Origin of the sequence: Leifsonia sp. NPDC058248, assembly GCF_042881905.1 — a bacterium.
GTDB lineage: Bacteria > Actinomycetota > Actinomycetes > Actinomycetales > Microbacteriaceae > Leifsonia.
The window spans coordinates 1-47,805 of record NZ_JBHVXB010000005.1; the positions used below are offsets into that span (position 1 = coordinate 1).

The 47,805-nt window shown below is 66.4% G+C and carries 35 protein-coding genes and 1 tRNA gene; 20 read left to right on the top strand and 16 right to left on the bottom strand.

The features are described 5' to 3' along the window. The first annotated feature begins 922 nt into the window (after positions 1 to 922). From ACFVV5_RS09345 to ACFVV5_RS09380, 8 genes are all read left to right on the top strand, one after another. Positions 923 to 3,211, top strand: coding sequence for a glycosyltransferase family 2 protein (locus tag ACFVV5_RS09345; RefSeq protein WP_387242393.1), 2,289 nt, complete (start codon positions 923 to 925; stop codon positions 3,209 to 3,211). After that, positions 3,211 to 4,836 carry a chitinase gene (locus tag ACFVV5_RS09350; protein WP_387242396.1) on the top strand — a complete coding sequence of 542 codons (1,626 nt, stop codon included), beginning with the start codon at positions 3,211 to 3,213 and terminating at the stop codon, positions 4,834 to 4,836. Before ACFVV5_RS09345 ends, ACFVV5_RS09350 begins: the two co-directional genes overlap by 1 nt. A 331-nt stretch (positions 4,837 to 5,167) precedes the next feature. Continuing rightward, positions 5,168 to 6,181 carry a LacI family DNA-binding transcriptional regulator gene (locus tag ACFVV5_RS09355; RefSeq protein WP_387242399.1) on the top strand — a complete coding sequence of 338 codons (1,014 nt, stop codon included), beginning with the start codon at positions 5,168 to 5,170 and terminating at the stop codon, positions 6,179 to 6,181. Between the two features lie 183 nt (positions 6,182 to 6,364). Beyond that, the gene (locus ACFVV5_RS09360; RefSeq protein WP_387242402.1) at positions 6,365 to 7,669 is read left to right on the top strand and encodes an ABC transporter substrate-binding protein; all 1,305 of its coding nucleotides are present in this window, start codon (positions 6,365 to 6,367) and stop codon (positions 7,667 to 7,669) included. Between the two features lie 99 nt (positions 7,670 to 7,768). After that, positions 7,769 to 8,761 (top strand): carbohydrate ABC transporter permease, encoded by a 993-nt coding sequence (locus tag ACFVV5_RS09365; protein WP_387242405.1) that lies wholly within the window; start codon positions 7,769 to 7,771, stop codon positions 8,759 to 8,761. Next, complete coding sequence (locus ACFVV5_RS09370; protein ID WP_387242407.1) at positions 8,754 to 9,593, top strand: carbohydrate ABC transporter permease; 840 nt, start codon at positions 8,754 to 8,756, stop codon at positions 9,591 to 9,593. The genes ACFVV5_RS09365 and ACFVV5_RS09370 overlap by 8 nt, the downstream gene beginning before the upstream one ends. Before the next feature lie 48 nt (positions 9,594 to 9,641). Continuing rightward, positions 9,642 to 11,570: a cellulase family glycosylhydrolase gene (locus tag ACFVV5_RS09375; protein ID WP_387242410.1), complete on the top strand. Its 1,929-nt coding sequence runs from the start codon at positions 9,642 to 9,644 to the stop codon at positions 11,568 to 11,570. Between the two features lie 98 nt (positions 11,571 to 11,668). Next, a tRNA-Pro gene (locus ACFVV5_RS09380) sits at positions 11,669 to 11,742 on the top strand. Between the two features lie 717 nt (positions 11,743 to 12,459). Here the strand turns inward: ACFVV5_RS09380 and ACFVV5_RS09385 are convergent. Further along, positions 12,460 to 13,452 (bottom strand): zinc-binding alcohol dehydrogenase family protein, encoded by a 993-nt coding sequence (locus ACFVV5_RS09385; protein ID WP_387242413.1) that lies wholly within the window; start codon positions 13,450 to 13,452, stop codon positions 12,460 to 12,462. A gap of 146 nt (positions 13,453 to 13,598) precedes the next feature. On the opposite strand from ACFVV5_RS09385, the gene ACFVV5_RS09390 reads away from it, so the two are divergent. From ACFVV5_RS09390 to ACFVV5_RS09415, 6 genes are all read left to right on the top strand, one after another. Continuing rightward, a complete protein-coding gene (locus ACFVV5_RS09390) occupies positions 13,599 to 14,081 on the top strand; it encodes a MarR family winged helix-turn-helix transcriptional regulator (protein ID WP_387242416.1) in 483 nt (160 codons plus the stop codon). A gap of 668 nt (positions 14,082 to 14,749) precedes the next feature. Further along, positions 14,750 to 17,260, top strand: a complete 2,511-nt coding sequence (locus tag ACFVV5_RS09395) for a glycoside hydrolase family 97 catalytic domain-containing protein (protein ID WP_387242419.1) — start codon at positions 14,750 to 14,752, stop codon at positions 17,258 to 17,260. Between the two features lie 25 nt (positions 17,261 to 17,285). After that, positions 17,286 to 18,554, top strand: coding sequence for an ABC transporter substrate-binding protein (locus ACFVV5_RS09400; RefSeq protein ID WP_387242422.1), 1,269 nt, complete (start codon positions 17,286 to 17,288; stop codon positions 18,552 to 18,554). Next, positions 18,554 to 19,504: a carbohydrate ABC transporter permease gene (locus ACFVV5_RS09405; RefSeq protein WP_387242425.1), complete on the top strand. Its 951-nt coding sequence runs from the start codon at positions 18,554 to 18,556 to the stop codon at positions 19,502 to 19,504. The genes ACFVV5_RS09400 and ACFVV5_RS09405 overlap by 1 nt, the downstream gene beginning before the upstream one ends. 103 nt (positions 19,505 to 19,607) lie before the next feature. Beyond that, positions 19,608 to 20,396, top strand: coding sequence for a carbohydrate ABC transporter permease (locus ACFVV5_RS09410; RefSeq protein ID WP_387242428.1), 789 nt, complete (start codon positions 19,608 to 19,610; stop codon positions 20,394 to 20,396). 56 nt (positions 20,397 to 20,452) lie between these two features. After that, positions 20,453 to 21,316, top strand: a complete 864-nt coding sequence (locus tag ACFVV5_RS09415) for a hypothetical protein (protein WP_387242431.1) — start codon at positions 20,453 to 20,455, stop codon at positions 21,314 to 21,316. A 15-nt stretch (positions 21,317 to 21,331) separates the two neighbouring features. Here ACFVV5_RS09415 and ACFVV5_RS09420 read toward each other — a convergent pair whose 3' ends face one another. Together ACFVV5_RS09420 and ACFVV5_RS09425 are read right to left on the bottom strand one after the other, a co-directional pair. Continuing rightward, a complete protein-coding gene (locus ACFVV5_RS09420) occupies positions 21,332 to 22,192 on the bottom strand; it encodes a helix-turn-helix domain-containing protein (protein ID WP_387242435.1) in 861 nt (286 codons plus the stop codon). Positions 22,193 to 22,528: 336 nt separating this feature from the next. Further along, on the bottom strand, positions 22,529 to 26,722 hold the full coding sequence (locus ACFVV5_RS09425; RefSeq protein ID WP_387242438.1) for a BTAD domain-containing putative transcriptional regulator: 4,194 nt from the start codon (positions 26,720 to 26,722) through the stop codon (positions 22,529 to 22,531). A gap of 299 nt (positions 26,723 to 27,021) precedes the next feature. On the opposite strand from ACFVV5_RS09425, the gene ACFVV5_RS09430 reads away from it, so the two are divergent. Continuing rightward, on the top strand, positions 27,022 to 27,234 hold the full coding sequence (locus ACFVV5_RS09430; RefSeq protein WP_387242441.1) for a hypothetical protein: 213 nt from the start codon (positions 27,022 to 27,024) through the stop codon (positions 27,232 to 27,234). Between the two features lie 259 nt (positions 27,235 to 27,493). Here ACFVV5_RS09430 and ACFVV5_RS09435 read toward each other — a convergent pair whose 3' ends face one another. The 3 genes from ACFVV5_RS09435 to ACFVV5_RS09445 form a co-directional block, all read right to left on the bottom strand. Further along, the gene (locus ACFVV5_RS09435) at positions 27,494 to 27,934 is read right to left on the bottom strand and encodes a hypothetical protein (protein WP_387242444.1); all 441 of its coding nucleotides are present in this window, start codon (positions 27,932 to 27,934) and stop codon (positions 27,494 to 27,496) included. A 204-nt stretch (positions 27,935 to 28,138) separates the two neighbouring features. Further along, positions 28,139 to 28,642, bottom strand: a complete 504-nt coding sequence (locus ACFVV5_RS09440) for a flavodoxin family protein (protein ID WP_387242447.1) — start codon at positions 28,640 to 28,642, stop codon at positions 28,139 to 28,141. 126 nt (positions 28,643 to 28,768) lie between these two features. Further along, entirely contained in the window at positions 28,769 to 30,502 is a 1,734-nt protein-coding gene (locus tag ACFVV5_RS09445; protein ID WP_387242449.1) for a SulP family inorganic anion transporter, read from the bottom strand. A 267-nt stretch (positions 30,503 to 30,769) separates the two neighbouring features. On the opposite strand from ACFVV5_RS09445, the gene ACFVV5_RS09450 reads away from it, so the two are divergent. Further along, positions 30,770 to 31,150, top strand: coding sequence for a hypothetical protein (locus ACFVV5_RS09450; RefSeq protein WP_387242452.1), 381 nt, complete (start codon positions 30,770 to 30,772; stop codon positions 31,148 to 31,150). A gap of 109 nt (positions 31,151 to 31,259) precedes the next feature. Further along, on the top strand, positions 31,260 to 32,174 hold the full coding sequence (locus tag ACFVV5_RS09455; protein ID WP_387242455.1) for an aldo/keto reductase: 915 nt from the start codon (positions 31,260 to 31,262) through the stop codon (positions 32,172 to 32,174). A 254-nt stretch (positions 32,175 to 32,428) separates the two neighbouring features. Here ACFVV5_RS09455 and ACFVV5_RS09460 read toward each other — a convergent pair whose 3' ends face one another. From ACFVV5_RS09460 to ACFVV5_RS09500, 9 genes are read right to left on the bottom strand one after another with little or no spacing between them, the layout of a single operon-like run. Then, positions 32,429 to 34,135, bottom strand: a complete 1,707-nt coding sequence (locus ACFVV5_RS09460; protein ID WP_387242458.1) for an FAD-dependent oxidoreductase — start codon at positions 34,133 to 34,135, stop codon at positions 32,429 to 32,431. Then, positions 34,135 to 34,398, bottom strand: a complete 264-nt coding sequence (locus ACFVV5_RS09465; RefSeq protein ID WP_387242461.1) for a UBP-type zinc finger domain-containing protein — start codon at positions 34,396 to 34,398, stop codon at positions 34,135 to 34,137. Before ACFVV5_RS09465 ends, ACFVV5_RS09460 begins: the two co-directional genes overlap by 1 nt. Beyond that, on the bottom strand, positions 34,395 to 34,889 hold the full coding sequence (gene trxA, locus ACFVV5_RS09470) for a thioredoxin (protein WP_387242463.1): 495 nt from the start codon (positions 34,887 to 34,889) through the stop codon (positions 34,395 to 34,397). Before trxA ends, ACFVV5_RS09465 begins: the two co-directional genes overlap by 4 nt. Then, positions 34,886 to 37,537, bottom strand: coding sequence for an ATP-dependent chaperone ClpB (gene clpB / locus ACFVV5_RS09475; RefSeq protein ID WP_387242466.1), 2,652 nt, complete (start codon positions 37,535 to 37,537; stop codon positions 34,886 to 34,888). The genes trxA and clpB overlap by 4 nt, the downstream gene beginning before the upstream one ends. Further along, complete coding sequence (locus ACFVV5_RS09480) at positions 37,528 to 37,845, bottom strand: chaperone modulator CbpM (protein WP_387242469.1); 318 nt, start codon at positions 37,843 to 37,845, stop codon at positions 37,528 to 37,530. Before ACFVV5_RS09480 ends, clpB begins: the two co-directional genes overlap by 10 nt. Further along, positions 37,842 to 38,774: a DnaJ C-terminal domain-containing protein gene (locus tag ACFVV5_RS09485; protein ID WP_387242472.1), complete on the bottom strand. Its 933-nt coding sequence runs from the start codon at positions 38,772 to 38,774 to the stop codon at positions 37,842 to 37,844. The genes ACFVV5_RS09480 and ACFVV5_RS09485 overlap by 4 nt, the downstream gene beginning before the upstream one ends. A 4-nt stretch (positions 38,775 to 38,778) precedes the next feature. After that, on the bottom strand, positions 38,779 to 39,315 hold the full coding sequence (locus tag ACFVV5_RS09490) for a nucleotide exchange factor GrpE (protein ID WP_387242475.1): 537 nt from the start codon (positions 39,313 to 39,315) through the stop codon (positions 38,779 to 38,781). Between the two features lie 11 nt (positions 39,316 to 39,326). Next, complete coding sequence (gene dnaK, locus ACFVV5_RS09495) at positions 39,327 to 41,201, bottom strand: molecular chaperone DnaK (protein ID WP_387242478.1); 1,875 nt, start codon at positions 41,199 to 41,201, stop codon at positions 39,327 to 39,329. Positions 41,202 to 41,256: 55 nt separating this feature from the next. Then, positions 41,257 to 41,742, bottom strand: coding sequence for an Hsp20/alpha crystallin family protein (locus ACFVV5_RS09500; protein WP_387242481.1), 486 nt, complete (start codon positions 41,740 to 41,742; stop codon positions 41,257 to 41,259). A 257-nt stretch (positions 41,743 to 41,999) separates the two neighbouring features. On the opposite strand from ACFVV5_RS09500, the gene ACFVV5_RS09505 reads away from it, so the two are divergent. Further along, complete coding sequence (locus tag ACFVV5_RS09505; protein ID WP_387242484.1) at positions 42,000 to 43,577, top strand: PucR family transcriptional regulator; 1,578 nt, start codon at positions 42,000 to 42,002, stop codon at positions 43,575 to 43,577. Between the two features lie 610 nt (positions 43,578 to 44,187). On the opposite strand, the gene ACFVV5_RS09510 is transcribed toward ACFVV5_RS09505, so the two are convergent. Further along, positions 44,188 to 45,198: a helix-turn-helix domain-containing protein gene (locus ACFVV5_RS09510; RefSeq protein ID WP_387242486.1), complete on the bottom strand. Its 1,011-nt coding sequence runs from the start codon at positions 45,196 to 45,198 to the stop codon at positions 44,188 to 44,190. A gap of 172 nt (positions 45,199 to 45,370) precedes the next feature. Here ACFVV5_RS09510 and ACFVV5_RS09515 point away from each other — a divergent pair, with 172 nt between their 5' ends. Next, on the top strand, positions 45,371 to 46,456 hold the full coding sequence (locus ACFVV5_RS09515) for a nitrilase-related carbon-nitrogen hydrolase (protein ID WP_387242488.1): 1,086 nt from the start codon (positions 45,371 to 45,373) through the stop codon (positions 46,454 to 46,456). A gap of 158 nt (positions 46,457 to 46,614) precedes the next feature. After that, positions 46,615 to 47,685, top strand: coding sequence for a sugar ABC transporter substrate-binding protein (locus ACFVV5_RS09520; protein ID WP_387242491.1), 1,071 nt, complete (start codon positions 46,615 to 46,617; stop codon positions 47,683 to 47,685). The last annotated feature ends 120 nt before the right edge of the window (positions 47,686 to 47,805 follow it).

Sequence of the window (47,805 nt, forward strand, 5' to 3'; positions counted from 1 at the left end):
CGGGCGCGCCGCCGCTACCCGCCCCACAACTTTACTCGCACAATGTGCTTAAACCCCCCGTTTCACCCCCACATTTCGCACGAATGGCGCCCCGCGCGGCCGGATGCTGGCCGCGTGCGCCGGATGCAGGCTGCGTGCGCGGTCGCGACGCGGCCAGCCTCCTGAATTCAGGAGTCTTCGAGCTCGGATGGCCGTGGGCGCCTGAATTCAGGAGCCGGCGGTCGCGTGCGGCCGGAGACTCCTGAATTCAGGAGTGGCCTCGCCGGTGGGGAGTGGGCTGCGGCCGGTGGGGAGGGGGCTTTGGCCGGTGGGGAGGGGGCTTTGGCCGGTGGGGAGTGACCCGCTGGCAACTCCGGAGCTTCCGAGGCCGCGCCGCGCTTTTCCCCGGAGTTACGGTGATTCGCGCGGAGTGTCGGGGGGATTCTCCGGAGTAGCCGATCGTCCGCGCAGCGGTTGCGCGCTGCCGGCCGGGTTCCGGATGCCCGGACGGGAGGTGCGCGTTACTCCGGAGGAGACAGGTGCGGGCCGCCGAAACGCGAGCAACTCCGGAGGACGCGAGCCGTACGGCGCGACATCTCCGGAGGAGCGAACATGCGTGCGGGCATCCGGGACGTGCATCCGGAAATGGGCGCGGGCATCCGGGCGGGGCATCCGGGACGTGCATCCGGGGCGGGCGCCTGCGGAGCCGCGGAATCCGAAGCGGAGTCGGGCGGAAAGTGCTGCTCAGGCTCGGTTTCGCGGCGATTTTCGCAGCGACAGGCCGGATGCATAGCGCAAAACGGCGTCGGAGCCGGCGCGACACGATCGCCCAGAAAGGGGGGTTTGTACCCCGGTCTGTCCTCACTATTGTGGACATAGAGAGAGCTACCCGACCGCGCGACCCGAAAGCGCGGGCTCTTCAAACGAGGACACATACCCGATCATGAGTTCTACAAGTTCATACACCCCTGCCCGAAAACGACAGCTCGGCGCCGAAAAGCGCACCGAACCGCTGCCCACCGTTCATCCGAAACCCTCCGATCGCAAGATCACGTTCAGCCGTGTCGCCATCGTGCTCACCGTGCTGTTCTGGGTGATCTACCTCGTGACGACGATCATCCGTCAGTTCCTCGACAGCGGAACCCAGAACTTCCGCTTCACGATGGAAGCCGTCGGCTACCTCGTGGTGGTCACGTTCCTGACGTTCTCCGCGCTGATGTACCTCGTCGCCCGCCAGGGGGCGCTGCAGCGGTTCAAGAAGCACGTGCGCGTTCCCCGCGCCGAGCTCGACCGCCACTTCGCCTCCAACCAGCCGTCGATCACCGTGCTCGTTCCCTCCTACGCGGAGGAGCCCGACGTGGTCCGGATGACCCTCCTCTCCGCCGCCCTGCAGGAGTACCCGTCCATGCGGGTCGTGCTGCTGCTCGACGACAACCCCGACCCGACCGACCCCGCCGTCGCCGAGCGGCTGAACGCCACCCGCGCGCTGGCGGACGACATCACCGCGCTGCTCGCCGAGCCGCGCACTCGGTTCACCGACGATCTGCTGCGCTACGAGCTGACCAGTGACGAGACCTTCGTCGCCCCGCACACCGCGCTCGAGCTCGCCTCGGAATACTCCTGGGCCGCCGCATGGCTGCACGGACAGGCCGACGCGCACAGCGTCGGCGACCACGTCGACCTGTTCTTCGCCGACCAGGTGCTGCGCGCGCTGGCCGACGAGCTCGCCCTCATCGGCGAAGCGGTCGAGGCCGCCGTCGCCGACGGGGCATCCCTGTCGTCCGAGCGGGTCGCACAGCTCTACCGCCGGCTGGCCTGGACGTTCGACGCCGACCTCGCTGTGTTCGAACGCAAGCAGTGGGCATCCCTCTCGCACGAATCGAACAAGGCGATGAACCTGAACGCCTACATCGGCCTGATGGGCGGCGAATACCGCGTCGAGGAGACGCCGGACGGCCCGATCCTCACCCCGGTCAGCTCGCGCCGCCCCGGCGACATCGTGATCCCCGACAGCGACTTCCTGCTGACGCTCGACGCCGACTCGATCCTGCTCCGCGAGTACTGCCTGCGCCTGACCTACTTCCTGCAGCAGCCCGACAACGCCCGCGTCGCCGTGACGCAAACGCCGTACTCGTCGTTCCGCGGCGCCGGCACCCGCATCGAGCGCCTCGCCGGAGCGACCACCGACATCCAGCACATCCTGCACCAGGGGATGAGCTACTACGGCGCCACCTTCTGGGTGGGTGCGAACGCGGTGATCCGCAAGCGCGCGCTCGAAGACATCGTCGAGACCGAGTTCGTCGGCGGCTTCGAGGTGCGCCGGTACATCCAGGACCGCACCGTCATCGAGGACACCGAGTCGAGCGTCGACCTCGGCACCCACGGCTGGACCCTCGTGAACTACCCGGAGCGTCTCAGCTACTCGGCCACCCCGCCCGACTTCGGCTCGCTGATCGTTCAGCGCCGCCGCTGGGCCAACGGCGGGCTGCTCATCCTGCCGAAGCTCTGGCGCCAGGTCCGTGAGCGCAAGCGCCGCGGCGAGCTGGTCTCGCGCACCGAGCTGCTGCTCCGCGTCAACTACATGGCGTCGATCGCGTGGGCGAGCTTCGGCCTGATCTTCCTGCTGGCGTACCCGTACGACGGCCGCCTGCTCAGCCCGGTCGTGCTGCTCGCCGCCCTCCCGTACTTCATCGCGATGGCCAGCGACCTGCGCCACGCCGGCTACAAGGCGAGCGACGTGTTCCGGATCTACGGCTTCAACCTGATCCTGCTCCCGGTGAACCTGGCGGGTGTCCTCAAGTCGATCCAGCAGTCGCTGACCGGCAAGAAGATCCCGTTCGTGCGCACCCCGAAGGTCAAGAACCGCACCGCCTCGCCGCTGCTCTACGTGGTCACGCCGTTCCTGATCGTCGCGTTCTCGGTGTTCACGCTGTGGCGCGACATCAACGCTCAGAACTGGGGCAACGCCGCGTTCGCCGCCTTCAACGCGAGCCTCGCCGTCTGGGCGATCGTCTCGTACATCGGTGTCGGCAACGCGATCGTCGACGTATGGCTCGGCCTGACCCGGCCGCTCTACGTGGAGAAGACCCGCAAGCGCGCCGCCGAAGCCCCGCAGCCCGCCGCCGACACGATCGACTGGCGTTCGGTGCTGTACCACGGCCACGCGGGCGGCGACCTGCCGCACGCCGACGCCGTCCACCGTTCCGCGTTCGCCGAGAAGCAGGCCGCCTGATGTCGCGCCGCAAGCGGGAGTCCTCGGCTCCCCAGACTCGTGACGCCCAGGCGCCGTCCGGCGGCAACGGGGAAGGCGGCCGTCGCCTCTCTCCGCTGCGCGTGATCAGCGCCTTCCTGGTGGCTGTGGTCGTGATCGGCGGTGGCGTGGTCGGCTTCCAGTGGTGGAGCGCGAAAGCCTCCGTCGACGTGAAGCCGTGGTTCGCCTCCTACGTCGACGTCACCGCCACCCCGCGGTTCGCCTTCGAGAATCTCGGCGCCACCAAGACCCAGGATGCCGTGCTGTCGTTCGTCGTCTCGTCGACGTCGAACCCCTGCACGCCCACCTGGGGCACCGCGTACACGCTCGACGAGGCCCGCGGCTCGCTCGACCTCGACCGGCGCATCGCGCGGTTGCAGCAGCAGGGCGGCACCGTCGCGGTGTCGTTCGGCGGCCAGCGCAACGACGAACTGGCGGTCGGATGCACGGACGAGTCGTCTCTCAAGGCGGCATACGCGTCCGTGGTCGACCGCTACGACGTGGGAACCATCGACCTCGACCTCGAGGGCAGCGGACTCTCCGACCCTGCTGCGAACACCCGCCGGGCATCCGCCATCGCCGCTTTGCAGCACGAACGCCGCGACGCAGGCAAGGGCCTGGCCGTCTGGCTCACCCTGCCGGTCGCCCCGAGCGGCCTGATCTCCGACGCGACCGATGCGATCGACGCCATGCTCAAAGCCAAGGTCGACATCGCCGGCGTCAACGTGATGACGATGGACTTCGGCGCCACGAAGGACGCCAAGAAGTCGATGGCGGTCACCGCGGAACAGGCCGTGTCCGCTGCTCAGCACCAGCTGGGCGTGCTCTACCAGCTGAACAAGACCCACCTGAGCGATCCGAGCCTGTGGGCCAAGATCGGCGCCACCCCGATGATCGGTCAGAACGACGAAGAGGCCGAGGTGTTCTCGCTCGCCGACGCCAAGGCCTTCAACGCCTGGGCCACGTCCAAAGGTGTCGGCCGCATGTCCATGTGGTCGGCGAACCGGGACAAGACCTGCGGGTCGAACTACGTGGACACCTCGGTCGTCTCCGACTCCTGCAGCGGTGTGAGCCAGGGCAAGACCACCTTCGCTTCGGTGCTGGCCAAGGGCTTCGACGGGCACATCTCGCTCGGCGAGTCGGCCGTGACCACGGCCGAGCCCGCCTCCACGGACAGCGTGAAAGACGATCCCGCCCACTCGCCGTACGCGGTCTGGGATGCGGCGAACTCGTACCTCAAAGGCACGAAGGTCGTCTGGCACCACAACGTGTACGTGGCGAAATGGTGGACCAAGAGCGATGTCCCGGACAACCCGGTGCTGAACGCGTGGGAGACCCCGTGGCAGCTCGTCGGCCCCGTGCTGCCGGGCGAGACGCCCATCCCGCAGCCGACCGTGCCGGCCGGGACCTACCCGGCATGGAACGGAACGGCGCCGTACGAGAAGGGCACCCGCGTGCTCTTCGACGGCGTGCCGTTCGAAGCCAAATGGTGGACGCAGGGCGACAGCCCCGAGGCCGCCTCCGCCAACCCGGACTCGTCGCCGTGGAACCCGCTGACCCAGGACGAGATCGACAAGCTGCTGGGTGGTGCCCCCACCACCCAGTGAGAGACCCGGCGGCGGGATGCCGCAGCGTGCGCCCCCCGGTGCGCCGCGCATCCCGTCGCCGTTCCACCCGGACTCCGCTGCGGGGTGGAGTTCAGGGCGTCGCGCCCCGCGATCGACGGCTGCATTGTGCGCCGGCGGTACACGGGCGCACGCCGTGTCGGCGGGGCGATGTGCGCGTTCGGGTAGTGCACACGGAGCCCCGCCGGCACGCTTGGCGCAGTGCGCGCCGACCCGCGGCCGATACGCGGTGCGGCACGCGCCGTATGCGTGGTTGATACGCGGCGCGGCGCGCTGTGGATACTGTTAGAAAGCGGGAAGGAGTGCGCCAGACGTGAACCGCGTGACCATCGCCGGGCTGGCCGCCCAGCTGCAGCTGTCGAAAGCCTCGGTCTCGTACGCCCTCAACGGTCAGCCGGGAGTGAGCGACGAGACCCGCCGACGCGTGCTCGAACTCGCCGACGAGCTCGGCTGGCATCCCAGTTCGAGCGCTCGCGCGCTGTCGCGGTCGCGGACGGATGCGATCGGCATCGTCCTCCGCCGCGACCCGAGCCTGCTGGGCACCGAGCCCTTCTACATGAGCCTGCTCGCCGGCGTCGAGAGCGCGCTTGCTGAGACCGACCAGGCCCTGCTGCTGCGGATGGTCGGCACGAAACCCGGGCAGGACCTCGACACCTACCGCCGCTGGAGCGCGGAAGGACGGGTGGATGGCGTGCTGCTGTTCGACATCGCCCTCGACGATCCGCGGCCGGCGCTGCTCGACAAGCTCGGGCTCGCGTTCGTGCTGCACGGCGCCCGGCCGCAGATCGCTCCGGGGCGAGTGCTCGTCTACAACGTGCGGGGTGACGCCACCCTGCTCGTCGAGCATCTGGCCTCGCTCGGCCACCGCGACCTGCTGCACGTGACCGGCCCGCTCGACTTCGAGCACGAGCACGACCGCCGGGCCTCGATCGAGGCGTGCGCGCTGACACACGGCATGCGGCCGATGTTCGTCGAATCCGATTACAGCTCGGAGGCGGGGGAGCGGATCGTCTCCGCGCAGCTGCGCGAGCATCCGGAGCTCACCGCGGTGATCACGTCGAACGACCTGCTCGCCTTGGGCGCCTCGACGGCGCTCGACCGGCTCGGGCGCGACGACGTCGCCCTCGCCAGCTGGGACGACTCGCTGCTCTGCCGGCTCGGCGCCCGGCCGATCACGGCGCTGGCGCGGTTTCCGGAGGAGCAGGGCCGGCGTAGCACCCAGCTGCTGCTCGACAACCTGCGGGGGCTGCCGCCGGAGCACACGCGTGCGCGTGCGAGCGAACTGGTCGTGCGCAGCACGAGCATCCCGGTCCCGGTGCGCCGCTAGCCGCCTGGCCGAGGCCCGCCCGGCGAAAATGCCGGAGGAGGGGCGGCTGACCCCCATGCGGACCTAGACCGAATAGTTATCGTCTCGATATCGTTGTAGGAAATCACCTTGACAACTGAACCGGTTCAGTTAGCATCGACGCGTGGTGTTCTGCGCCACCGACCAAGAGACAAGGGAGTCACTATGAGAAAACGCGCCATTCTCGCGGGTGCCATCGCCGCCGCGATCGGCCTCGTCGCAGCAGGGTGCAGCGGTTCCGGAGGATCCACCGGGAACGCCAGCGGATCGACGATCACCTACTGGGCCAGCAACCAGGGGACCAGCCTCGACAACGACAAGCAGGTCCTCACCCCGGTGCTCGACGACTTCACCAAGCAGACCGGCATCAAGGTCAAGCTCGAGGTGATCGGGTGGAACGACCTCCAGACGCGCATCCAGACCGCCGTCACCAGCGGGCAGGGTCCGGACGTCCTCAACATCGGAAACACCTGGGCCGCATCGCTGCAGGCGACCGGCGCGTTCCTGCCGTTCGACGACGCGAACATGAAGGCCATCGGAGGCGCGGACAAGTTCGTCAAGACGGCTCTCGACACGGGTGGCGCGCCCGGCAAGACCAAGACGAGCGTTCCGCTCTACGGTCTGGCTTACGGCCTCTACTACAACAAGGCGATGTTCACCGCAGCAGGAGTCCAGCCGCCCACGACCTGGGAAGAGCTCGTCACCGTCGCCAAGAAGCTCACGACCGGCGGCAAGTTCGCCTTCGCTCTGGCGGCCGGCAGCTACACCGAGAACGCGCACTTCGCGTTCATCAACGCCGCACAGAACAACGCAGAGCTCTTCGACTCGAAGGGCAACCCGACGTTCACGTCCGACGGCGTCGTGTCCGGCATCAAGCGCTACCTCGACCTGATGCAGGCCGACAAGGTCGTCAGCACAGGCAACGCGCAGTACGACAACGGCGTGCAGGCGGTCAACGACTTCGCCAAGGGCAAGGTCGCGATGATCCTCAACCAGAACAACGCCGACTCGTCGATCGCCGCCAACGGCATGAAGTCCGACGCCTACGGTGTGGTTCCGTTCCCGTCTCCCGAGGGAGGCGCGGCTGTCGCCAGCCACGTCGCCGGCATCAACCTGTCGATCATGAAGAACACCAAGAACAAGGATGCGGCGCTGCAGTTCGTCAAGTACATGACCAGCGAGTCCACCCAGACCACGCTGGGCAAGCCGTACGCCTCCCTTCCGGTGCTCAACGGGGCGAAGGCCAACTTCACCGACAACGCTGAAGAGGCTGCGACCTTCCAGAAGATCTACAACACCATGTCCAAGCCGCTTCCGCTGGTTCCGGCCGAAGACCAGTTCGAGAACACCGTCGGCAAGGCGATGAACGACATGTTCGCCAAGATCGCCACGGGAGGGACGGTCAGCGACAGCGACATCAAGGCCGCGCTGCAGACGGCGCAAGACCAGGTGAAGCAGTCGATCGGATAGCGTAGCCAGCGCATCCGCCGGTCGGAGCGGCTCACGACGCGACACCCGCCCGCGAGCCGCTCCGGCACCACCAGACAATCCCCGAGGTTTAGGATCCACATGTCGACGACGACATCTGCCGGAGGCTCCCTCAGCGCCCCGGCCGCCACCGAACTCGCGGTGACAACCACCCCTCCCCAGAAGCGCAAGCGCAAGAAGGGGTGGTGGATTCCGCTGGTGCTGCTGGCCCCGGCGATCATCTTCGAGATCTTCATCCACGTCATCCCGATGCTCACCGGCATCTGGATCAGCTTTCTCCAGCTGACGAAGTTCTACATCGCCAACTGGAGCGAGGCCCCCTTCGTCGGTTTCAAGAACTACGCTGTCGCCCTCGACTTCAACAGCTCCATCGGCGCCGGACTCCTGCAGTCGTTCACGGTGACCGTCGGCTTCACGATCCTCGTGGTCGGCATCTCCTGGGGGATCGGGATGTCCGCGGGCGTCGCGCTGCAACGCAAGTTCGCCGGCCGCGGCTTCTTCCGCACCCTGTTCCTCGTGCCGTACGCGCTGCCGATGTACGCGGGCATCATCGCGTGGAAGTTCATGCTGCAGAAGGACACGGGAGCGGTCAACCACTTCCTCTACGACAACCTGGGGCTGCCCGGCGACAAGCCGTTCTGGCTGATCGGCGGCAACGCCTTCTGGTCGATCGTCATCGTCGCGATCTGGCGTCTCTGGCCGTTCGCCTTCCTCATGCTGATGGCCGGACTCCAGAGCATCCCCGAGGAGGTCTATGAGGCCTCGGCGGTCGACGGAGCCAAGCCGTTCCGCACCTGGCATGCGATTACGCTGCCGATGCTGCGCCCGGTCAATACGGTGCTGCTGCTGGTGATGTTCTTATGGACGTTCAACGACTTCAACACACCGTTCGTGCTGTTCGGCAACGCCCAGCCCGCGGCCGGCGACCTCATCTCGTTCCACATCTACAACGCCTCCTTCCTCACCTGGAACTTCGGCTCCGGCGCCGCGATGAGCGTGCTGCTGCTGATCTTCCTGCTCATCGTCACCGGCATCTACCTGCTGGTCATCAACCGGAGGTCGCGTCGTGCGTGAAACTGCCTCGTCCAAGACGTTCCGCTGGGTCGTTCTGTTCATCCTGACGATCTTCACCGCCGTGCCGGTCTACGTGATGATCACGTCGTCGGTGAAGTCGCTTCCGGATGTTCAGGGAGCCTTCACCTGGTGGCCCGAGCACATCACCTTCCAGCCGTACATCGACATGTGGTCGACCGTGCCGCTCGCGTCGTACTTCGTCAACTCGCTGATCGTCGCCGGCTCCGCCACCATCGTCTCGCTGATCATCGCGGTCTTCGCCGCGTACGCCATCTCGCGCTACCGGTTCCGCGGCCGCACGGTGTTCAGCACGACGGTCCTGTCGACCCAGATGTTCCCGGGCGTGCTGTTCCTGCTGCCGCTGTTCCTGATCTTCGTGAACATCAACCAGGCGGTGGGCATCCAGCTGGTCGGCACGCGGTTCGGCCTGGTCATCACCTACCTGACCTTCGCCCTGCCGTTCTCGATCTGGATGCTCGCCGGGTACTTCGACGGCATCCCGCGCGACCTCGACGAAGCGGCGATGGTGGATGGCAGCGGCCCGATGGGCGCCCTGTGGCACGTCGTGCTGCCCGCCGCCAAGCCGGGCCTGATCGCCGTGGCCATCTACTCCTTCATGACCAGCTGGGGTGAGGTGCTGTTCGCATCCGTGATGACGACGGACGAGAACAGGACCCTCGCCGTCGGTCTGCAGCTGTATTCGACCCAGACCAATGTGTACTGGAACCAGATCATGGCGGCATCGCTCGTGGTGAGCATCCCGGTCGTCGTGGCGTTCCTGCTGCTGCAGCGGTCGTTCGTCGCCGGACTGACGGCGGGTGCCGTGAAGTAGTACGCGCTCTTCCCGTCCGACCTTCTCCCGTTCTGTTCGAAAGGCATCATGGAACGCCATTCCCCCCTGCTCGCCGTCGAGGGAGCCCCGGCCATCTGGCTGGGCGCCAACTTCTGGTCGCGAAGCGGCGGACCGCTCATGTGGACGCGCTACGACCCCACGATCGTGCGCCAGGAGCTGCAGGTCCTCGCCGACCACGGCCTGAACATGACGCGCTCGTTCTTCTACTGGCCCGACTTCCACCCCACGCCCGACACGATCGACGAGCAGTGCGTCGAGAACTTCCAGGACTTCCTGGATGCTCACAGCGAGGTCGGGATGACGACGGTGCCGACCTTCCTCGTCGGCCACATGTCGGGGGAGAACTGGGACCCGGCGTGGCGGGACGGGCGCGACCTGTACAGCGACGTCTGGTTCGTCGGGCGGCAGGCCTGGTACGTGCGGGAGCTGACGGCGCGCTTCGCGGAGCATCCGGCGGTGGCTGGCTGGCTGCTCACCAATGAGGTGCCGATCTATGGGGGAGAGGCGCCGCGACCGCTGGTGGCCGCGTGGGCTTCGCTGCTGGTGGATGCCGTTCGTGCCGGTGGCGGGACGCAGCCCGTGTCCGTCGGCGACGGCGCCTGGGGGATCGAGACCACCGGGCACGACAACGGCTTCTCGTCGGTCGACCTCGCCGCCTTCACCGACTTCGTCGGGCCGCACGTGTACCGGATGGAGAGCGACCAGATCCGGCAGCACCTGAAGGCCGCGTACGTGGCCGAGCTGTGCGGCATGGTCGGGCTACCCGTCATCATGGAGGAGTTCGGCGTGACCAGCGACTTCGTGTCGCCGTCGGGAGCCGCCTCCTACTACCGGCAGCTGCTCTACAACACGCTGCTCGCCGGCGCCACCGGGTGGATCGCCTGGAACAACACCGACTACGACGACCTCGTCGCGCAGCGGCCGTACTCGCACCATCCTTTCGAGATGCATTTCGGCATCACCGACTCGACCGGGGCGCCGAAGCCTCCGCTGCTCGAGCTGGCGCGGTTCGCCTCGGACCTCGCGGCCGTCGACGTCGCCTCCGTGACGCGGGCGCCGGTGGATGCAGCGCTCGTCGTTCCGTCGCACCTCGCCGCCGACTACCCCTTCACCCAGGAAGCAGAGCGCGCCCTGATCGTCGCGGCGGGGGAGCAGGCGTACGTCGCCGCGCACGAAGCGCACGTGCCCGTGGCCGTCGTGCGCGAGGCGGAAGACGGCGGCATCCCGGCCGGCTACGGACTGTACCTGCTGCCCTCGGTCAAGCAGCTGTGCGGGCCGACCTGGTTGCAGCTGCGCTCGCTCGCCTCATCCGGCGCCACCGTCTACGCCTCCTACTGCGTCGGCGACGTCGGCGTGCAGCGCGGTCCGTGGTGGTCGTACACCGAGGAACTCTTCGGCGTGCAGCGCGAGTCCGCCTACGGCCTCGTCTCGCCGGTGCTCGACGACGAGGTCGTCGTGCGGTTCGTCGAGCCGTTCGGTTCGCTCGATGTCGGCGCCGAGCTGCGGTTCACCGTCGCCGGGAACGAGCATTCGCGCTCGTACATGCCCGTGACCGTCACCACCGGCACCGTCATCGCCGTCGACGCCCACGACCGCCCCGTCCTCGTCTCGCAGCAGCACGGCTCCGGCCGCGCCGTGCTCTCCACCTACCCGTTCGAGTACTTCGCCTCCGCCCTGCCGCGCGTCAACCCCGAGGAGACCTGGCGCCTCTACGACGCCCTCGCCGTCGTCGCCGACGTCGAGCGCGACGTCGTCCTCGACGACCCCCTCGTCTTCACCGACACCCTCGTGCACGTCGACGGCCGCCGCTTCGTCTTCTTCGTCTCGCAGCATCCGGAGCCCGCGACCGTCACGCCGGTGGTCGCCGGATCGTTGCGGACGCTGGGCGGGGACGCCGCGTCGTCCGTCTCGCTCGACGCCTACGGCGTCGAAGTGCGCGAGCTCGTCTACGAGTAGGGCGGGCGGGCTGGTGGTGCGCCGGCTGTGGCGCGAGCTCTCGCCCGGACACGCTAGTATGGTCAAGTTGCTTTCGGACTCCACTCTGGAAGCAACTTCGGGCTGTGGCGCAGCTTGGTAGCGCACTTGACTGGGGGTCAAGGGGTCGCAGGTTCAAATCCTGTCAGCCCGACGTAACGCAAAAATGATGAGGGAGAAGCCCCGCGAAGCGGCTTCTCCCTCATCATTTTTGCGTTACTCGCTGCTGACTATTGGGGTCCCCGCCGCGAGGGGCCCCGGGCGTCGATGAACGCGAAGCGTGAGGCGGCGTTCGGGGGAGCGTGTGGGGCGCAGCCCGACGTAGAACAGCGCGCCTGGAACCGTTGTTTTCCTACTGTGGGGTGTCCGTCTCTGAGCGGACGAGTGCCGCCCATTCGTCTTCCCACCGGGTGATTACCTTTGCGGTACGTACCGCGTATACCCCGGTTTTGCCGATGTATTCGTTGGCGACTTTCTTTGCGGCCTTCTTTTCTCTGGCCTGATCCGCCACGGAGTAACGGCATCGTGCATCTCGTCAAGCGAGGTCAAGCGATTGCGTGTGGTGGCGGTTCCGGGCACCCGTTCGAGCAAATCGCGCGTCAGCTTGTGGATCGTTCGCGTGAGCTCCGTGTTCTCTTCGAGCAGTTTCTCCTGCGCGATGAAGTCGTGGTCTGCCTTCGCCTGCTGGAATGAGGCCTGGCGGGGACTGGCCGATCATGACGAACGCTCGAGAGGTAGATCGCTTCGAGCGATGCGATGAGCGTGTGGGTCGGCCACGGACTCTTCTCGAGTGAAGCCCGAGCACCCTCACCGCGCCCGACGTTTGAATGCGGTTCCCGTCCCGACGACTGCCGAGACGGGAACCCGTGGTCTAGGGCTGAAGCACAAGTTTTCCGGTGGTCCGGCCAGACTCGAGAAGGCGGTGCGCACGAGCAGCCTCCGAGAGGGGAAGCACCTGTACGCTCGGCGCGCTCACTTCACCGGAGGACACCCAACCAACAAGCCGCTGAAGAGCCGCGACTGTCTGCCCGGGGCGCTCCGCAAACCACGTACCGAGGTTGAATCCGATCAAGGACTGGCTCGGCGCGGGATCGTACAGCAACTGCTCGAGTGCCTTGGTGTCGAGGCCGTTGACTGAGCCGCTGACCGAGCCGTAGACAACAATCCGGCCGAAGGGGGCGAGGACGCTGAGTGTCTCGCCGAGCCGGATGGGCCCGCTCATTTCCAGGGCGACGTCAACGCCGCGCCCGTTGGTGATGGCTCGAACGTCGTCCATCCACGTCGCGGTGGTGTAGTCGACGACGTGATCGGCTCCGAGCTGCAGGGCGATGTCCCGCTTCTCGGAGGTGCTGGCGCCCGCGATGATGGTTCCTGCGCCGAGCTGCTTCGCGATCTGCACGGCATAGCTGCCGACGCCACCCGCGGCCGCCGGGATGAACACGGTTTCGCCTTCTCGAAGCTTGGCGAGGTCGGCAAGGATTACCGTTGCCGCCAGCCCCGAGACGATGACGCCCGATGCGGTAGCGAGGTTGAGGCCGCCGGGAACGGGAATGACGTTGTACGCGGAAGCGACCGCGAGTTCCGCATAGCCACCCGAAGTGTCGGAGCCGACAGTTCCGAAGACGTCTGTTCCCACGACCGGGCTCTCGACCCCGTCTCCGACAGCGACAACTGTTCCCGCAACCTCAGCCCCTGGTACGAAAGGCAGGGAGGTCGGTACGGGGTAGACGTCGCCGCGTCGCCGCATGACGTCGGAGAAATTGACGGCTGCTGCTTTGACTCGGATCAGCACTTCTCCCGGGCCCGGTGTCGGATCGGGCAGCTGCACCTCCTTGAGTACCTCGGGTTCGCCCTGCTCGGTCATCTGAATTGCTCGCATTGCAAAGGTGCCCTTCTTGTCATTTGCGTTGGAACATTAACTGTTCGAGACAGGTAACCTGAGATAGTTACAGCGTATTCCAGCCCCTCCGACGCTGTTCGGCGCAGGTGTTTATCTACTAGCGTTGTCTGATGGGTATCGATCAGAAGCAGTGGGAACGAGCTCGGTCGTCAACAGCGGCCGAGGGCGCGCCGATCAGTAACGCGCTCATCCAAGTCACCCGAATGCACATGATGGTCGCCCGCCAGCTGCTGAAGAGACTTGGGCTTCACCCTGGCCAGGAGCTGCTGCTGATGCACTTGTGGGACTCGGGCGCGCAGCGGCAATCTGTGTTGGCCTCCATCTTTGCTACGGACTCAGCCGCGATGACCCGGACCGTGCAGCGCCTTGAGAACGCAGGGCTCGTAGAGCGTCGCTCGGATCCGACCGATGGGCGGGCAACGCTTGTCGCAGCGACGGCGGCCAGCCAGCTCATCCGGCAGGGACTCGAGAATGTGTGGACCGAGTTGGAATCGTTGACGGTTCGGGACATGACTGAGGAGGATCAGGAGCGCCTCATGACGGGTTTGATCGCTCTCGAAAAGAACCTGTCGGCCGTCATTACTGAATCCTAAAGACGGTACGAGTCGTGCGCGGCGTCGGTATGGATCCTTACCAGGTTATGGTCAACCGTCGGCGGGCTGCGGCGAATCGTGTCCGGCATGAACCCGAGACGGCCGGGCAGCCAGTCCGCCGCCCTTGCCGTGGCTGGCGCGGTTGTCGCTACAAAGTCGTTCGAAGTCACCGTCGCGTAATTGACTCACCGGCCGCGACGTCGACGCGGTCTAAGGACCTAAAGAGAACAAAGGGTATAAACCGCCAAACAAGGCATGGTCGGATACGGGTCGCATCTGGATCTCGCCGAGACGGTGACCAGCTCAAGATCCACCGCGTCATGCGCCTCCGCCTGTGCAGGCCAAGGCTGCTGGACCCCATGTCTGACTCCTCCGGTGCGCGAACTGATCTGTGGCAGAGTCTGCCTCGCGACGATGCGTCATCGTCGACCGTCGTGCGTCGGGGCTGACGCGGCGAAAGAGTGAGAGCAGTTTCAGCAGTTCATCCAGTCTGTGGAGCGTGCCAGTTGGTGACCTGCCCTCATGTTGGGCGGCGTGGCGATCATGTCGAACGTCTCAGGACTGTCGAAACGTCCAGGGCACGACTGCGAACCGTCATAGCGGTGGCGTGTTTCCGCATCGTAGTGTCGGGCACGAAACCGACTCTATTTCCCGAAATCGGAGACACTGTGGTCACTGATACTCTGCCCATCACCCGCTTGACGACCAATGGACGCGCGGCGACGATCGAGCCGACGCCGACGGGGCTCCGGCTCGCTCTGGGCAATGTACACGGGGACGACACCGTCCGGCTCCGGCTTCGACTCGGCGTGACGGTCGGCGGGACCCCCCTCGCCCAGGACAGCGTCTTCGTGCGCTCCTCCATTCGCACGATCGTCGAAGAGCTCACACCCGTTTCGGGCAAGTCGACCATCCGGTCGCAGCGGCGCCATGAGGAACTGACCGCGACCTTCGCATCCGCCTCGGGGCTCGAGTGGCAGCTCGTCGTGCGGCTGGCCGAGGACGGGCTCGCGCTCCGCTACGTCGTGCCCGACCTGCAGGGTCTCAGCACTCGCGACGCGGAGGCGACAGCGATAGAGCTCGACGACTTCGACCGGGCGTGGATGCTCGCATACCAGACCTGGTATGAGACCCCACGGTTCGGGCAGGATGTTTCCCTCCTGTCGTCAGGGGCATACGGCTTTCCCGTGCTGCTTCGGAGCGCGGACGATGGGTACGTCCTGGTGACGGAGGCGGGCATCGACGGCCGGTTCAGCGGATCGCACGCGTCGCTCGACGCCGGCGCTGGCACGCTCACCTTTCAGGCGGCCGACTCGACAGCAGAGATCGCGCGCGGCGCCGTCACCCCGTGGCGTGTCTTCATCCTCGGGACGCTCGCCGACGTGGTCGAGAGCCGGCTGGTCGACGAGCTCGCGCCGCCGCAGCATCCGTCGGTCGGGGACCCCAGTTGGGTGCGCCCGGGCCGCGCGGCGTGGTCGTGGTGGTCCGACTTCTACTCCGGCGCGCAGTTGGAACGGCAGAAGCACTTCGTGGATGCTGCGGCCCGCCTGGGCTGGGAGCACCTGCTGATCGATTGCGGCTGGGAGGAGACCTGGGTCCCGGAAATCGTCTCGTACGCGAGCCGGTTCGGCATCCAAGTGCACCTCTGGGCGGTCTGGCACGACCTCGACGGACCGGAGAAGCTGGAGCGGCTGGCGCTCTGGCGGTCGTGGGGCGTCGCGGGGATCAAGGTCGACTTCATGGAGTCGGAGTCGAAGGATCGGTACCGCTGGTACGACAGCATCCTGCAGGAGACTGCCCGACTGGGGCTCATGGTGAACTTTCACGGTTCCGTCATCCCACGGGGCTGGGCGCGCACCTGGCCGCAGGTGATCGGGTATGAGGCAATCCGTGGGTCCGAGTACTACGTTTTCTACAACGACACCCCGCTGACCGCCGAGCACAACGTCATCCAGCCGTTCACGAGGAACATCGTCGGGGCGATGGACTATACGCCTGTGGCGTTCGGCGCGCCGGGCCGCAGCACCAGCGACGGTCATGAACTCGGGCTCAGCGTCGCGTACGAGTGCGGCATCACACACTTCGCCGACAGCGTCGACACCTACCTTGCGCGGCCACTAGCTGCCCGCTTCCTCGCCGAGCTCGCGCCAAGCTGGGACGAGACGCGCCTCCTCTCAGGAACGCCGGACACTGAAGCTGTGATCGCGCGTCGCTCGGGCGACCGTTGGTTCGTCGGCGGGATCGCGACGGGCGGCGCCCGCGCGATAAAGGTGCCGCTGGGCCGGCTAGGCGACGGGCGTTTCGACGTCTGGACGGTCACCGACGCCCCGGGCGGAGCTGGCCGCGGCCTCGTCGACTCCCGCGTCGTCGCCGAAGGCTCGCTCACAATACCCGTTGCTGAGAACGGCGGTTTCGCCGCCGTCATCGCGCGGGAAGGGACCGAGCTTTTCCGCGCAGGACCCGTCACACCAGAGGAGACACCGAACACCGACGACGCCGTCATCGAGCTCGATGCACACGGTCGTGTCGTGCTCGACGTCGAGCCGGGGGACTCTCTGCGTCTCCCGCCCCGCTGGCGTGCCGCGCAGCAAGCCGACGGACGCTGGGCGGTCCAAGCTCCCGACCGACTCACACCGGGTGAACTCGGCATCGTCGCGGTCGAGCGCACCGGTCGCCGCGGCGTCCCTCTCGTCTCCCACCTCCGCGTCATCCAACCCCTGGCTGGCACCGCGCCGCTGTCGTCGCTACCGATGCTGTCGTTCACCAACGAGAGCGGGCCCGTCGAGCGGGACCAAAGCAACGGTGGAGGCAATCCACGCGACGGGCAGCGCATGTCTATTGCCGGCGACGACCATGCCACGGGACTAGGCGTCTCCTCGCCCTCCGAGCTGAGCATTCATCTGGGCGCACGGGCCGAGCGGATGCTCGGAGTGGTGGGCATCGATGACGAGACGCCCGGCACCGCGGCCGTCGCAATCGTCGAGGTCGACGGGCACGAGCTCGCTCGCTTCAACTTGGTCTCCGGGCAGCCCGCCACTCCGTTCGACCTCGACCTGAGTGGCGGAAGCAAGCTCGTCCTCCGCACCGAACCACGCTCCGACGACACAGCACACGTCGACTGGGCCTCCACCGTCCTCACCTCGCACCACCCGACGCAATCACACAACGCCGATCACTGACGATCGGGCTCAGAAAGGAAAACCCATGCACAAGAAATGGCTCGTCGCACCCGCGATCGTCGCCGTCGCCGCTCTGCTGTCCGCCTGTTCAGGCGGCACGCCGAACAGCGCGGACTCCAACGAGAAGGTCACGATCACCTACGGCGTCTGGGCAGGAACCCAGACGCCGGCGATGAAGGAGATCGCCGCCGCGTTCACCAAAGAGAACCCGAACATCACCGTCAGGGTGGAGGAGCGCCCCTGGCCCGAGTACTGGTCGACCCTGCAGACCGGAGCGGCAGGCGGCACAGCGCCGGATGCGTTCTGGATGCTCGCGCAGAACATCCGTCCGTACGCGTCCGGCGGCCAGCTCCTCGACATCTCCGGCGAGATCAAGGCGGAGAAAGTCGACCTGAATAAGTACCCGAAGGCCGTCCTCGACCTCTACGATCAGGGCGATGGCAAGGTCTACGGGCTTCCGAAAGACGTTGACACGAACGCTGTCTGGTTCAACAGGGCGATCTTCGACAAAGCGGGCGTCGCTTATCCGAAATCCGACTGGACGTGGGACGACTTCCGTGAGACCGCCAAGAAGCTGACCGACCCCGCCGCGGGAGTGTGGGGCGTCGCCGCGCCGATCGACTACCAGGGCGGTTACTACAACACGATTCTCCAGGCAGGCGGCCAGGTGATCTCCAAGGACGGCAAGAACGCCGAGATCGACTCCCCAGAGGCGCAGGCCGGTATCAAGTTCTGGACCGACCTGCAGGCGGACAAGTCATCGCCGACGTTGAAGCAGTTGTCTGACACGGAGGCCGAGACGCTGTTCGAGCAGGGCAAGATCGGAATGTACATGTCCGGCGCCTACTGGGCTCTTCAGCTGTACAACAACAAGGACATCGCACCGAACGTCGACATCGCGCCGATGCCGACCGGAGTGACGCAAGCGACCGTGACCAGCGGCATCGAGAACGTCGGCTACGCCAACACCAAGCACCCGGACGCGGTGAAGAAGTTCCTGCTCTTCGCCAGCGGCAAGGAGGCGGCCGACATCCAGGCCAAAACCGGTGCTGTTCTCCCCGCCTACGAAGGCGGAGAGAAGAAGTGGATGGCCGCGATGCCCGACTTCAAGAACTTGCAGATCTTCATCGATGCGAAGAAGTACTCGGTGCCGCTGCCCGTTCAAGGCAACGCTGCTGAGTGGCAGGGCGACCAGACCAAGTACCTCACGGGCGCCTGGGACGGCACCACCAGTGTCGCCGACGCGACCAAGCAGTACGCGGACGCGATCGACAAGGTGTTGGCCGAGAAGTAATGACCACCACCCTCACCCGGCCGGGGCGGCAGGACAGTCGCCCCGGCCCCACCCCGCCCTCATCGCGCCGGCATCGCAGAAATCGAATCGACTGGTGGGCGATCGCGATGATCGCCCCCGCCCTGATCGGCCTGGCTGCGCTGTATCTGTGGCCCTTCCTCTCCACCTTGGTGAAGAGCTTCATGAACGTGCCCGTGTTCGGCGCCGGCACGTTCACCGGCATCGACAACTACACCAAACTGCTGAGCGACGAGGACTTTTGGCGCGCACTCGGCAACTCCGCGCTGTACACGGTGCTCGTCCTGATCGGCGTGCCTATCGCCATAGTGCTTGCCGCCCTCATCGAGCAAGCAGCCAAGGGACGCACGCTCTACCGCGTGCTGTTCTTCCTCCCGGTTGTGACGCTGCCGGTGGCGGTCGGGATGGTGTGGCGGTTCATCCTGAACGGCGACTTCGGGATCCTCAACTACCTGCTCTCTCTTGTCGGCATTCCCGGCGAGTACTGGGTGGCGGATGCGCGGTTCACCATATATGCGTTCGCCGTCGTAGGCATCTGGATGGGCCTCGGCATCAATCTGATCATTCTCGGGGCCGGGCTGCAGAGCATCCCGCCCGACCTTTACGAGGCGTCGGCGCTCGACGGGGCCGGCCGCATCCGACAGTTCTTCTCGATCACGCTGCCGCTGCTCAGCCCAAGCGTGTTTTTCGTGACCGTCCTGACCACAATCTCGGCGCTGCAGATGTTCGACCTCGTCTTCGTGATGCTCGGCGGCGTGAACAACACGGCAATCGATGGTTCGAAGACCATCGTCTACCTGTTCTATGAGGCAGCGTTTGTGCAGTTCAAGCAGGGCTACGGCGCCGCGATCGCGATCGTTCTGCTGATCATCATCATGATCGCAACCGTCGTTCAATTCCGGCTGCAGAAGAGGTGGGTGACCTATGACTGAGGCGACGGAAACAGGCACGCTGGGGCGCCGAGCGCTCACGCGGGTCACGTCAGGTAGGCCACGCGGTCGGTCGGCGGCTAGCAGAGGCCAGTGGCGTATCCACGTGGTCCTCATCGTCGCCGCCGTGTTGATGATCGTGCCGTTCGTCTGGCAGATCCTCACGGCGTTCAAAACGTCGAACGAGGTTTCTTCGCTGCCGCCGACACTCTTCCCTGCCGCGCCGACCCTGGCCGGGTTCGAGACGTTCTTCGCCTCCGTCCCCTTCTGGGTGCAGTTCGGCGTCTCGGCCGTCTCCCTCATCCTGCGTGTGGCAGGCCAGGTGCTGGTCGCGGCGCTCGCGGGCTACGCGTTCGCCCGCCTTCGCTTCCCCGGCCGTAACGTCCTCTTTGCACTGTTCCTCCTGATGCTCATGGTTCCAAGCCAGCTATTCCTTCTCGGCCAGTTCGACATCATGAAGAATCTCGGGTTGCTGAACACAGTGCCGGCGCTCGCTATCCCCGGCATCTTCAGCGCGTTCGGGACGTTCCTGATGCGGCAGGCGTTCGTGACCATGCCGAAGGACTACGAAGAGGCCGCACGGCTCGACGGTGCTGGCACGCTGCGAGTGTTCTGGAGCGTGATGCTTCCAATGGCGCGTCCCATGCTCGCGGCGCTCGCCGTGCTGACCTCGCTGTACTCCTGGAACGACCTGCTCTGGCCGCTTATCGTCACTCCGGCCGGCGACAACCGGCCGCTGCCCGTCGGCCTTGCGAGCATGCAGGGACAGTTCGGCACGAACTACCCGGCTCTGATGGCCGGAGCGCTCGTCTGCACGCTTCCGCTCGTTATCGTCTTCATCGTGCTGCAACGGCAGTTCTTCGCCGGGATCGCCAGCAGCGGCCTGAAAGGATGAGCTCCGGCGCACTGGAAGCGGCGCCGCTGGTCCGAATCGCGGACAGGACAAGGCGGGTGGAGGCTGTCATCTCGCCTCTCGCGGCGTCGCTGCGGAGGCTCACTGTCGGGGGGAGGGATCTCGTCGAACCCACCGACTTGGCGCCGGGGCTTCCCGGGATGTCCGGGGCGATGCTCGCGCCGTGGCCAAATCGGGTCGACGGGGCCGTCTGGTGGCAAGGCGAGCACCGGCACGAGCTCGAGGTGAGTGAGCCGGAGCTCGGCAACGCCAACCACGGGCTGCTCGCGGGCAGCCGGTTCGACGTGCGGCATAGCCGGGCGGATGCGGTAGAGCTCACCGCCGCGATCCGCCGCCCGGCCGGGTATCCGTTCGACCTCGACGTGGGAGTGACCTACCGGCTGCACGACGCCGGGATCAACGTGACGACGGCGGTTACCAATGTCGGGCCAGCGCCGGCGCCGGTGGCGCTGGGCGCGCATCCATACCTGCGGGTGGGGGACGCGCCCACCGAGGTGCTGACGCTAACCCTGGATGCGTCGCACGCATACCGGCTGGATGCCAGGCACATCCCGCGCGAACGCTTCGACGTCACCGGAACGGAGTGGGACCTGCGCGGCCCAACCCCGGTGACGTCGGTGCCCGCGCACGCGACCTTCGAGCGCGAGGCGGCGACCGGTCGTGTCGTGCACACGCTCAGCGCCCCCGGCGGGGAGCGCGTCGAGTTGAGCGCGGATCCGGACTATCGCTGGACGCAGCTCTACCTGGCACCGGACTTCCCGTCGGCAGAGGGTCATCGGCTCGCTGTCGCCGTCGAGCCGATGACGGCGCCGCCAAACGCCTTGCGCACGGGGGAGGGCATCCACTGGTTGCAGCCGGACGAGACCTGGCGGGTGGCCTGGGGGCTGCGGTTTGTTGAGTGAGTAGCGACCCGCCCTTCAGGCGTCGCGATTGCGGAAGCTGGACGGGCTCATTCCGTGATATCGGCGGAAGTGCCGGGAGAAGTAGAACGGATCGTCGTAGCCGATCTCCTGCGCGACCTCCGAAATGGTGGCGTCGGTGGTGTCGAGCAGTTGTCGGGCGCGCGCCATGCGGAGCGACGTGTGGTGTGCGAGCACGCCGCCTCCGGTCGCGCGCCGGAATAGCGCCGTTAGGTGGGTCGGCGAGATGCCGACCAGGCGCGCGAGTTCCGGCACCCTGATCGAGCCGTCGAGGCGTTCGCTCAGGTAAGTCATCGCCCGCTGTAGCGGGTCCTCCGGCCCGGGAAGCAGTCGGTCGACGGCGAGCTGGGTCAGTAGTTTCCAGGCCGAGCCGGACGCTGCCATCATCCGCGGAGGCGTCTGGTCGCGTTCCAGGTTCGACACGATCTCGTCGAGCAGCGCGACCGCGCGCTCGATCGAGCGGATTGGCAGCGTCGGTCTGCCGACAGAGACTTCCATCCCCTCGACCAGGTCGGAGACATCAGTCCCGGTGACATGCGCCCACCAGATCGTCCAGGGATGCGCTGCATCAGCACCGTAGGAGTGCGATGTCCCGCGCGGGATCACGAGAGCCTGCTGCGCCCCGATGCGATGCATGTCTTCGCCGATCCTCGCCCACCCCGTGCCTGACGCGCAGATCATGACGATCGTCTCGTCCGTGCCGCGCGGTCGGTTCATCTGGTGGTCGCGCGCTTCGGGATAGTACCCGACGTCGGTGACGAGAAGGCGTCGCGTCACCGGCCGCCGTAGGGCCTCCGCCACGGCGGGACGCGGCACGACGACCAGGCGCTGGTCGCGGAATCCCTCTTGGATCGGCATGGCGACCATTCTGGGGGCGTGATCGTCGTAATGTCCAGGGGCTCTACGAGCTCCGCGGCGCTGAACTCGAAGCGAGTCGGAACGTCCAGCCGTCGCTACGAAAGCAGCATTCCCACCGGATGCCGCCGTTCGTACGCTCAGGAGCACTTCGGAACCTTCGAAAGTTCGAAGACACGAGTTCCACATCGAACAAGGGGAAACATGCGAACTCTTCTAGGACGACGACGTCCTGCAGTTCTGGCTTTGTAGCCCACTGTCCTCGCCGCGGCTTCGCGTCGGCGGGAGGTGTTACGCCTGAGGGATAGGTGTTGGTGTACGGGTTGTGCCATTTTCAGGTCAGGACGTGAGCGCGGCGCACGTGTCTATGCGCTTCTCGCCGGGGAAGTATGTCGACCACTCCTCCTCCGTCAGTTCGCGCCCCGCCAGCGCGCACGCCTGTGACGCCTGCTCAGCCAGGCGCAGGTCCCAGACACGGATACCGTCGGGGAGCGCCTCGAGCAGGGTCTTGCCGTCGGCAGTGAGGTATCCACCTCGCAGGCGCACCGCCGGGGCATCGCTGTCGAGTGGAGTGGCTAGCGCAATGTCTGCTGTCAGGTCGTACAGCGTGAGTGCGTTGTTGAAGCCGACGTTGAGGAGGGTGCGGCCATCGCTGCTGACTGACATGGCCTGACCACCGCCGATCGCTCGGGCGAGGGCCGAGATCGGCTTGAGCGTGTGGATGTCATAGCGGCGCGCATAGTCCGGCGCGACACCGATCAACTGATCGCCGTCGAGCGCCTGGCTTGAATCGAGGTCATAGAGGCCGCGCACGAGGAGCTTTCCGGTCGAGATATCGAAGACACCGGTCTCTGAGTGAGGCGGGTCGGCCGACCACGTGACCACGGCGAGTGCCGAGTCGGGTGTCTCGCTCGCCGAGAGGACACTGAACCGAACGTCCGGCACCGTCATGACGGGCCCCAGAGGCTTGCCCGTGGAGGGGTCGAAGGCGACGATGCCGTCCGGCCACCAGGCGAAGGCGGGAGGATCCCATCCGCCGGGCAGGACGTTGAAGGATTTCGGCAACCCGGGGATACGAAGCGAAATCTTTTCGCCCGTCGATTGGCGCTCCAGCCGCGGCTCGCCCGACTGATTCTCCGAGTCATAGTGGGCGTACTTCGCCACGACACCGGAGCCGAGCGGAACGATCAGATCCTCCTCCTCGCCGACCGGGGCGTCGCGCTCCAGGTCCCACAGTTGCATGCGCCCGCCACCGCCGACGGGCTGGGTGACGACGAGCGATCCTCCCTTTTCCGGGCCGTCCACGAGTTCGCGCCCCTTCGCGACGATGTCCGAACCGGTGCCACCGCCGTCGATCCGCCAGCGCATCCAGGTCGGAGGTTCGCTCACGGCCACGAGAAGGGATCCGTCATCGATCGTTTCAAACGTCGGAAATTCATTCAGCTGAAGTGCGGCCTGTGCACTCCTCGTTTCGCCTGTCGCAAGATCGACGAGTGCAACTCCTTCGTATGACCCGCACGCCACGCTCGTGTCCGTTGCGAGGTGCAGGGAGTAGCAATTTCGCGTCGGATCCGGAAACCGTCGCCAGAGGGTTTCGCCCGTGGCGAGGAGGACGCGCACTGTGCCGTCCCATCCCGTCGACACGATGCCTCCCTGGCCGTCGGCGATGACATCCATACTCGATAGGTCGCCCTCGAGCGGGATGGTTCGGTTCGGCTCGAGCGTCGCACGATCGAACAGGCGGAGATGGTCGCCCGCACCGACGGCGACAAGGCGGTCGTCAAGGAGCGCCACACCGTAGAAGTTTTCGACCCCTTTCGGATGGTCGCCGAAGATCGCAGCGCTCGAGCGCACCTCGCCCGTTGTCGTGTCGACCGCGATGATGTCTGCGGTGACCGGTTGCGCGACGTACAGAGTCCGCCCTGCTGTGTCGAAGGTCATGGTCGGCGACATCGGCGAGCGAACGAGCCCCGTGCTGGGCAGCGGCTCACCGGTCGTGAGATCCAAGAACGTGAGGTGGGTCCAGCAGCACTCATCGGTGTTCGAGGGATCCGGGTAGACGGGCGATTGGATCGCCGCGACGGATCCGTCAGCACTCACCTCGACGGCGCGGACCCAGCCCGGCGGTGTATCAGGGAGACCGAGATCGAAAGTTCGGAGGACGTCGCCCGTGGCGACATCGACGACGTCGACGGCGGGCTGATCCGTGCGGTCCTGGCCGGACGAGACGTGCAGCGCCGTGCCCGTGCCTGGGAGCATGTCCATCGAGGGGAAGAGTGCACCCTCGTCATGGTGCGTGTCGACGAGGCCGACCGTGCTCGTCATGACCCCCCAGAGCGCGGAGCGCACCCGCGCATCGTCGGGCCAGCGCCGGTACGTCTCCGCCGCGAGCAAAGCTGCCGTCTCCCGGTCGTTGTCAATCAGTGAGAGGGACGTCGCCACGAGCGCCTCGATGCGAGCGTCCTCTGCAGCACGCTCCGCCTCTCCGCCTCGCACCCCGGCAAGTCCGGCGCCGAATATCGCTGCCACCAGCAGAACGCCCACGCCGGCCATCGCCCAACGCAGCCGGCGGTTGTTGCGCTTGTCGCGAGCAGCGCGCCCCGCAAGTTCGCGAGTCTCGTCTCGCTCGCGTTCAGCGGACGCCTCGAGGAACTCCCGTTCCACCGTGGTGAGATCCGGCTCGGACCCGTCTCGCCAGTCCAGCGCTGCCTGCAGCCTGGCACCGCGCAAGAGGTCATCGTCCCGCCGACCCGAACCGTTCCACAGTTCGGCCGCGGTGGCGACCGTCGCCACGAGACGAGCGCCCTCGGCATCCTCTTCCAGCCATTGGTCCAGGCGCGGCCACGCCGTCGCGAGCGCCTCGTGAGCGACCGTGACCTCGTCGCCGTCGGTCGTGAGCAGGCGGGCGGCCACGAGGCGGTTGAGAACCCCACGCCACGCCGGGTCGGCGACGAGGGGCGCGAGCAAGGCGGTGCGTCGCACGGACGCGCCATCGGCTCCGCGGTGCACGAGGCGAAGCATGAGCGAGCGGCACGCGCTGGCGTTGCGGGCGTCGAGGGAGCGGTACAGCGTCTCGGCCGACTGGGCGATGGCGCCCGTGATGCCACCGGATGCCTCGTACCCGGCCACCGTGAGGGTCGCTCCTTCACGCCGGACCCAGGTCTCCTCCAAGGCGTGTGAGACGTGGGGGAGGGTGGTGCGCCGATCAGCGGCATCCCGCACGATCAACTCAACCAGCCCCGGCTCGAGCCGCAGGCCGGCGCGGGCGGCCGGGCGCTCGATCGCCTCACGCAGACCGTCGGCATCGAGCGGTCCGATGGCATACACGCCACGGCCGATCAGAGCGCCTATGTGCGGGAGACCCGTTGCGCGGTCGAGGAAGTCGCTGCGCAGCGTCATGAGCACGGTCGACCCGCCGGCGAGCACCTCTGCGACGATCCTGCACAGTTCATCGCGTTCGCGCTCGGGTAGCTGGAGCATCGCTTCGGCTTGATCGATGACCACGATATCGGCGGGTCCGCCCAGGTCGATCAGAGCGCGCAGATCGATCGCGGCATCCCGACCCACCCTGATCACCGCGATGCGTCGTCCGTCGGCGATGCGCGGCAGCACCCCGGCCAGCACGAGCGAGGACTTGCCCGATCCGGAGGCGCCTACGACGACGGTGAGCGATCCCTCGCGCACGCGTTCGCGCATGGCATCGATGTCGGCATCTCGTCCGAAGAAGTCCTCCGTGTCGGCTGGCGAGAAGGGCTGGAGGCCGCGGTAGGGGCAGGTGTCGCTCACGCGATGCAGCAGCTTGGTCGGCGCCAGCGCCGGATCATGCTGCAGCATCGACGATTCGAGCGCGCGCAGTTGATCACCGATGTCGATGCCGAGGTCGTCCGCGAGTCGCGCCCGCGCAGTCCGGATGCTCGAGAGCGCCTCGGCTTGCCGGCCGGCGCGGTAGTTGGCGATCGCGAGGATCGCCCAGCGGTTCTCGCGCAGCGGTGACTCGCGCACCAGCCGCTCCGCGTCGGCGACGACGGCGCTGTGCTCGCCCTCCGCGAGCCTGGACTCGAGCAGCTCCTCCTCGATACTGCGGCGGATCTCGACCAGCCTCTCGGCCTCGACGGCAGCCGGTTCCCAGTCGGCCAGCTCGGGGTACGGTGCGCCGCGCCACATCGCGAGCGCCCGCCGGTACGCGGCCACCGCCCTGTCGTTCTCGTTGTGCATCGCGTGCTTGCGGGCGCCGGAGACCAGGCGTTCGAATTCGAACGCGTCGATCGTCGCAGCGTCGAGGCCGAGGGTGTATTCCGAGCCTCGGGTGATTACCGCGCCGTGTCCGAGGTCGGCACGGATTCGTGCAACCGATGTCTTGACTTGCTGCGTCCACGTGCGCGGGAGGTCCGCCCCCCAGTACGCCTCGGCTAGCTCGCCGGTGGCGACGGTGCGACCCGCCAGCACGATCAGTGCGGAGAGCACGACGCGCTCTCGTGGGCTCAGGGCGTGCTCGGTCCCGGTATCCAATGGACCGAGTACCTTCACGGTCATGAGGACAGTGTGGGCGCGATCCGGAAGGCCGTCAAGGCTCGTCGCTGTCGGCGAGTATCGGACGAGTACCGGCCGAGGAGGGATCGAGTACCGCGCCACGGGATGGTGGACGCATGCACACCTCACAGTCACATCGCCGACCGCACAGGTCGCCCGCATCTCCGACCTGGCGGTCCCGCGCGCACGACCTGTGCCCTGAGCGCCTCGTCACCGAGGGGGTCGCAAGCCTCGAGTTCCCCCGTGGGTACTGCGCGGGCGAGTCCGTGACCCTGCCGTTCTGCTTGTAGAAAGGAACGATCATGAACTACGACACTTTCGTCGCCTTCCGAATTGACTCCCGCCGCGCGGCGACCCTGGCGCGCGAGAACGAACTGCGTCGCTCGCAGGCCGACCGGGGCGCGACCGTATCGTCCCGTCGACCGGTCGTCGACGCACGGCGCAAGCTGAGCGTCGCGTGGTGGGCGGTTTTCGGCCGAACCAACCACGGCCACCGTCCCGTGGCGCACCTGTGAGGGATTCGCGTAAGGGCACACGGAACGAGAGTGGCGCTTGACCTCAGCAACGGGCACGTCTGCCCACACGATGTACCCACCGAAAGAGGTCCACGGGTCGAGCCGATGGGCGCAGCCCGACGCAGTGGCTCTTCGTGAAGCCGTGGACGACTAGTTCTAGCCCACTGTCCTCGCCGCAGCTCAGACCAGGGGCCGCTGGTCCGTGCAGACATAATGCGGTTGTGTCCGCGGCGCCGGGAATTGCTGCGTGGTATCCAGGTCAGCGGCCGCCGGTTGCGCGCGCGACCGTGCGAGCCTGAGCCACGAGTCCAAGTGCGAGCATTATCAGGCCGAGCTCAGCAAGGCCGGCAGCGAAATAGAGCGCTTGCAGCAGGCTGAACGGGATGAACATCATCTGCACGAAAATCCAGATGAGCAGCCCGAAGCCGGCGACCGCGACCGCAGCCGGCGCCGCCGCGGAGCGGCGTCCCACCAGGACCGCCGCGACAATGTGTGTCCCGCCCACCACGATGGCCAAAAGCAAGCCAGGCGCGGCGTATGAAGCGAACGGCGTGCCGCCGAGGAAGGAACGGTCGGGGACGATTGCGCCCGACGCTCCCTGCGCGAATGAGCCCACCAGAAGAGCCGCACCTCCAGCGACCGCTGTGAGTCCGATTGTTGCCGTCAGCGCGGTAAGAGCCACGCGGATCCACCGCCTCATGATGCCTCCCGAGTCTTCTTCTCAGAGTGCTCGTCGTCCCCCGCGGGCAGTAGGCCCACCGTGAGCCACCCGTAGCTCCGTCTCACACACGGTCAATCCGCGATGGCTCGAAGTGCCCCGGCCGACGCGCACGTCGGCCGAAAGCAGCGCCAAGGTCCACGCTCGGATCAATTCGGCGCCGGTGGGGCTCAGGGTCCGCTGAGCTCAGCCGGAAGGCAGGATTCCGACAAGCTCCGTTCCCCAGCGCCGCGCGCGCTCGAGCTCGCCGTCAGCAACGGGCCCCGAGTAGCCATGCACACCGAACGTCTCAGGTTCGGCGACCGGACGGAACCCCAGGGCGACCAGCCGCTTCATCGCCTTCTTCGCGGCCGAGCCGGGAAGCCGTGGGCTGACGACGCGCGTGTCGAATGTCGCTACCGGCACGGCACGACCGGGCGACGCGAGCGCTTCCATCCACTCTCGGATGCCACGGGTTGGGATGTGCTCGGCGCCTTGTTGCCGCGCCGCCTCACGTGTCGCCGCTGTCGACATCGAGAACGCATGGGTCGGTCCGCCGACCACGAGCAGGTCGATGTCAGAGTCCAACGCGACGGGCGCCGACGCGGCGTCGACCACTTCAGTGCGCTCCCCACCGATTCCGGCCGCGACCTCGCGAGCCAGCTGCTCGGTGTTTCCCCAGATCGACTCGAAGACCACTACGGCGCGCATGATGCCTCCTCGTTGACGAAGAGGATACGCTCTCGCGCGGCGATATGGTCTCGGGCTTGCTTATGTGGAACGTTCCGAGCCCGTAGCTCGCACCGCCGCCGGCGGCCTCAGGAACTCCGCCCGGCGCTAACGCTCTCCGTCCTCGTCCCACTTCGTGCCCTCGATGTCGCCGCGAAGAGTTCCCGTCACCTCGTCGACGGCGGCGCCGACCGTCGGCGCGAACCGGTCGGAGGAGAACCTCCCCGTGAGCCCGTAGGCCCGGAGCACATCGATGACGGGGTCTTTCATCTCGGCGAGGACCAGGGTGATGCCGTGGGACACGAGGTAGTCGTCGAGGTCGACGAGTTTGTCGATCGCTGTGGTGTCGATGTCGGTGATCGGCTCGGCGGCAAGGATGACGGTGTGGATGCCGGCACCGGCCGCCTTCACCCGCGACCGCACGAAGTCGTCGAAGATGCCACCGTTCGCGAAGAAGAGCGGCGCGTCGAACCGCAGAATCACGACACCGGGGATGCGCTCGCCCTCTGGGTAGCGGGAGAGGTCGTGGTAACCGCGCAGACCCTTCACGAGCCCGAGTTCGGCTCGATAGGGCCGCCACGCCTGATTCACGAACGCCAGGAGCGAGAGCGCGATCGTCACCGCGATGCCCTCGAGCACACCGAACACGAGGACGCCGAGGAAGGCGGCGACCGAGAGTAGCGCGTCGACCCGGTCCATGCGCACGAGGCGGATGAACCCCCGCACGTCGATGAGTCTCGCGGCCGCGGCGATCACCACCGCGGCGAGGGTTGCGGTCGGCAGGTACTCAGTGAGTCCCGGCACAAGGATGATGAAGACCACGATGAGCGCGGCGCCGACGACTCCAGTGAGTTGCGTGCGCGACCCTGCCTGTTCGGCGACCGCGGTCCGCGACGACGAGGCCGAGATCGGGAAGCCTCCGAAGAGGCCGGCGGCGATGTTCGCGCCGCCGATCGCCGCCATCTCCCGGCTGCCGCTCACGGTCTCGCCGCGCCGCGCCGCGAACGTGCGCGAGAGCACCGCGCTATCGGTGAACGCCACGAGCGCGATGCCGGCCGCGGGCAGCGCGAGCGCAGCGAAATCCGCCCATTCGAGGCCTCCTAGGGACGGTGCTGGGAGTCCCTGCGGGAGGGCGCCGACCACGGGTAGTACGCCGGAGAGCCCGAGGATCGCGGCCAGCGCGGTCGCGACCACCACGACGACGAGCACTCCCGGCACGGGTGACCTGACCCACGTGAGCGCGAGGATGACCACGAGCGATCCAACGCCGAATGCGACGGCGAGGGGCTCGATCCGGCCTGCGGCGATTCCGTCGACGATCGCGACGACTTCACGTATGGGCGACTGGGAGTCGATCGAGAACCCGAGCAGCTTCGGTACCTGCGAGATGATCACGAGCACGGCCACGGCGTTGAGGTAGCCGACTCGGATGGGCTTCGAGATCAGGTCGGTCACGAAGCCCAGTCGAAGGATGCCGCCGAGCAGGAGTACCGCGCCGACCATTATCGCGAGCAGCCCCGCCAGCGCAACCGCCAGGTCCTCATTGCCGAGGGCGAGCGGCAGGATCGCGGCCGCGATGATGGGAGCGAGCGCGGAGTCAGGCCCGAGAACGAGGATTCGACTCGGTCCGAGCAGCGCGTACGCCAGCAACGGCACAATAGTGGCATAGAGACCCGTCTCGGGCGGCAGGCCCGCCACCTGCGCGTAGCCCATTCCGGCGGGGATGAGCAGGGCGGTGACGACGAGGCCCGCGCGGATGTCGGGCCAGAGCCAGTCACGCCGGTAGTGCAATGCCGTTTCGATGCCGGGCGGCAGCCACCACCGCATCCCCTTCGCGGTCATCTCGACTCCTCGCCTTCATTATGGCGGATCGAGGGGTGGCGGGCACTGGCTTGGACGAGCGGGTCACCACGCCAACCGCTTCACCACTCGGTGAAGAGCTCCAGCTCCTTGTGGTGCGCACAGACCGCGCACCAGGCTCGTTCTGGGGGTCGATAGCACCCACGGAAGCCGGTAGACATGTCGACGGCGACGATCAGGGGGGAACCGCAAGCGAACCGAGAGACTGGTCACCAGCCCTTCACGGGCCACCGCACACGAAAGAGAATCATGACGCCGGCAATCCCGCTAGCCTTCCGTACAGTGCTCGGCGCTCTCGCCGTGTTGCAGCTGCTGCTCATCATCGGGCTTCCCTTCGGCCGGTTCGCCTGGGGCGGTCAAAACGCGGTGCTTCCGGCGAAGCACCGCGTCGGAAGTGCAGTCTCAATCGTGGTCTACGCGGCTTTTGCACTAATTGCTCTAGAACGTGCTGGGTTGACTTCGATCCTCCCGGCCCCCGTGATTGCTGTGGTTGCGATGTGGGTGATTGCGGCCTATCTATTGCTCAGCGTGCTGCCGAACCTTGCATCCAAGAGCAAGTACGAACGGCGCGTTATGGTCCCGGTGTCGCTTGTGCTGGCTGCCCTCGCATTCCTTGTCGCCCTGATTTGAGCTGACTGCGAGCCGCCCGCCGTTTAATGAAGAATGGGGCCGGTTCGACGGAAACGTGGGGCGGCCCTTTCTTCGGATTGCGGGCTGGACGATTTGAGTGGAGGCTGGAATGCAGGGAGGCAACATGACAGAACAGTTGCACGAGGGCCTGCCGAGCGTGACGATCGGCGGCGACCTGACGGTCGGCAACATCGGTTACGGGGCCATGCAACTGACAGGCCCGAAGGTTTGGGGCGACTACCCTGACCACGAGGGGGCCGTCGCGCTCCTGCGCGAAGTCGTCGCCGAAGGCGTGACCTTCATCGACACCGCCGACGTCTACGGCCCGCACTCGAACGAAGAGCTGATCCGGGAAGCGCTGTACCCGTACCCGCCCGGCCTCGTGATCGCGTCGAAGGGTGGCTTCATCCGCGGGGGCCCGGAGTACAGCGACATGGGCGCGAGTGGGAGCAGGTTGTATCTGCGCCAGGCCGCGTATATGAGCATCCGCCGCCTCGCCCTGGACCGGATCGACCTGTACTACCTGCACACGCCGACGTTCACCGACGCGCCCTTCGAGAAGGCGGTCGAGACTTTGGCCGGCATGAAACAGGATGGCCTGATTCGGCACATCGGGCTGTCCAACGTCAGTGCCGACCAGCTTCGCGCCGCGCTCGCGATCACGGACATCGCGGCGGTCACCGTGCACTACAACGTCGCCGTCCGCCTCGGCGCGGCCGTGCGCGCAGTCGCCGAGGATAACGGCATCGTGTTCTCTCCCTGGCACCCGGGCGCGGTCCCGGGTGGCGAAGAGGGGGCACCGTTCCATACGGTCATCGACCCGATCGCGGCGAAACATGACGCCACACCGCAGCAGGTTGCTCTTGCCTGGCAGCTCCACCGCACCAAGAATGCCCTGCCGATCCCCGGCACCACGAGCATCCGGCATCTGAAAGAGAATCTCGCCGCCGCGAAGATCCAGCTCCACCCCGACGACGTGGACGCGATCACCGAGCTGGCACCCGAGACCGTTCGAGGCGAGTGATCGACGACTGTACGGTTCTCAACAGCTCAGCGTTTGGCCTGGAACTACGTGCTCACCCCCTCGACCGCTGTGATCATCTCTCCCGAGTCCCCGCATGGATCCCGATCTGCCCTCCAGGATTCAAGGGCTTCCGAAGACCCAGACGGGTCGCTGGTCTCTCCGCGCCTTATCGAACAATTGGAGGAGGCCCGCTACGAGCCCTCGTCGCCCCTCGCCGACGAAGTCGGCCTCGTTCGGGTTGGACGGCTCAGAGCTCACAGTCGGCAGCCGCCGGTTTCGAGGTGATCGTGGACCATTCTGACGACACTCGCGCCTTCTCCGACCGCCGCCGAGATGCGCTTCACCGACCCACTGCGGGCGTCGCCGACGGCGAAGACGCCGGGCACTGAGGTCTCAAGTGATTGCCGGCGTGAGCCAGAGGACGTCGCGTGCGATCCGGTAACGAGGTAGCCGTGCTCGTCGCGTTCGATGTCCGGTCCGAGCCATGTTGTCGCAGGGGTCGCCCCGATGAAGACGAAGAGGAACGCGGTTGCGATTTCTTCGCGCGCGCCGGATGCCAGATCATCGACGATGATCGACTCGAGTCGATTCGTGCCGTTCGCTCGGGCCACCACCGTCTGCTGGTGCACACTGATGCGCGGATGACTCTGTACCTGGACGATCAGATACCGCGACATGCTGGCCGTCAGGTCCCTGCCACGCACGATCAGGTGCACGCGGGACGCGGTTCCGGCCAGGAAGACGGCGGCCTGCCCGGCCGAGTTTCCACCGCCGACCACAACGACCGGGTCGGTGCCGCACTCCCGCGCCTCGTTGATCGTGGCGGCGTAGTAGACGCTGGTGTATTCGAAGCGATCGAGATTCTCGGCGGCGAGGCGGTTGTATTCCATTCCGGATGCGACCACGACCGCGCGCGGGGAGACGCTCGTTCCGTCCGAGAAGTGGACGTTGAGTGCACCCCCATCAGAGGTGAGTTCCTGAGCGGTGGAGGGTGCGAAGAGGGTGGCGCCGAACTTGACGACCTGGAGGGTTGCGCGTTCGGCGAGCTCTGCGCCCGAGATCCCGGAGGGAAATCCGAGGTAGTTCTCGATCCGGGCCGATCGTGCGGCCTGGCCGCCGGTCGCAATGGCGTCGCAGAGAACGACCGAGAGACCGTCGGAGGCGGCGTACACCGTCGTAGCGAGTCCTGCCGGGCCCGCGCCGACGACCAGCAGATCGCTGGTCGCCGGGAGCCTGGTCTTCCGCAGACCCAGCGCGTGCGAGACCTCGACAATGGACGGATTCCGCAGGATACGCGAGCCGGCGACGATGACAACGGGGAGGTCGGCGACGTCCAGACCCATCCGCCGCACGATGGCCTCGGCCACAGGGTCCCGTTCCAGGTCGAGCAGCCTGTGCGGTACACGGTTGCGAGCGGCGAAGTCGAGCAGCCGGCGAGTGTCGGGTGAGAAGCGCGATCCGATAACGCGCAGACCGCTGCCGTACCCGATCGCCATCGACCGGCGGATCAGATACGCGCGCAAGATGAGGTCGCCGAGCAATGGGTCACCGGTCACAATCCGTTCCAGATCGTCGACCGGCACCTCGAGCACGCGACCGCTGTCCAGTGCGACGATCGTGGCGAATGACGGCTGCCCTTCGAGCAACCCGATGTCGCCGACGAAACGGCCGGGTCCGTGGATCTCGATCTGCCCTGCCGCACTGCCCGGCTCGTCGCGGCTGGGTTCCTGGTCGCTCTGGGGGGAGTCGGGATCCCCCTGGTGAACCATCACCCGGCCCTCGACCACGACGAAGAAGGATCCGAGGGGCTCGCCCGCTCGTGCGAGCACCTGTCCCTCAGAGACGGAAGCGGTCGTCCCGACTTCGCTCAGCGTCTGCAACTGCAGTGGCGTCAGCCGCGGAAAGGCCCCGAGCGTGTCGGGCGTCTCCGCGGGGAGGGTCCCCATCTGGCGACCGCCCATCAGACGTAGTCTTCATCGAGATAGCACCAACGCCAGGTCTCTCCCGGCTCGACGGAGCGGACGATGGGATGCCCGTCGTTCAGAGCGTGTGCACGCGCGTGCCTCATGGGTGAGGCGTCGCAACACCCGACTTTGCCGCACGTCAGACACATCCGGAGGTGCACCCAGGGTGTGCCGATGGCCACGCAATCCTCGCAAACGCCCGGAGTGCGGGGCGTTACTGGGCGAACGTAGGCCAGATGGGGATCCGGGCGGAGGGTCATGGATCGCGTCCCCGGTCTGAGCCTGGGTCAGCCGTCGTCTCGTCTCGCGCATCCTTGGCCATCGCGTCGTCGAACCAGCGGCGCAACACCTCGACGGGGGCAGCGCCGGCCTGCCGCGCGACGACCTTGCCGTGGTGCATGATCAGCAGCGTCGGCACGGCCTGCACGGAGAACCGCGAGGACAGGCGAGGTGCTCGGTCGACATCCACTTTGACGAGCTTCACGTCGCCCGCCCTCTCGGTGGCCAGTCGCTCCAGCACCGGGCTGACCATGCGGCAAGGGCCGCACCAGGTCGCCCACATGTCGACGATCACCGGCGGGTCCGCCTGCTCTGCGATCTCGGCGAAGCTGTCGTCGAGAGCGTTCACGATCCACGGAAGCGGCTTGTGGCAGTTCCCGCAGCGTGGCCGCCCGCGTGCTGCCACGGGAGCGCGGTTCTTGTGCCCGCAATTCGGACAGCGGATGATCGTGGTCGTCGTAGGCGTCGTCATACCGCGACCTCGGCGTCCACAGCCGACTCGGCGGGCACATGCACCACATCGACGACGAGGTCGTCGTCTCTCACGTCGATGCGCACGGTGGACCCTTCGATCACGGCTCCGGACAGAAGCGCCCTGCCGAGGCGGGTCTCGATGTCGTGCGAGATATACCGGCGCAGAGGCCTGGCGCCGTAGAGCGGATCGTAGCCGCGCTCGGCGATCAGGTGCCGTGCCCCGGGTGTCAATTCGAGGGCTATCTGCCGTTCCGCGAGGCGGCGGCGCAGGTCGTCCATCAACAGTTCGACGATCGACTCGATCTGGTCCAACCCGAGTGGAGCGAAGACGATGATGTCGTCGACACGGTTGAGGAACTCCGGGCGGAAGCGGCCGCGCAGCTCGGCGAGCACCAGGTCGCGCACGTCTTCGGGGATGCCTCCGCGACTGTCACGCGCACTTGTGAGCAGGTGTTCCGCGCCGATGTTGGAGGTCATGATGACGATGGTGTTGCGGAAGTCGACCGTGCGACCCTGACTGTCGGTGATGCGGCCGTCGTCGAGCACCTGCAGCAGGGTGTTGAAAACGTCCGGATGCGCCTTCTCGATCTCGTCGAAGAGCACGACGCAGTACGGCCGGCGCCGCACGGCCTCGGTGAGCTGGCCGCCCTCGTCATACCCGATGTATCCCGGAGGGGCACCGACCAGCCTGCTGACCGTGTGCCGCTCCTGGTACTCGCTCATGTCGAGGCGGATCATCGCGGACTCGCTGTCGAACAGGGCGCCGGCGAGAGCTTTCGCGAGCTCGGTCTTGCCGACTCCGGTGGGCCCCAGGAAGATGAAGGATCCGATCGGTCGGCGAGGGTCGCGGATGCCCGAGCGGGCGCGAATGATCGCATCGGTTACCAATCGCACGGCCTCCTCCTGCCCCACGACACGCTCGTGAAGGACCTCATCGAGCTTCAGCACCTTCTGGCGTTCGCCTTCCTGAAGCCGGGCGACGGGGATGCCCGTCCAGGCCGCGACGATCTCGGCGATCTCCTCCTCGGTCACCACTTCCCGCAGCAGCCTCTGCTGACCCTGTTTCGACTGAAGTCGCTGCTCTTCGGCCGACAGTTGGCGTTCGAGTTCGGCGAGCCTGCCGTAGCGCAGCTCGGCAGCGCGGTTGAGGTCGTAGCTGCGCTCGGCGTCTTCGGCTTCCCGGCGAACCTTCTCGAGTTCGCCGCGCAGCTCCTGCACCTTGCGGATCGCTTGTCGCTCGGCTTCCCACTGAGCGCGTTTTGCGTCGGCGTCCGCTCGCAGGTCGGCGAGTTCGCGGCGCAATTCCTCGAGTCGGATCCGGCTCGGCTTGTCCTTCTCCTTCTCGAGCGCTGCCTCCTCGATCTCGAGCCGTGTCACCCGGCGAGTCAGCTCGTCGAGCTCGGCCGGCATCGAGTCGATCTCGGTGCGCAGCCGGGCGCAGGCTTCGTCGACGAGGTCGATGGCCTTATCCGGCAGGAACCGGTCGGTGATGTACCGGTGCGAGAGGGTCGCTGCCGCTACGAGTGCGTTGTCCTGGATGCGCACCCCGTGGAAGACCTCGAGGCGTTCGCGCAGGCCGCGGAGGATCGAGATGGCGTCTTCGACGCTGGGCTCATCCACCATCACCGTCTGGAAGCGACGTTCGAGAGCGGCGTCCTTCTCGATGTGCTGGCGATATTCGTCCAGCGTCGTCGCGCCGATGAGGTGCAGCTCGCCTCGCGCGAGCATGGGCTTCAGCATGTTGCCCGCATCCATTGCTCCTTCGGTCGCCCCGGCGCCGACGAGCGTGTGAAGTTCGTCGATGAACAGAAGGATGCGTCCATCGGAGGCGGTGACTTCGGCCAGCACCGCCTTCATCCGCTCCTCGAATTCTCCGCGATATTTGGCGCCTGCGACGAGGGCGGCGAGGTCGAGCTGGAAGATGGTCTTGTCGCGGAGTCCTTCGGGGACGTCGGTGCGCACGATCCGCTGGGCGAGGCCCTCGACGATGGCCGTCTTGCCGACACCGGGCTCGCCGATGAGCACTGGGTTGTTCTTCGTCTTGCGCGAAAGGATCTGGATGACGCGACGAATCTCCGTGTCACGACCGATGACCGGGTCGAGCCTGCCCGAGCGCGCGTCAGCCACGAGGTCGCGACCGTACTTCTCGAGCGCCTCGTAGGTCTGCTCGGGTGTCGCGGAGTTGACATGCTGGTTGCCGCGAACGGCGGTGAGCGCCTTGAGGAAGTTCTCCCGGTTGACCCCGTTGCTCTGCAGAAGGCGCGCAGCTGCGCTGCCGGAGGGGTCGTCCGCGAGCGCGAGCAGGAGATGCTCGACCGAGACATAGGAGTCTTTGAGTCGTGTCGCCTCCCGCTCGGCCCGATCGAGAGCCGCCGCCAGGGCCTTCGAGAGGAACACCTGCCCGGGCGTCGCACCCGGGCCGGTCGTGCTCGGTTTGCGCTCGATCGCATGCTGCACCTCGTTGAGCAGAACGGTCAGATCGACGCCGGCCGCCTCGAGCAGTCTCGGAATCAGCCCGTTCTCTTGAGTGAGCAAGGCGAGCAGCAGGTGCTCGTTCTCGGTCTCCGTCTGCCCGTTCCGGCTCGCGATGCTCTGCGCTTCCTGTAGGGCTTCCTGGGATTTCTGGGTCAGCTTGTTCATCTCCATGAGGGAGTCTCCTTTCCGGAGCGGATCACCCATCGCCGGTTCTCGAGCACGTCGATCCGGGCGAGCAGGTCGATGACGAGGGCGACGGCGGTGTAGTTGAGCGAAAGGTCGGCGTGCAATCGAACGATGCGGCGTACCAGCTCCGGCGCGGCAGGCGTGAACCACAACCGACCCGTACCGTCGTCGGTGGCAGGAACGAGCCCGAGTTCGACGAACCGTTGAAGCAACTCGGGATGGACACCGGATGCGGCAGCGACCATCTCGAGGTCGAGACGGACCGGGACCACCGGCAGCAGAGGAGAACTCATGATGACGACCTCGGGGTGAAGGTGGATTCGCGCTGCAGCTGCTCGAAGAGCTCACGCTCACGGTCGGTGGGGTGTGGGGGGACCATGATCTTGACCTTCGCGAACAGGTCGCCGGGCTTTCCGCCCGGCTGTGGCATCCCCTGGCCTTTGAGTCGCAGTCTGCGGCCGCTGGATGAGCCGGGCGGAACCCGCACCGTGATCGGACCACCTGGCGCCCGAGTCGAAACGCTCGCACCGAGCGCGGCCTCCCAGGGAGAGACCAGCAGGTCCATCTCGATGTTCTTGCCGTCCAGTCGCAGGCGGCGGTCGGGGCGGACTCTGAAGGTAATGGTCAGATCTCCGGCCCCGCCGTTCTGTCTCCCAGCGCTCCCGCCACCGGCCACACGGATGCGCTGGCCGTCGAGAACGCCGGACGGGATCTGTATGTCGAACGTCTGCCGGTCACCGTCCGGGCCGGAGAGCACGATCGTTCGGGGACCGCCGCTGAAAGCCTCCTCGACGGTCAGTTCGAGGTCGACCTCATGGTCCATGCCGCGCGCCGAGCCGAAGACGTCGCCGAAGAGGTCTTCCCAGTCGACGGAAGCGCCGCCTGGACCGGCGCCCCCCTGAGCGCTCGACCAACTGAATCCCGACGACCCCGGCCGCGCTCTGGTGCGGGTGCCTCCGCCCCTGCGGGCTTGCGAGGCGTACTGGTTCTCGGCCCCTGCGTATTGGCGGAATTCCGGCCCGAACCGGTCGTACTGCGCTCGCGACTCCGGGTCGGCCAGTACGTGGTACGCCTCGCTGATCTGCTTGAACTTGTCTTCGGCGTCCGCCGACTTGTTCACGTCCGGGTGGTATTTGCGAGCCAGCTTGCGGTAGGCACGCTGGATCTCCTTGGCGTCGGCCGACCGTGAGACGCCAAGCAGCTGGTAGTAGTCGTCTGCCACGGTGTCACTCTTCGGCCGCGGTGACGACGACTCCGGCGGGCCGCAGCAGCCGCTCAGGGGTCCCGAACCCGAGCCGCGCGACGGCCGCAACCGTCCGCGGCGGCAAATCGCCCCGTTCGACCACCGAGAGAACCTCGTGGATCCGTGGGTCGAACGGCACACCCACTTCGTCGATGCGGGGGTAACCGAGACGCTCGAGCGCCGCAACGGCTTGTTCTCGGATGGATTCCATGCCTTCGGCAAGACCGGCATTCACCCCTTTGGCATAGGTGACTGCATCCTCGAGCCCGTCGACGACGGGGAGAAAGACGGTTGCGGCGCGAGCCCGCTCGGCATCGCGGGCCAACGCCAGTTCACGGGCCGTCCGCTTCCGGGTGTTGTCGAGGTCGGCGGCCGCTCGATGCCAGCGATCCTCGACTTCGGCGAGACGCTGGTTCAGGTCGTCTGGCGGGACCGGGGGCGGCTCCTCCGGTGGAGTGACGTGCTCACTCGACGCGAGACCCTCGTCGGCATCCGTGCTCGGCGCATCCGGGTTGTCCATGTCACGGTCTCTCAGTTCCGATCGAACTCGGCGTCGACGACATCGTCGGAATCGTCGGCATCGGCCTCGCCTTCGGATGACGACGCGTCCGAAGCGCGGGCGACGGATAGGGCAGCATCCACTTGTTGCAGTTCGCTGGTCAGTTCTCGAGCCTCGGATGCGGGGATCTCTCGCCCGACGGCGTCTCTCGCCTGCCCGATCAGCATCTCGGCGCGGGCGCGCTCATGTTGCGGCACGGATTCGCCGTGCTCCGCCAGGGTGCGTTCGACCCGGTATGCTGCAGCGTCCAGCTCGTTGCGGGCGTCGATGTCTTCGCGCAGACGCTGGTCTTCGGTGCGGTGCTGCTCGGCTTCTTGCACCATGCGCTCGATCTCGGTCTGATCGAGATTCGTGGTACCGCTGATCGTGATTCCCTGCTCGGCACCGGTGTCCTTGTCGCGCGCGTTCACATTGAGGATCCCGTTCGCATCGATGTCGAACGTGACCTCGACCTGCGGCTCGCCACGCGGCGCCGGCCGGATACCGGTCAGGGTGAATCGGCCCAGGACGCGGTTGTCGGCGGCTCTCTCGCGCTCGCCCTGCAGCACCACGATCTCGACGGAGTCCTGGTTGTCCTGAGCGGTGGAGAACACTTCGCTCCGGCGCGCCGGAATGGTGGTGTTGCGTTCGATGATCTTCGTCATCACGCCACCGCGCGTCTCGACGCCCAGCGAGAGCGGGGTCACGTCGAGCAAGAGAACGTCGCTGACTTCCCCCTTCAAGACGCCCGCCTGGATGGCCGCGCCGATGGCGACCACCTCATCCGGGTTGACGGTCATGTTCGGGTCCTTGCCCCCGGTGAGTCGTTTGACGAGGTTCTGCACGGCCGGGATCCTCGTCGAACCGCCGACCAGGATGACCTCGTCGATGTCATTCTCGGAGACCTTCGCGTCCTCCATCGCCTGCCGGACCGGGCCGAGGCAACGCTCGACGAGGTCGGCCGTGATGTTCTCGAAGGTGGCACGCTTGAGGGTGGTCGTCAGGTGCTTCGGACCGGCGGCATCCGCTGTGATGAACGGCAGGCTGACCTGGGTCTGGCTCACGGTGCTGAGCTCGACTTTGGCCTTCTCGGCCGCCTCGAACAGACGCTGGAGGGCCTGGGGGTCGTTCCGAAGGTCGATGCCGTTCTCTTTCTGAAACTCATCGGCGAGGTAGTCGACGATGCGTCGGTCGAAGTCGTCGCCGCCGAGGTGGGTGTCGCCCGCGGTCGAGCGCACCTCGACGACGCCGTCGCCCACGTCGAGCAGACTTACATCGAAGGTGCCCCCACCGAGGTCGAAGACCAGGACGGTCTCGTGCTCCTTCTTGTCCAACCCGTACGCGAGTGCCGCCGCCGTCGGCTCGTTGATAATGCGCAGAACCTCGAGGCCGGCAATGCGGCCGGCATCCTTCGTCGCCGTACGCTGAGCGTCGTTGAAATACGCCGGGACGGTGATGACCGCCTCGGTGACCTTCTCGCCGAGGAACTTGCCGGCGTCATCGACGAGTTTGCGTAGTACCAGCGCGCTGATCTCCTCGGGCGCATACAGCTTTCCGCGGACGGTGAACCTAGCTTCCCCGTTCGGACCGGGCGCGATGTCGAATCCGACCGCTTTCGCCTCTTCGCCGACCTCGTCGAAGTTGCGCCCGATGAAGCGCTTGGCCGACGAGATGGTGCCCTTGGGGTTCAGGATCGCCTGGCGTCGGGCGAGCTGCCCGACGAGTCGCTCACCGGTGTCGGTGAACGCGACGACGGACGGAGTCGTGCGAGCGCCCTCGGCGTTCGGGATGACTTTCGCCTCTCCCCCCTCCCATACCGCGATCACCGAGTTCGTAGTGCCGAGGTCGATGCCGACTGCTTTGGCCATCAGACGTCTCCTTTCGTGGTGCCCTCGGGTCGTCCGCCCGGTGGCGATTCGTCAGTCACGGTTCGTTCAAGGACGGTGGCGAGGACGGCTCGGCAGCGTTCGAACCGATGGTGACCGCCTGCCGATTTTCAGGGCTGTTCGGCGCTGAAGAAATATCCACACGGCGCGGCTTGCTCGACTCGTCGAGCGGGACGCTCAGTGTGAGTACACCGTTTCCGAAATCCGCCGTGAGTTTCGAGCTGTCGAGACTGTCGCCGAGGAAGAGCTGGCGGACGAATTCACCGCGCGGACGCTCGTCGATGAGAACTGCGTCGTCCGGCCCGAATGTCGGCCGGCGTTGCACCGTGATGGTGACCACATTGCGCTCGACACTCACGTCGACGTCAGCGGGAGCTGCGCCCGGAACATCTGCCACGACGAAGTATTGATCGCCGCGCCGGTACGCCTCGAGCGGTACTGCGAGGGTTCGCCGATTTCTTCCCAGCGCCTGCTCGACTGCGCGGTCGGCATCGCGGAACCCGTCGAATCCCATCAGCGTCATGGTGTGTGCTCCTCGCTCCACGGATCACGTCTCGTTGGGGCCGAGTGTGCGCCCGCGGTGTGGCCGGTTCTTCGACCCAGCAGGGCGAAAAGAAACCCTCGGCCTTCCACTGCCGGGCTCAATCGATGAGGGCTAGCGTTGAAATCGCGGAGTCCATCACGATGTGCGCATCGAGCTATCAAGATCGTGTCGCGCAGGTCGACCTCGATGCTAAATCCCAGTCAGACCTGTACGACCTCTTCAGGCTGGGCTCGAAGATGTCAGCGCACCCGACGACGCGCGAAACCCTCCGTCTCGCAGGAGCTTCGGCCGAGGCGATCACCGGATGCTCTGTTCCCGCTGTGTACGTCACCGCGGGCGATCGGCTCGTCCGGTATTCGGGCAAGGCGAACCGCCGTCTCGACCTGCTGGTGGAGACGCGGGCGGGCTCGAGCGGTGTGTTGGAGGACGGTGACGTCTGGCGGTACGCGCTGTTCTTCCGCGAGACAGGCAAGGTCAGGGGAGCCTTCGTACTTCAGGCTGCCGCCGAACCGTCCAGCAACGAGATGTTCATGCTCCACGCCCTGGCGGAGCCGACGGCGGCCGCGCTGGCGACGGCAGAACTCATCAAGCGCGAGCGGCGCCAGGCCCGCGAGCTTCGGGTGCTCTTCGAAGCGCAGGAGGGCTCGAACCGCACGATGGCTGCGACGATCGTGCGCTTGAACGCCCACCAGGACATTCGTGACTCCATCGTCGCCGCGGCCGGCACGGGCAACGGCGAGGCGCAGATCATTCAGGCGCTGAGCGCAATCACGCAGCGGTCGATCGTGCTGCAGGACTCCTTCGGCAACGAACGAGCCTTCAGCGGAGTGAGTGGCACCTCGTCGCCGTCGAGCATGCTTGTGCCTGACGCACAGGTGTCGGCTGCGGCGCTGCTGAGCACCGAATGGCGGTCGACGGTCATCCGTTCGCACCGGGAGACCCTGGGTGTGATCGGCATCTTCGATCCGGATGACTCCCGCAGCGAAGATGATCGATTCGCCGTCGAATACGCAAGTGCGATGATCGCCGTCGAGCTCGCCCACCACCGTAACGTCGCGGAGGTCGAAACCCGGCTAGGTCGCGACCTCGCAGACGACCTCGTTGCCGGCGCCGGGATCGTGGATGCCCTCGCCCGTGCTGAGGCCCTCCATTTCGATCTCAGCGGTTCACAACGGGTTGTGCTCGTCTCCTGGGAGTACCCGACGCCGAGCGGCGTCGAGATCGGGGCTGCGGTACGCCACGAGCTCGCTGCCATGCGTGTGCCGGCCTTGATCTCACGGCGACCGGACGCGATGCTCGCGGTAGTCGTGGACGGCCAGGACCTCTCCCATCTCTACGAGCGGTTATGCGTCTTGATGGCGAGCACGCGGGGCACCATCGGTGTCGGAGGAAGCGCTACCGCCGAAGACCTGGCCCACTCCTTCGCGGAGGCGAGCCGGGCCCTTCAGATCCGGGCCGAATCGCGTCGAGCATACGGAATGCTGAACCACGACGACCTCGGCCTCCTCCGCATCCTCGACTCGTCGGGTGACGGCGTTCAGCTCGAACGCTATGTGTCCGAGTGGCTCGGCGCGCTGGTCGACCACGACAGGGATCACCGGTCCGAATTGGTGCGGACACTGGGCGTGTACCTGGATTCGGGCGGCAATTACGATCGCACGGCGGATGCGCTGATCATCCACCGGAGCACTCTGCGGTACCGGCTCGGGCGCATTCGCGAGGTGAGTGGCCGTGACCTCACCGACCCTGATGCCCGGCTCAACCTCCACGTCGCCATCCGCGCCCGGGCGGCGCTGCGGGACAACCTGCGCTGAGCCACAGGACGGTCGGGAGATCCGAAGCCCGACATGACCTCGCGCACAGTGGACAGTCGTCCGCGCTCGCCGGATAGCTGGTGCTGCTGCGCCACACATAGCGTTGAAGCATCGTCGAGACCCCGGGCCGACGATGACCGGTGGCCCTCCCCTTCGGGTGGGGAGGGCCACCGGGACCCTGCTGCACGGTTCCGTGCGACCGCAGGCGTCGAACCATCCCGAAGGCGGCAGCAAAATGAGACACGACAAATCGGATCCATCACGTCAGATGGATGCGTCGAACATCTCGAAGCGACCGACGTGGTGTCCGCGATGCGGCGCGCGCGCACGAATCGTCGCCAATCCCTTCTACGGTGTGGGGCTGGCAGTACATCGGCATCTGTACAGCTGCACGCGTTGCGACTTCGTCCAGTTCTTGACTGTCCCGCGGGACGACGGAAACGTCGATCCAAGCGAGCCTTCACAAGCGGCCCCACGGCGATGGTCGGGAGGCGGCCTTGCTCGCTTGCTCCGGTCCGCGGTCCTTATCCGGCGCCGTCCGCGGTCGCAATCCTCGTAGGACGAAATGAGCGAGGTCCTCCACCACGAGTGAGGTCGAGTCCTCTTGTGATCAGTTATTCGAACGGTGTGCGCGCGCCGCCGACCGCATGGTGTCGGACGGTCGTTCACCGAATTCGCGGCGGTAGGCCGCTGCGAACCTCCCGAGATGCACGAAACCCCAGCGCGCCGCACTCTCGGTCACTGTGGCCGAGACCGACTCTGCAGCGGCTAGCTCATCATGCACCTTCTCGAGCCTGAGTCGCCGCAGGTATGCCATCGGCGTCGTGTCCATGGACCGGCGGAAGCCGTCTTGCAAGCTGCGCACGCTCAGCGAGACCGCCGCCGCCAGTTCCGTCACGGTCCACGGATGCGCGGGGTCGCTGAGCAAGAGCTCGACCGCGCGCGCGATGGGCCGCACCCCGGCGGCCGGCGACGGGCGCGTCAGCGCGGCCGAGTGGTTGTGCGGCTGCGCGAAAAGCAGGTTGTGCATCAGAACCTGTTCTAACCGCTGCATCGCCAATGGGTGCGCAAGTGGTCCGCCCTCCAGCTCCGAAGCCTCGTCGATGATCCGCACGGCGTGCATCATCAACTGCGCTCCCGGCGAGGTGAGATCCATTTCGGCGCTGAATTCGAGTGGACGAGCGAGGCTGTCGCCGAGCAGGTTCTCCACTTCGAGCTGCAGCTGGGCGCGGGGGATCATCAGGGAGAGCTGCGCGAACCGCTCCCCGCAGTCGATCGTCACCGGACGTCCGGGCATGAAGATCCCTGCCGTCTGCTGCGTTCCGTAGATCGGCGAGCCGAGGCCCGCTCGCATTGTCGCTCGACCGCTGGTCGGGATGTCGATGTGGTAATTCTCGGCCTCTGCCGTTTCAACACGCACCGCATCCTGAAACCCCATGTGGCCGAACGTGAGACGGCCGACCTTCAGGGCGTTGAGCTTCATGTCGATGATGTTGGAAGCTCGCGCCGAGGGGAAGTCCACGGGCAGAAAGATGTCGGTGAGCGCCTGCCGGGCCTGGTCGACGCCTCGGAACGACGCGACGCGTCGACTCCTGAACATCTCGCCGGCGGCCACGTGCATGCCGCAATTCTAGGCGTTGATTCTGAATTCGCGATCGACTCGATACGGAAACCATGAGTGCGCTCACTCAGGCTCACCGGCCAGGAACTACCTCAAACCATCGGAGTTTGACAACTTTTGATAGTGCGCTAACATGGCCAATCACGAACCCCAATCAACGAAGGAGTTGGACGTGACTGAGCCGTACACAGTCGTAGCGCTCTCGCCGCTGCAGATCCCGATCGTCGAGCCGGAAGACGCGCTGAAGAACACCAAGCGCATCATCGGCTTCATGAAGACGGCGGTCGGCGTGGCCGCGACCGAGGGCCACCCGGTCAAGCTGGTCGTCATCCCCGAGATGGCGATCCAGGGAATGCACATGGCGTTCACCGCCGGCAACCGCGAGGCGGAGAAGAAGTTCGCCCGCACCATCCCCGGTCCCGAGACCGACGAGCTCGGCAAGGCCGCTCGTGAACTGAACACCTACATCGCCGGCGAGTTGTACCTCGTCGCGGACGACGACTTTCCCGATCGCTACTTCAACTGCGCGTTCATGATCGACCCGAACGGCGACGTGATCTACCGCCGCGCCAAGGCGACCAGCGACGGCTTCGAGGGAGGAACCCTCGGCACCACCAACCCGCACGACCTGTGGGACGAGTGGATCCAGAAGAAGGGCGGGGGCAACGTGATGGACGCCATCTACCCGGTCGCCAAGACCCCTGACATCGGCAACATCGGCTACGTGATCTGCCACGAGGGCGCATACCCCGAGATCGCTCGCGGACTGGCCATGAACGGCGCGGAGATCATCATCCGCGCGACCCTCATCGAGCCGCAGACTTCGCAGGGCATGTGGGAGGTGCAGAACAAGGCGCACGCGCTGTTCAACAACGCGATCGTGGTCGCGCCGAACCTCGGCCCGGAGCTCGGCCCGGACGGCGTCATCAACGACCTCTTCGGAGGCCGTTCGATGATCGTCAATCAGCGCGGCAAGATCATCACCGAGACGCCCGGCGTCACCGCGGGCGACACTTTCGTCAGTACGACGATCGACATCGATGCGCTGCGCCGCGACCGCCAGTCGAACGGCGTCTTCAACGGATTCAAGGATCTGCGCACCGAGCAGTACGCGGCGATCTACGAGAAGCCGATCTACCCGAAGAACCAGTACCTCGACGCCCCTCCCGGGGAAGGCTGGCTGGCTCGCGAGCGCGAGACCCGCGCCCGCAACATCAAGCTGCTCGAGGAGCGCGGAGTCTTCACTCCGCTCGACTGAGCCCACAAATGTGGAGGCACCCCGGGGCCAACCGGCCCTACCCGGCCCGGGGTGCCTCTGCTCGCAGCACCGCTGCACCGGCACGGTCCGCACGACCTGGCCACCACAAGCACCACCGGCTGTACCCAGCACCGATCACCTCACAAGGAAGTGGAAAAATGATCAGAACCCGATCCATCCTCAAGGTCGCCGTCATCGCGGCGGCGACAGCGCTCGTGTTCACCGGATGCGCGCGCGGCGGAACCGACGGCGCCGCTGCGAGCGACGCAGACAAGAAGTCCGGCAAAGGTCTCGTCATCGGATGGAGCCAACGCGGCATCAGCGGCAGCGACTGGTGGAAGACCCTCGTCGAGGGCGGCCAGTCCGAAGCCAAGAAGCTGGGTGCGATCATCCAGCTCCTCGACGCGAACGGCGACACCGTCCGGCAGAACGCCGATGTGCAGACGCTCATCACAAAGAACGTCGACGTCGTGATCATGAACCCGAACGACCCGATCGGCGTCGGTGCGTCGGTCGCCGCCCTGCAGAACGCCAAGGTTCCCCTCGTCACCGTCAACTCGAACCTCGACCCGTCGCTGGTCAAAGACATGTACTGCTACGTCGCCGAAGACCAGGGCTACACCGGCTCGCTCGCGGGCGAGGTCGCGGCGAAGAAGGCTGTCGCGAAATTCGGCGAGACCGGCGAGATCAAGGTCGTCGGTATCGGCGGCTTCCCCGGCGACGTCATCAGCGACCTGCGTTACAACGGGTTCCTCAAGGGCTACGAGAACGTGATGAAGGACTACCCGGGCATCACGACCAAGAAGCTCGAGACGAAGTACGGCGAGTGGAAGCCCGACAAGGCGCTCGCCCCGATCCGCGACGTCGCGACGGCGAACCCGGACCTCAAGCTCGTCTACAGCATGAGCGACGTGATGGAGGGCGGTATCGAGCAGGGTCTCCAGCAGGCCGGCGTCTGGGGCGACGGCGTCATCGTGGCCGGGTACGACGGAGGAATGAACGCCGTCAAGGAGATGGTCGACAACCCGACCGGTCCGCTCCAGGCCACCGCCTCGAACCAGCCGTGGGACCAGGGTGTCGCCGCGGTCAAGATGGCCGTCGCCGCCTACAACAACGACAAGTCTGCGTGCCCTGACAAGGAGGTCTTCATCAAGACCACCGTCGTCACGCCGGAGAACGCCAAAGAGTACTACAAGCCCGAAGACACGTACGTGCGGGCCAACGACTAGGCACCCGCGGGTACCACCAGGAGTCGGGGGGGGCCCGGGGCGGGGGGGGGGCGGGGCGCCCCCCACGATTAACACAACATAAACAAGCGAGGGGGAATGGGACAAAGTGGGCGGTTAGGA

Excerpts from the sequence above, each read along its gene's own strand:
- ACFVV5_RS09435 (WP_387242444.1), bottom strand. The coding sequence starts at position 27,934 with ATGAGGCGGTGGATCCGCGTGGCTCTTACCGCGCTGACGGCAACAATC.
- ACFVV5_RS09520 (WP_387242491.1), top strand. The coding sequence starts at position 46,615 with ATGATCAGAACCCGATCCATCCTCAAGGTCGCCGTCATCGCGGCGGCG.
- dnaK (WP_387242478.1), bottom strand. The coding sequence starts at position 41,201 with ATGGCCAAAGCAGTCGGCATCGACCTCGGCACTACGAACTCGGTGATC.
- ACFVV5_RS09480 (WP_387242469.1), bottom strand. The coding sequence starts at position 37,845 with ATGAGTTCTCCTCTGCTGCCGGTGGTCCCGGTCCGTCTCGACCTCGAG.
- ACFVV5_RS09365 (WP_387242405.1), top strand. The coding sequence starts at position 7,769 with ATGTCGACGACGACATCTGCCGGAGGCTCCCTCAGCGCCCCGGCCGCC.
- ACFVV5_RS09445 (WP_387242449.1), bottom strand. The coding sequence starts at position 30,502 with ATGACCGCGAAGGGGATGCGGTGGTGGCTGCCGCCCGGCATCGAAACG.
- ACFVV5_RS09430 (WP_387242441.1), top strand. The coding sequence starts at position 27,022 with ATGAACTACGACACTTTCGTCGCCTTCCGAATTGACTCCCGCCGCGCG.
- ACFVV5_RS09405 (WP_387242425.1), top strand. The coding sequence starts at position 18,554 with ATGACCACCACCCTCACCCGGCCGGGGCGGCAGGACAGTCGCCCCGGC.
- ACFVV5_RS09450 (WP_387242452.1), top strand. The coding sequence starts at position 30,770 with ATGACGCCGGCAATCCCGCTAGCCTTCCGTACAGTGCTCGGCGCTCTC.
- ACFVV5_RS09385 (WP_387242413.1), bottom strand. The coding sequence starts at position 13,452 with ATGACCGAGCAGGGCGAACCCGAGGTACTCAAGGAGGTGCAGCTGCCC.
- ACFVV5_RS09425 (WP_387242438.1), bottom strand. The coding sequence starts at position 26,722 with ATGACCGTGAAGGTACTCGGTCCATTGGATACCGGGACCGAGCACGCC.
- ACFVV5_RS09375 (WP_387242410.1), top strand. The coding sequence starts at position 9,642 with ATGGAACGCCATTCCCCCCTGCTCGCCGTCGAGGGAGCCCCGGCCATC.
- ACFVV5_RS09390 (WP_387242416.1), top strand. The coding sequence starts at position 13,599 with ATGGGTATCGATCAGAAGCAGTGGGAACGAGCTCGGTCGTCAACAGCG.
- clpB (WP_387242466.1), bottom strand. The coding sequence starts at position 37,537 with ATGGAGATGAACAAGCTGACCCAGAAATCCCAGGAAGCCCTACAGGAA.
- ACFVV5_RS09345 (WP_387242393.1), top strand. The coding sequence starts at position 923 with ATGAGTTCTACAAGTTCATACACCCCTGCCCGAAAACGACAGCTCGGC.
- ACFVV5_RS09360 (WP_387242402.1), top strand. The coding sequence starts at position 6,365 with ATGAGAAAACGCGCCATTCTCGCGGGTGCCATCGCCGCCGCGATCGGC.
- trxA (WP_387242463.1), bottom strand. The coding sequence starts at position 34,889 with ATGACGACGCCTACGACGACCACGATCATCCGCTGTCCGAATTGCGGG.
- ACFVV5_RS09510 (WP_387242486.1), bottom strand. The coding sequence starts at position 45,198 with ATGCACGTGGCCGCCGGCGAGATGTTCAGGAGTCGACGCGTCGCGTCG.
- ACFVV5_RS09500 (WP_387242481.1), bottom strand. The coding sequence starts at position 41,742 with ATGACGCTGATGGGATTCGACGGGTTCCGCGATGCCGACCGCGCAGTC.
- ACFVV5_RS09505 (WP_387242484.1), top strand. The coding sequence starts at position 42,000 with ATGTCAGCGCACCCGACGACGCGCGAAACCCTCCGTCTCGCAGGAGCT.
- ACFVV5_RS09460 (WP_387242458.1), bottom strand. The coding sequence starts at position 34,135 with ATGGGCGGTCGCCAGATGGGGACCCTCCCCGCGGAGACGCCCGACACG.
- ACFVV5_RS09350 (WP_387242396.1), top strand. The coding sequence starts at position 3,211 with ATGTCGCGCCGCAAGCGGGAGTCCTCGGCTCCCCAGACTCGTGACGCC.
- ACFVV5_RS09420 (WP_387242435.1), bottom strand. The coding sequence starts at position 22,192 with ATGCCGATCCAAGAGGGATTCCGCGACCAGCGCCTGGTCGTCGTGCCG.
- ACFVV5_RS09490 (WP_387242475.1), bottom strand. The coding sequence starts at position 39,315 with ATGGACAACCCGGATGCGCCGAGCACGGATGCCGACGAGGGTCTCGCG.
- ACFVV5_RS09440 (WP_387242447.1), bottom strand. The coding sequence starts at position 28,642 with ATGCGCGCCGTAGTGGTCTTCGAGTCGATCTGGGGAAACACCGAGCAG.
- ACFVV5_RS09465 (WP_387242461.1), bottom strand. The coding sequence starts at position 34,398 with ATGACCCTCCGCCCGGATCCCCATCTGGCCTACGTTCGCCCAGTAACG.
- ACFVV5_RS09455 (WP_387242455.1), top strand. The coding sequence starts at position 31,260 with ATGCAGGGAGGCAACATGACAGAACAGTTGCACGAGGGCCTGCCGAGC.
- ACFVV5_RS09400 (WP_387242422.1), top strand. The coding sequence starts at position 17,286 with ATGCACAAGAAATGGCTCGTCGCACCCGCGATCGTCGCCGTCGCCGCT.